Genomic DNA, 57,671 nt, shown 5'->3' with positions numbered 1-57,671 from the left:
TCAATCAGCAAAAATTGCCAAAGAAGTTGCAGATTTATTTACAGCGAAAAACCCTCAGAAGCCAAGGTTTGTAGCAGGTTCAATCGGCCCAACAAACAGAACGGCAAGTATGTCTCCGGATGTAAATGATCCTGGATATAGAGCAGTAACTTTTGATGATTTAAGAATTGCTTACAAACAACAAACAGAAGCTTTAATGGATGGCGGAGTTGATTTACTACTAGTAGAAACAGTGTTTGATACGTTAAATGCAAAAGCGGCTTTGTTTGCGATTGAAGAAGTAAAGGAGGAAAGAAATATTGATATTCCTATTATGCTTTCGGGCACAATTACAGACGCATCAGGTAGAACTTTATCTGGGCAAACAGCAGAGGCTTTTTTAATTTCTGTTTCTCACATTCCACTTTTATCTGTAGGATTTAATTGTGCTTTAGGCGCTAATTTATTACAACCACATTTAGAGGCGATTGCTAACAAAACAGACTTTGCAATTTCTGCGCATCCAAATGCAGGTTTACCAAATGCATTTGGAGAATATGATGAAACTCCGGAAGAAATGGGCGAGCAAATTGAAGAATACTTAAAGAAAGATTTGATAAATATTATTGGCGGATGCTGTGGCACAAGTCCAGAACATATAAGAGTAATTGCAAATATTGCATCAAAATATAAACCAAGAGAAGTGGTTTTTGGTTTGTAGTTTTTGGTTGTTTGTTAAAAAAGAAATATGAAGTCATATATAGATTTAGAGGTTTGGAAATATTCAAGAGAATTGGTTAAGTTGGTTTATTTATTAACAAAATCATTTCCTAAAGAAGAATTATATGCATTAACTAATCAAATTAGAAGAAGTGTTATTTCTGTGCCTTCAAATATTGCTGAAGGTATTGGAAGACAATCAAACAAAGAAATAATTCATTTTTTACACATAGCAAAAGGATCTTTACAACAAGTAGAAACATAATTGTATTTTGATTTAGAATATATATCAGAAATTGAATTAAATAATATTTTAGAAAAAGTAGTATCAAATAAAAAGTTGTTAAACGGTTTTATTAATTATTACAAGAAGTTATAGATATGAGTGAGACCAAAAACCAAAAACCAAAAACTAAAAACCAAAAAAAGTACATGAAATTGTCTGGTTTAGAACCTTTGGTTTTAAACGAAAACAGCAATTTTATCAATGTTGGTGAACGAACAAATGTAGCCGGTTCTCGTAAGTTTTTAAGGCTGATAAAAGAAGAGCGATTTGATGAAGCTTTAGACGTTGCAAGACATCAAGTGGATGGTGGAGCGCAAATTATAGATATTAATTTTGATGATGGATTAATTGACGGTAAAGAATCAATGGTTCGTTTTTTGAATTTAATTGCGGCAGAACCAGATATTTGCAGAGTTCCGATTATGATTGATAGCTCTAAATGGGAAATTATTGAAGCGGGTTTAAAAGTCGTTCAAGGTAAATGTATCGTAAATTCAATTTCTTTAAAAGAAGGAGAAGAAAAATTTATTTGGGAAGCAAAACAAATAAAACGCTACGGAGCTGCAGTAATTGTGATGGCTTTTGATGAAAACGGTCAAGCAGATAATTACGAACGAAGATTAGAAATTGCAAAACGATCATATGATATTTTAGTGAATGTTGTTCATTTTGCATCCGAAGATATTATTTTCGATTTAAATATTTTTCCTGTAGCCACAGGGATGGATGAACATAAAAAAAATGCCATCGATTTTATTGAAGCTACAAGATGGGTAAGACAAAATTTACCCAATGTTTCTGTAAGTGGCGGCGTTAGTAATGTTTCCTTCTCTTTTCGAGGAAATGACGGCGTTCGTGAAGCGATGCATTCTGTGTTTTTGTACCATGCAATTCAGGCTGGTATGAATATCGGAATTGTAAATCCTGCTTTGTTAGAAATTTATGATGACATTCCGAAGGATTTATTAGAACGTGTTGAAGATGTAATTCTCGATCGAAGAGAAGATGCAACCGAGCGTTTGTTAGATTTTGCAGAAACCGTAAAAGGTTCTAAAGTAGAAAAAGGATTGGATTTATCTTGGAGAGAAAATTCGTTACAAGACAGAATTACGCATGCTTTGGTAAAAGGAATTGATGCTTTTATCATTGAAGATGTTGAAACAGCTAGACAAGAAGCATATAAAACAATAGAAGTAATTGAAGGTCATTTAATGATTGGTATGAATGTGGTTGGCGATTTATTCGGAGCCGGAAAAATGTTTTTGCCTCAAGTTGTAAAATCTGCACGTGTAATGAAAAAGGCGGTTGGTTATTTAAATCCGTTTATTGAAGCAGAAAAAGGTGACAAACAAGAACCAGTTGGTAAAATTTTAATGGCAACCGTAAAAGGTGATGTGCATGATATTGGTAAAAATATTGTGAGTGTTGTTTTGGCGTGTAATAATTATGAAATTATAGATTTAGGCGTGATGGTTCCGCCAGAAAAAATTATAGAAACTGCCAAAAGGGAAAAGGTAGATGCGATTGGTTTAAGCGGATTAATTACGCCTTCTTTAGATGAAATGGTCTATTTAGCCAAAGAAATGGAGCGTCAAAATTTTGTATTGCCTTTACTAATTGGTGGTGCAACAACATCTAAAGCGCATACAGCGGTTAAGATTGATACACAATATAAAAATGCAGTTGTGCATGTAAATGATGCATCAAGAGCAGTAACGGTTGTTGGGGATTTATTAAATAAGAAAACGAGTCATTTATATACAGCAAAATTAAAGAAGGATTATGATGAGTTTAGATCTAAGTTTTTAAAACGAGGTAAAGAAAAATCATATGTTTCTATAAAAGAGGCTCGTAAAAGAAAGTATAAGATTGATTGGAATACATCAGAAATTGTAAAACCAAAAGAATTAGGAATTCAGACTTTAGAGCAATTGAGTTTAAAAGAATTAGTTCCGTTTATAGATTGGAGTCCGTTTTTTAGAAGTTGGGATTTACATGGAAAGTTTCCAGATATTCTTACGGATGAAGTTGTTGGCGAACAGGCTTCAATCATGTATGAGGAAGCTCAAAAAATGATTCAAGAAATTATTACAAAACAATCTTTAAAACCAAAAGCTATTTTTGGTTTGTTTGAAGCAAATGCTATTAATGAAGATGATATTTCGATTCAGAAAAAAGGAAAAGAAATTGCTGTTTTTAGAACTTTACGTCAGCAATTAAAAAAACGAGAAGGAATTTCGAGTTTAGCGTTATCAGATTTTATTGCTCCGAAAGAAACGAATAGAACAGATTATATGGGTACTTTTTGTGTGGCAATTTTTGGTGCGCAAGAATTAGCAGACAGTTACAAAGCAAAAGAAGACGATTACAATGCAATTATGGCGCAAGCAATTGCAGACCGTTTTGCAGAAGCCATGGCAGAATATTTACACAAACAAATTAGAGTTAAACATTGGGGTTATGATGCTGATGAAGGCTTAACGAATGACGATTTAATCAAAGAAAGTTACAAAGGTATTCGGCCTGCGCCCGGATATCCAGCCTGTCCAGATCATTTAGAAAAAGAAACGATTTGGGAGTTGTTAGACGTAGAAAATAGGATAGGCGTAAAGCTAACAGAAAGTATGGCAATGTGGCCAGCAGCAGCGGTATCCGGATATTATTTTGCAAACAAAGAAGCAAAGTATTTTGGTTTAGGTAAAATCACGGATGATCAAGTTACCGATTATTCAGAAAGAAAAGGAATTACAAAACAGAAAGCAAGAAAGTGGTTGCATCCGGCGCTTGCAGAAGAATAAATTTAAAATCTTTGAAGTCTGTTTTTGACGCAAGAGTAAGTTTGCGTTAGCGATTGAAACGGCATCCTTTTTATGCTAAACGTATTTAAATATTGTTAGGATTTTTAAATTGCTGTAGATAGAAAGAAATACATGCTACATCTAAGTAGGCATAAAAAGATATAGTAAAAAGCGCGACCCTTGTGGTAACGCCCAAAAAGATAAAATTAGATTAATAACATAAAATTACCCGCAACAGTTGCTCTTTTTGAAGAGGAATTAAGGGAAGCCAATGAAAGTTACAGAACATATTAAAAAAGCAAACGGAAAAACATTATTTACTTTTGAAATTATTCCGCCAAAAAAAGGGAATAGTATACAGGAATTGTATAATAATATTGACCCGTTAATGGAGTTTAATCCACCTTTTATAGACGTTACAACTTCTAGAGAAGAGTATATTTATATTGATAAAGGCAATGGTTTATTAGATAGAAAAATAACCAGAATGCGCCCAGGAACTGTTGGTATTTGTGCGGCAATTAAGCATAAATACGATGTAGATACCGTTCCGCATGTTTTGTGTGGGGGTTTTTCTAAAGAAGAAACAGAATACTTATTGGTAGATTGTCATTACTTAGGAATTGACAATGTAATGGCTTTAAGAGGTGATGCAATGAGTCATCAAAAATACTTTGAGCCAAGTAAAAACGGCAACTATTTTGCAAAAGATTTAGTGGCGCAAATTAATGATTTAAATTGTGGTAAATATTTACATGATGTTGTGGAAGCCGATGATAAGGCTGATTTTTGTATTGGAGTTGCTGGCTATCCAGAGAAACATTTAGAAGCACCTTCTTTACAAACGGATTTAAAACGATTAAAAGAAAAGGTTGATGCCGGCGCCGATTATGTGGTAACACAAATGTTTTTTGATAATAAAAAATATTTTCAGTTTGTAGAAGCTGCAAAAAAAGCAGGGATTCATGTGCCAATTATTCCGGGAATAAAACCAATTGCTATAAAACGTCATTTACAATTATTGCCACAAGTTTTTAAAATTGATTTACCGGAAATATTAATTGACGAAATAGAAAAATGTAAATCAAACATAGATGTTCGTCAAGTAGGTATTGAATGGACAATTCAACAATCTAAAGAATTATTAGCAGCAGGAGTGCCAGTTTTACACTATTATTCTATGGGGAAAAGCGATAATATTAGGGCGATTGCAGAAGAATTGTTTTAAAGAATTTATCAAAAAAGAACTTAAACTTTGTGCTTTTATAAGATATCTGTTCTTTGTAAGCATAAATACTATTTATAGACAAATAGTAAAAAGTAATTTTTTAAAATATTCAAAGAAAATAAAATGATTACTTTTGTTTAGATAAATTAAAAATAAGATCTTAAAACAAAATAAAATGGCATTAGAAATAACAGACGCGAATTTTGACGAACTAGTATTAAAATCAGACAAACCAGTTTTAGTAGACTTCTGGGCAGCTTGGTGTGGACCATGTAGAATGGTTGGACCAATTGTTGATGAAATTTATGCTGAATACGAAGGGAAAGCTATTGTAGGTAAAGTAGATGTGGATGCCAATCAAGAATTTGCTGCTAAATACGGAGTACGTAATATACCAACAGTCTTAATTTTTAAGAATGGAGAAGTTGTTGATAAACAAGTAGGTGTTGCTCCAAAAAATGTGTACACAGGTAAAATAGACGCAGCGATGTAGTTGTTTATAAATTTATATATTTAAAAAGGTTTGGCTAACGTCAAACCTTTTTTTATTTTTAGGATCTAAACATTTTAAATGAATCGTTACTCCTTACTATTTGCTGTTTTTTTTATTTTAATATCTTGTGGTAAACAAGGTTCTTCTAAAATAGAACTTGAAACTGGTGTTTCATTAGAGTTGGCGACCTATAGAAAACAACAAATTTCTGATGTTGTTTATAATTTAGACTTTAGAATCCCCGAAGATAAAAAGGAATCTATTCAATCAAAATTAGTGATGCTATTTTCATTGAATGATTTGAATAACGATCTGTTTCTTGATTTTAACGAAGAAACTTCAAACTTGAAATCTATCCAAATAAATGGAAAAAAATTAGTAATAAATCATCAAAAAGAACACCTTATTATTGATAAAGCAGCGCTTGTTTTGGGAAAGAATTCAATAGAAATACTTTTTGATGCTGGCGAGAAATCACTAAACAGAAATGAAGAGTTTTTATACACTTTATTAGTGCCAGATAGAGCAAGTACCTTATTTCCTTGTTTTGATCAACCAGATATAAAAGCGAACTATAATTTAACAATTACAGCACCAAGAGATTGGAAAGTACTCTGCGGTGGTTTTGAAGAAAGTAGTTTAGAAACTGATGGTTTTACAGAACATATTTTTAGAACTTCAGATTTAATGAGTACCTATTTATTTTCGTTTGTTGCTGGTAAATTCACCGAAGTAACAAAAAATCCGGGAGCATTTGACATGCGTTTCTTGTATAGAGAAAATAATAAAGAAAAAATAGATGAAAGTGTAGATGCCGTATTTAAAATTCATCAAAATTCGATCGATTTTCTAGAAGCATATACGCAAGTTAAATTTCCATTTCAAAAAATGGATTTTGTTTCGATTCCGCCTTTTCAATATGGCGGCATGGAACATGTTGGTGCAATTCAGTACCGAGAAGCTTCTTTGTTTTTAGATAAAAATGCTACTGAAAACAATAAATTAAATAGAGCAAAATTAATAGCCCACGAAACTTCGCATATGTGGTTTGGAGATTTAGTTACCATGCGTTGGTTTAATGATGTTTGGATGAAAGAAGTTTTTGCTAATTTTATGGCAGATAAAATTATGAATCCTGTTTTTCCTGAAGTCAATCATGATTTAAATTTTATGATGACACATTACCCAAGTGCATATTCCGAAGACAGAACAAAAGGTACAAATGCAATTCGTCAGTATTTAGGAAACCTGAAAAATGCGGGGTCTTTGTATGGAAGAATTATTTACAATAAAGCGCCAATTATGATGCGTCAGTTGGAGTTTTTATTGGGTGAAGATGGTTTTCGAGCCGGCATTCAAGAATACATAAAAACCTACCAAAACTCAAATGCAGATTGGAGTGAACTAGTTGCTATTTTCGATAAAAAATCTGAAGGGGATATTAAAAGTTGGAGTGATGTATGGGTGAATTCTTATGGAAGACCAATTTTTTCTGAAGAAATTGAATATAATGAAAAAGGAAATGTCACGAAATTTATTATCCATCAAAAAGCAGAAGACGGTTCGGCAAAAATTTGGACGCAATCTTTTAAAATTCAATTAAAAGATGCCAGAGGATATGTAAAAAATATCACTTTAAAAAATATAGGTAACTCTTTTGATATTACTTCAGCCACAAAAGATTTTAAACCAGGACAGGTTTTATATAATATAGACGGATTTGGTTATGGCGTTTTTCCTATTTATAAAAATGAAATAAACACCTATAAACATATTGATGATGAAGTTTCAAGAGGATATCAATACATTAATTTATATGAAAATATGTTGAATGTGGTAATTTCTCCTATCGATACCTATCAAGTATATTTAGATGCAATTGAAGGCGAGAAAAATGAGTTAATTACTAATTATTTATCCGAAAGTATTCAGAATATATTTTGGACATTTTTAACAAATCAACAACAAAATCAAATTCAACAGAAAACAGAAAATCAAATTTTTGGACTGCTAGAAAAAGATTTGCCATCAAATATCAAAAAAACTTTATTTGATTTGTATGAGTCCATTGCAATTTCGGAAAAAGGAAAAGAAAATTTATATCAAATTTGGAATGAAGAAATGAAGATTAAAGACCTTTTTTTAAATGAAGAGGATTTTACTTCTTTAGCCATGAAATTAGCTATTTATAAACACTCTAAGGCAACAGAAATTTTGGTAGTACAACAAACTAGAATTTCGAACCTAGATAGATTGGACCGTTTTAAATGGTTATTACCATCACTGTCTCAAGATTCAACGATAAGAGATGCCTTTATGAAATCGCTTTTACAAAAAGAGTATCGTGAAAAAGAAGCTTGGGTGCAGACGGCTTTGAGTTCAATTCATCATCCGTTAAGACAAAAATCATCTATAAAACATTTAAAATCAATTATAGAAACTTTGGAAGAGGTTCAATTAACAGGTGATATTTTCTTTCCTAAAGGATGGTTAGCGTCTTCCATTGGTAAATATTCATCAAAAGAAGCAGCTATTATTTTGCAAGATTTTTTAGAGGAAAATCCTGACTACAATCCTATTTTATTAAAAAAACTATTACAAACTACCGATAATTTAACGAGAGCTCAAAGCATTAAGAAATAGTATGAATCTATCCGAAGTTAAATCATCAGAAATAAAAAACTTAGACATCCTTGCCAAGCAAGTGGTTGAGGGTTTTATAACAGGTATTCATAAAAGTCCGTTTCACGGCTTTTCTGTCGAGTTTTCTGAACACAAATTATACAATAACGGCGAAAGTACGCGTCATATCGATTGGAAATTATTTGCTAAAACAGAAAAGTTATACATTAAAAAATACGAAGAAGAAACAAATTTAAGATGTCATATAATTATCGATAATTCGGCCTCGATGCATTATCCTGTTGTAAAAAAGGAATCTATTGATACTTTATCTAAAGTGGGATTTGCTGCAGTTGCAGCAGCATCTTTAATGGAAATATTAAAAAGACAAAGAGATGCCGTAGGATTAAGTATTTATTCGGATTCGTATGAGTTTTATGCGCCAGAAAAAGGAAGTGAGCGTCACAGAAAAATGTTGTTGCATCAATTAGAGCAATTATTAGTTTCTAGTTCTTCTAAAACTACAGAGACGTATCAGTATTTGCATGAAATAGCAGAAAAGATGCACAGACGTTCTTTAATTTTTTTATTTACGGATATGTTTCAGACAAATAAAGACGATGAATCGCTTTTTGAAGCCTTACGTCATCTAAAATATAACAAACATGAGGTGGTTTTGTTCCATACTTTTGACGGAAAAACTGAATTTAACTTCAATTTTGACAATTCTCCGAAGAAATTTGTGGATGTGGAGACCGGAGAAGAAATAAATGTTTACGCTGAGAATATTCAGGAGAAATATAAAAACCTTGTCGAAAATTTCTTTAAAGAATTGAAGAATAAATGCTTACAATATAAAATAGATTATGTTCCTTTAGACATTCATTTGGGTTTTGATCAGGTTCTGATAAATTATTTAATAAGTAGAAAAAAAATCTTATAATTTCTTTGTGTAATTAAAAAACAGAGTTATATTTGCAACCGCTAACAGCAACGGTTTGGTAGTTCAGTTGGTTAGAATACCTGCCTGTCACGCAGGGGGTCGCGGGTTCGAGTCCCGTCCAGACCGCAAAAAGCATCTCATTTGAGATGCTTTTTTTGTTTAACTTCATTTGTAAGCCTTGCTATCAAGGGTTTTCCAAGAAATCTTTATAAAGTAAGATAAAGTAGAATAAAGGAAAATAAAGTAATTTACAGTACAATTTACGGTACAAGCATTTAATTGATTATCTTTAAATCATAAAATTAAAATTATTTGCTATGGCTTCTATTAACTTCATAATTAGAAACAACAAATCTACAAAACCAACTACCATCAGTCTTAAAATAATATGGACTCATAGAAACGAGTTAGTTTATTCTACAGGAATAAAAGTGTTACCTGAATATTGGGATGCTAAAAATCAAAAACTACGCAATAAGTTGGAGGTTGCTGATATTAAAGATAAAATTAATGCCGAACTGTACAAAATAAAATCTTTTACAGAGAATGCCTTTACTGAACTTAAATTTGGTAACAAACTTTCGAAAGAAAATTTAAAGTATCAATTGGATATTTATTTTGATAAAATAGAAAAAACGAAGAAAGTCGATTCCTTTTTTGATTACGTAGAAAATGTTTTAATAGAAAAATCTAAAAAAAGGGTTGCTAAAAGTACTTGGCAAACTTATAAGCGGACTTTAGAGCTGGTAAAGTTGTTTGAAAAAGATGAAAATTATAAAATTAATTTTGAAACAATTAGCATGGATTTTTATTACGATTTTCTCGAATACTTGGAAGATACGCATGAGATGAATCCAAATACCATTGGTAAACAAGTAAAAAATATCAAAATGTTTATGAATACAGCTAACGAAGAAGGGATTTCTCTTTGCGTTGGTCATAAACATAAATATTTTAAAGTTATTAGAGAGGATAGTTTTCAGGTTTATTTAAATGAGCAGGAGTTGCAGCAAATTCAAAAAGTTGAATATGATTTTGATAGTGTTAATGATAGGGTTCGAGATTTATTTTTGTTAGGAGCTTACACGGGGCAAAGAATCTCAGATTGGGATAAATTAAATGAGGATAATATTTATGAAATCAACGGTATAAAGTGTTTTAAGATTACTCAAAATAAAACTAAAACGGATGTAGTTATACCACTTCATCCTTTTGTAAAAGATATGTTTAATAAACGTGGTTTTACAGCACCAAAATTCCTTAATAAGCAAAAGATAAATAAGAGAATTAAAGAAGTTGCAGAAAAAGCAAAGATAAACGAGGAGGTAAAAGCTAAAAATGGCGTAAATAAACACACTCTAATAAGTTCACATTCAGCCAGAAGGAGCTTCTGTTCTAATGCGTATAAAGCTGGAATGGATAGTCTAGCAATTATGCAATTATCAGGGCATAAAACGGAAAAAAGTTTTTTGAGGTATATCCGAATTGAAAAAGAAGAGTTTGCTTCTAGAATTGCAAATCATGCGTTTTTTAGCATAACAACAAAATAAATTAGATATATGAAAAACTTTAAATACAACGATTTAATAAAAAATGAACTGTTTGCGTTAATTTTAAATTCTTATTATCAGGACATAAATAATTTTGGCAGAAAAGAATATGAAAAAAATTTCATAGAAAAAGATTGTTTTGAAGCCATAAGCCTAGTTTTAAATCAGTTTTACTTGCTGAAAAATAAGAATACCTCAATTATAGAATTTAAAGGGGACTTTACACAAAGAAAAAAAGTAGCAGAAATAGGAACTGTTGAATTTAATTTAAAAGATGAAAATAGAATATATAAATGTTATGAGGGCAAATTTGTTTATTATTTGTTAATGACTTGCGCATTATTTTACAAGTTTTTTTACCAAGAAATTGAAGATGAAGACAAGAATATTTTGCGTTTAGCTGAATTTTTAGAGAAAAATTCTAGAGAAATCAAAGATAATCCAACAAACTCCTTGTTAGTTGATAAAGTTTTGAAACCATTCAAAGAATCCAGCCTTACTGTTCCTGACATGGCTGACCATATGAATTTGTTAATGGATGAATTAAAAAGTCATTATGTTTTTGAAAAAGAGGTTGCAATTGAAGAGGTAAATATTGATGAGGAAGAACTTGGTACAATCGGTTTGAAGATTATGTTTTTAATTGAATTAGGGGTGTTGGATTTTTTAAAAGGGAATTTTAACTTTAAGGGTAACAACCTAAAACTTTCTAAAGTACTCTCTGTGTTCACGGGTATTGATTCTCTCAAAATCAACGCTGTAATTCATCCTATTTATAGTGACTTTGTTGGTCAAAAAAATAACCCGTATGAGAATCACAAGAACGTGGCTAAGATAAAGGCTAAATTTGTGGAACTTATGTTAAAAGAGTAACCTACTTTATGCTTTTAAATAAAGTTTAGGAAAATGCATTTTTCCTAAATGAATCCTAAATTGAGTTTTGTTTCATAAATTAAATATATAATATTATGAAGCAGTTAATTCAAGTGCAAGATGTCTCAGCGGAGGACTTTAAAAATGAGATTTCAGACAATGTTACAAGACATATCAGCGAGGTACTTGCAGAATTTATGAAGGATTTAAAATCCAAACAAGAGCCAGAATTTATTACCAGTAAAGAAGCTGTAAATATTTTGAAGGTTACATTACCTACGTTATACGATTGGAGAAAAAAAGGTGTTATTTCTGCCTATCGAATTGGTAATAAAATTAGATTTAATCGACAAGAGTTATTGAACAGTCTAATTAAAATCAATTCAGCCTCATGAAGAGGAAAATAAGTATTAGAATTTCAGATAGTTTAAGTGATAAACTATCTGAAATTTCAGAAATGAAAAATATTTCTGTTTCGGAACTATCTAGAACAATTTTAGAGCAACACTTCGCTGCGCCAGAAAATAGCGAAAAGGAAGGGGTTACAAACCATTTTAATAATCAAATTACAGAAAGTGAAAGTAAGGTCGGTACTTTGATTTCTTATGGGGAATTTGAGGACAACAACATTGATGTTGTGCATTCCATTGAATTTTTTAAATTAATTATTTGGATGTATGACCAGAGAGATACTAGGCTACTTAAATTTGGCAAGGTCGAATTAGTTGAATTAAAAAACACCATTCTCAAAGTGTATTTTAGTGATCTTATGTTGCAAGAACTCAAAGATGAATTTAATAAGGTTTTTGTTGATTTAATTAAAGAAATTCAAAGTGATTATTCAACTACTTATCGTCTAAATTTTGCAATGTACTATTCAGGTGGCTTTGATTTTTCTTTATTGACAAAGTTTATTTTTAAAGAGGATCTAGGTAGTAAATCAATAACAATTTAATCTTGAAAGACATGATAAACTCAAAAGGTTCTATTGAAAGAAAGCTAGATGAATTAATTTTGACCCAAAGGGAGAAATCTATTTTAGCACTGAATAAAATTTTAGTTTCTATTCCGCCTGAGTATTCAGATTTAATTAATGAAGCGTTCATTTATAAAAGAGTTCCAAAAGAATATTTGTTAAGTGCAATGTTGTTTTCTGTAAGCACTTCTATGGGGTTGACATTTTTTATTGAATCTCTAGGATATAAAAATTACGCAAATCTTTATTTTACAATTGTAGGTAGTAGGGGAGACACTAAGTCAGAAGCATTAAAATTGGCAACAAGTCCTTTAGTAAATGAAGATGATGAAAGCTACGATAACTATTGTAGTATGGTAAAAGATTATAATTCAGAAGTTGATGATGAGCCTACTAGAAAACAAATTCTTCTGCAAAATTCAACAATTGAAGCAGTTCATAAAACTCATAGTGAAAACCCAAATGCTGTAGGAATTTATATTGATGAAGTATATACTTTAATTGAGAAAATGGGTAATTCTAATAGTAGAGATGGTGTAGAATGGAGAACTTTTTTGCTTCAAGGTTATACAAATGCTTATGTTGACGTAGGTAGAAAAACAACCAAAAGTTTTAGGATTAAAGAGACATACCCAAATTTATTAGGAGGTATCCAAAATGAATTTGTACCAAAACTTTTTGCCAATGGTAATTTAGAGAGTGGTTTTATAGATAGACAATTGTTTACGCCCAAGTTAGTAGAAAATAATAAATTAATTAGAGGTGTCATTTCAAAAAAAGTAGTTGCAGATTACAATTTACTAATTTCTAACATTCTTCAATACAAAAATCAAAGTGAGAAAAAGGAGGAGATTATTAAGAAATTTAAAATTGATTTGACGGAACAAGCAGAAGATAGAATGTTTGAGTACACCCAAGAGTTGATAAACAGAAAAGAGACTGCTGGAAAAATTTTAAAGGAGTATCATGCTAAGATGCAAATTTCAATTCATAAATTGAGTTTAGTGCTACATCTGATGAAAATTTCTAAAGATATGGATTATACTAAAAAATTAGATCTAGAGACCGTTGAATTAGCAATAATAGTAAATGAGTATTTTTTATGTAACTTTAAAATTATATTGAACGAAAATTATCACAAATCAAGCAATGAGCCAAGTTTAGATGAAATAATAAAAACTGCAATAAAAAATAATGCGCTACAAAAATCAGTTGTAGATATTACTAAAGTTCCGAAAGGTACAGTTTCCAAACATTGGAATAAAATTTTGGAGAAACAGGAAACTGGAAACCAAAACAGTAAGTTGTTTTAAGTACTTGTTAGCATTATGTTTATAATTAATATTAGGTTAAGTTTCGAGTTTCCATTATGAAAATAAAACTAAAAAAAGTCGAGTTAAAATTAAAGTTTAAGAATCGAAGAAATTTTAAAATTTTAACTCCGTGTTGTGCAAAATCAAATAAGGATGGCAAGTTTGTAAATTATGTTGGGTTAAGAGATGTTTTTGGATACTGCCATTCCTGCGGACAAACAACATTGCCACCTACGCAATATGTTGACGAAAATAATGGTAAATATGAATGGGATAGTATCCAATCTAAGTTTGTTTCATCTGTCCTCGGTTTGTCCTACTCAAATGGAGGACAATCGGCGGACAAGCATGGAATACATTGTGATACAAGTGCTAAAAACGAGGATATTGCAATGAAATACGTTGAAAACAAGGTAGTTGATGCGTATATGAGAATGCAACCCGAGAATAACCTATTGACATACATTTGTAAGACATACGGAGAAAAAGACAAGGAATATGTAAAACAGTTATATAAATTGGGTACAAGTAAAGATAGGGGTGCAGTCTTTTGGTCTATCAATAAGAAGAATAAAGTTCAAAAAGGGAAGGTCAGTTATTATGATAAAAACGGAAAAAGAACGGATAATTTTAAAGTTCCGTACTTAAAAAAAGATGGATATTATAGTTGCTTATTTGGAGAGCATTTACTTGGATTGCCGGAGTATAAAAGCAAACCAATAATATTAGTGGAGAGTGAAAAGACCGCAGTAATTTCCTCAATTATTTTACCTAAATATACTTGGTTGTCTTACGCAGGTATTAACGGGTTAACAAATCTAAAGTTAGAGGCTCTTAGGGGTTTAAGTATCATTGTGGTTCCAGACATCAGTTCTAATGCGGTCTCAATAATGCAAAAAAAAGAAAAATACTTTTTAGAACTTGATATCAACGCAAAAATTTGGGATATGACAAATGGTAAGACAGACGAAGAGTTAAAACAAGAAGGTTTGTATAATTGCGACCTAGAAGATTTTTTTAGAAGATTTATTCAGTAATTAAAATAGTTTGATTGAAGAATATCTTAAAAAGATTCCTATTTTTATAAACTCAAAATTGCTAAAGTACCAATGACAAAAGAACAACAAAACCATAGTGCAAAAGAAGCAGATATAGAATACGGACTTGTAGGTAAACTGCAAGACCTAAAATACACCTATCGTAAAGATATACGAGATAGAAGTGCACTAGAATTAAATTTCAGACAGAAGTTTGAATCCCTAAACAGGGTAAAATTAACGGATAGTGAATTTGATAAATTACTAACTGAAATAATAAACCCAGATGTATTTAAAGCTTCTAATCATTTAAGAAAAAGAAATACATTTATAAGAGAAGATGATACACCATTACATTACACGTTAGTAAATATAAAAGATTGGTGTAAAAATGATTTTGAAGTAATAAATCAACTTCGTATGAATACCCAAAATAGCAATCATAGATATGATGTTATTTTATTAATTAACGGCGTGCCAGTTGTGCAAATAGAGCTAAAAACTTTAGAGATTAGTCCTAATCGTGCAATGCAACAAATTGTAGACTATAAAAATGATGCTGGTAACGGATATTCCAATTCGCTAATGTGTTTCATGCAATTATTTATAGTAAGCAATAAAACAAGAACCTTTTACTTTTCTAACAACAATAACAAACATTTTGCATTTAATGCAGACGAGCAGTTTTTACCTGTCTATACCTTGGCAAAAGAAGACAATTCTAAAATAAACCACTTAGACGATTTTACAGATAAATTTCTAGCTAAATGTACACTAGGCGAAATGATTAGTCGCTATATGGTGTTGGTAGAAACAGAGCAGAAAATATTGGTCATGCGCCCGTATCAAATTTACGCAGTAAAAGCGATTGTAGACTGCATAGAACAAGACAGAGGAAACGGCTATATTTGGCACACTACAGGAAGCGGAAAAACACTAACCTCATTTAAGGCATCTACGCTTTTAAAAGACAATGATGCTATTGAAAAATGTTTATTTGTTGTAGATAGAAAAGATTTAGACAGACAAACAAGAGAGGAGTTTAATAAATTTCAAGAAGGTAGTGTAGAAGAAAATACCAATACAAAAACATTGGTAAAAAGAATGTTGTCTACAGATTATGCAGACAAGGTAATTGTTACAACAATTCAAAAATTAGGGTTAGCCTTAGACACTAAAAACGATAAAAATTATATTGAACATTTAGAGCCTTTAAAAGACAAACGTGTCGTATTTATTTTTGATGAATGCCACCGTTCACAATTTGGCGAAAATCATAAAGCAATTGTAGAATTTTTCCCTAAAGCGCAACTATTCGGATTTACAGGAACACCTATTTTTGAGGAAAATGCAACCTATAAAACGATTGAAGGAGAAACAGCATCCTATAAAACTACAGAAGACGTTTTTCAAAAAGAATTACACGCCTATACCATTACCAATGCAATAGAAGATAAAAATGTATTGCGTTTCCATATCGACTATTTTAATGGCAATAAACAACCAGACCTAACGAGTTTAAGTCATAAAATGGCAGTCATTGATGCCATTATGAAAAAGCACGATAAAGCTACGCATCAAAAAAGATTTAATGCAATTTTAGCAACGTCTTCTATTTCTGATGCCATAGAATACTATCATTTATTCCAACAAAATCAAAGAGAATATGCAGCGATCAATCCAGATTATAAACCCTTACAAATAGCCTGTGTATTTTCGCCACCTGCAGAAGGCAATACAGATGTAAAACAATTACAAGAAGATTTACCTCAAGAAAAAGCAGACAATGAAATTGAGCCTAATGTAAAAAAAGAAGCCTTAAAAACCATTATTGCAGACTATAACACCCAGTACAATACAAATCATAGAATTGCAGATTTCGATTTATATTACCAAGATGTGCAGCAACGTATCAAAGACCAAAAATATACCAATGCGGATTATGCATACAAAAATAAAATTGATGTATTAATTGTTGTAGAGATGTTATTAACGGGTTTCGATTCTAAATATCTAAACACCTTATATGTTGATAAAAATTTAAAATACCACGGTTTAATACAAGCCTATTCACGTACCAATAGAGTTATAAACGATACCAAACCCTATGGTAATATTTTAGTATTTAGAGACCAAGAAGAAGAAGTAAACAAAGCAATGATTCGTTTTTCTGGTGCTAAAATAGAAAAAGCAAAAGAAATTTGGTTGGTAGATGCAGCACCTAAAGTAATTGAAAAATATCAAGAAGCGGTAGCGCAACTCACCCAATTTATGCAAGCAAAAGGTTTAGCCTGTTCACCATCCGAAGTAAGCAATTTAAAAGGCGATGAAGCACGTGCAGGTTTTATAAATGCGTTTAAAGAAGTACAGCGTTATAAAACACAATTAGACCAATATACAGACTTAAACGATACACAAACAGAAACGATTGAGGTGTTATTACCTACGGATGATTTACGTTCTTTTAAATCGGTGTATTTAGATACTGCCAAACGTTTGCAAGCCGAACAAAACAAAAAAGACGCACCTAAAGATGTACAACAATTAGATTTTGAATTTGTACTCTTTTCTTCTGCAATTATAGATTACGATTACATTATGGGTTTAGTAGCCAAAAACTTGAACAACAGCCCAAGCAGCAAACATAAAATGACACGCCAAGAAGTGATAAACCTAATAAGCTCAAGTGCCAATTTAATGGACGAGAGTGAAGGCATCATAGCGTATATAAATGACCTAAAAATAGGCGAAAAACGAAGCGAAAAAGAAATTATAGCAGGCTACCAAAAATTTAAAGACGAAAAAGCTGCAAAAGAAATACAAACCATTGCAGACAAACAAGGCATTACAGCTTTAAGCCTAAACGCTTTTATGGATGAAATACTAAACCGAATGATTTTTGATGGCGAAAAACTAACCGATTTATTAGCACCATTAGACTTAGGTTGGAAAGACCGAAGCGTAAAAGAAAAAGCCTTAATGACAGAATTAGTACCCTTATTAAATAAACTTGCCCAAGGGCGTGAAATAGCAGGATTAAACGCTTATGAATAAAGAAAAACAAATATTAGTTCCTGAGTTAAGGTTTCCTGAATTTAAAAATGATGGGGTATGGATAGATTCAACTATTGAAAAAATTAGCTCTGTATCTTCAGGAGGTACACCTAGCCGTTCAAAACCAGAATATTGGAATGGAGACATTCCTTGGATTTCAACTACTCTAATTGAGTACAACAAAATTAAAATAGCTAATGAATTTATAACAGAACTAGGCTTAAATAACTCTTCCACCAAATTATACCCAATAGGTACGATTTTAATGGCGATGTATGGTCAAGGTAAAACTAGAGGGAAAGTTGCTATTTTAGATATTAAAGCAGCAATAAATCAAGCTTGTGCAGCAATTTCTTTGAAAAAAGGAATGAATATCGAATTCGTATTTCAAAATTTATCATCACGTTATGAGGAAATTAGAAAAATAAGTAATGAAGGTGGTCAGAAAAATTTAAGTTCTTCATTAATAAAAAAAATCTCATTTATATACCCAAAGATTGAAAGCAAAGAACAACAGAAAATAGCCAATTGTCTATCCTCATTAGATACTTTAATAACAGCAGAAACAGATAAACTAGAAAATTTAAAAGACCACAAAAAAGGTTTATTACAACAACTATTTCCTGCAAATGGAGAAACCAAACCACAATTTCGTTTTCCAGAGTTTGAGAATGATGGGGATTGGGAAGAGAAAGAGCTTGGCGATATTTGTGCAATAACTACGGGTAGATTAGATGCAAATGCAATGATTGAAAATGGAAAATATAGATTTTATACTTGTGCAAAAAACTTCTATAGAATTGATGATTTTGCTTTTGATACTGAAGCTTTATTAGTTTCTGGTAACGGAGCAAATGTAGGCTACATTCATTATTATAAAGGCAAATTTAACGCATATCAAAGAACATATGTTCTTGATGATTTCGATGAAAATATTATTTATTTGAAATATTATTTAGAACATAATTTAAGTAAGAGGATTTCAATAGAAAAAAAGGAAGGCAACACTCCTTATATTGTAAAATCTACATTGTCAGAGATGGTAATATATATTCCCAAAGACCCAAAAGAACAACAAAAAATAGCCAATTGTTTATCTAGTGCAGATGCTTTTATAGAAGCACAAACCACAAAAATAAAAAGCTTAAAAAAGCATAAAAAAGGGTTAATGCAGCAGTTGTTTCCTAATAGTTTATAAAAATGGAAGAAAATAACTCACAAATAATTATTTACCAAGCAGAAAACGGAGAAACCAAATTAGACGTTTCTTTTAATGCCGAAACGGTATGGCTTACGCAAAAACAAATGGCAACACTTTTTGGCAAAAGTGTTTCTACCATTAATGAGCATATTAAAAACATTTTTAAAGAAGAAGAACTCGTAGAAGCCAATGTTTTGAGGAAATTCGGAATTTCCGAATTTATGCAAAAACCAATCAACACAAGGCAATGCATAATAAATTAAAGCCCTGAAAGGGTGCAGTATAATAATAAAGGGTAACGCCCTTTGCAAAAAGGGCATCGCTCTTTGTATAAAAAAAAATATAATGACGGCAAAACAACAACAAGAACAATTAGGAAAAGCACTTTGGGATATCGCCAACGATTTAAGAGGTGCAATGAATGCAGATAATTTTCGTGATTATATGCTATCATTTTTATTTTTAAGGTATTTATCTGATAATTATGAAGGTTCAGTAAAAAAAGAATTAGGTTCAGATTATCCTAATTTAGAAGAAGATGATAAACGTACACCACTTTCAGTTTGGTACAAAGACAATCCAAATGACATCGTGCCATTTGAACAACAAATGCGTAGAAAAGTGCATTATGTTATCGAACCTAACTATTTATGGGGTAGCATTGCAGAACTGGCAAGAAAGCAAGATGAAGAAGTATTAAAAGAGCTTCAAAAGGGGTTTAAATATATAGAAAACGAATCTTTTGAAAATTCTTTTAAAGGCTTATTTTCAGAAATCAATTTAGATTCAGAAAAACTAGGGAAAACGTACACAGAGAGAAATAAAGCACTTTGTAAAATTATTCAAAGTATTTCTGAAGGTATTGCAGATTTTTCCACCGATAGCGATACATTGGGCGATGCTTACGAATATTTAATTGGGCAATTTGCAGCAGGTTCAGGTAAAAAAGCAGGAGAGTTTTATACACCACAACAATTGTCTACCATACTATCAGAAATTGTAACTTTAGACAGTCAAAACCCAAAAGCAGGTAAAAAGAAAAAATTAAATAAATTATTGGATATTACGTGTGGTTCAGGTTCTTTGCTATTAAATGTAAAAGATAAAATAGAAAAAGCAGGCGGTACAATTAGCAGAATTTACGGACAAGAAAAAAACATAACTACATACAACTTGGCACGTATGAATATGTTGTTGCACGGCGTAAAAAGTTCAGAATTTGAAATATTTCACGGCGATACTTTAAAAAACGAATGGGATGTTTTTAACGAAATGAATCCCGCTAAAAAAGTAACTTTTGATGCTGTTGTCGCAAATCCTCCCTTTAGTTTACGTTGGGATGCATCAGAAGCAATGGGCGAAAATTTCCGTTATAAAAACTATGGTTTAGCACCTAAATCAGCAGCAGATTTTGCTTTTTTATTACACGGTTTTCACTTTTTAAGTGATGAAGGTACAATGGCAATTATTTTACCTCACGGTGTTTTATTTAGAGGAGGTGCAGAAGCTCGTATAAGAACTAAATTATTAAAAGATGGTCATATAGATACCGTAATTGGTATGCCGTCTAATTTATTCTTTTCAACAGGGATTCCTGTTTGTATTTTAGTCTTAAAAAAATGTAAAAAGGATAATGATGTACTCTTTATAAATGCAAGTGAGCATTATAAAAAAGAGAAGAATCAAAACACTTTACGTGATGGTAAGGTAGATGGCGTTCTAGACCCAAAAGCACCTAATGATATTAAAAAAATCATAGATACCTATCAAAACAGACCAGAAAACATAGAACGTTATGCACGTAGAGTGTCAATGGCAGAAATTGAAAAAAATGATTACAACCTAAATATATCACGCTACGTAAGCACAGCAATTGCAGAAAAAATAATTAATTTAAAAGAAGTCAATACAAAAATTGTTGAGGTAGAAATCAAATCAGCAAAAGCCCTTGAAGAACATAATGGTTATTTAAAAGAGTTGGGTTTAGATACTATTTAAAATAAAATTAGGAAATAATTAAAAATAAAGGCACATATTACGGTACATTTTAAAATTATAAAAATGTAATTATTTGATAATGAGTAATTTAATTACGTTTACAAAAGTCCCGTCCAGACCGCTTTTAGATTTCAATAACCCTTATAAATCAATGATTTGTAAGGGTTTTTTCTTTTTAGGGGACGAATAAGGGGGCGAATAATCTCTTATACAATTACAATAAAATTTATATTTTACATTTTCTAAATAAAGTTTTTTATCTTTATAAAAAAATTGGACTGAAGATTATCTATAATTTATTTTAGATAATAATCATCAGTAAATTCTTATATAAATTTATATAAAATATGGGAGAGTGGTCTAAATCTATTGGGGAAAAAGGAGAGAAAATATCAAAATTTGTCTTCGAGGAAATATTAAATTTTAATTCATTAATTGAAAATGAATCAATTAATTGTGTTAGAGGTGAAAAACATAAAGTAGCTAAAGCTAATAAAACGACTCATGGCTTGGATGGTTTAGTCGGTTATAAAACCCCTTTAGAAGATAACTCCCTAGATATGGGTGTAATTTCTACTAAATATTCAGCAAAAGAATACCCAAATTCTCCAAGTACTTTATTTAAAAAATTTTTAAAGGATTTAGCTTTTACAATAGAATGTTTTAATAATTCAAAACTTAAAAATGATTTAAATCAAAAATTTACCGAAGTCAATAAAACTGAGGTGTTTGGAGTTTTAATATGGCTATCAAATAAAAGTGAATTAGATTTTAATTTAATAGATAAAGTTAAAAATGTACAAATTAGTCCAGACTTATTATTTGATAAGATAATTTTGCTTGATAATAGAAAAGTGAATTTTTTATACGAGAGTATTTATAAAACAAAAAAATATTTTCATGTGGAAAATGTTGATTTTGTTTATCATAACTCAGCTTTAAATTTGATGTCAATTGGTAAATCATCTTTTGGGAAAATATTTCCATTAAATTATTTATATTCTGATATAATTATTTTAAGAATAGAATATAATAAAGAAGTTATACTTTCAATTTTTGTTAATGATGATTTTGAAGATTCTCAATTTGGACAAATTTTAAATTTCGCAAAATCTTTTGACCATTTGAAGACTGTAAATAAAGTCATCATTCAGTATCTAAAATATGATGATATTGAAAACAAAAATTCAATTAAAGATAAACTTATTAATCATCCAAGTTATAAATTAAATCAAAATTTAGAAGTTAAGAAATTTCCATCTGATTTTAGAGACAACTAAGAAATGAATCAAAACATACTACCACAAGGAGATTATATTCGACAGTTATTAGTAAAGTCAAATATTTCAATTTCAAATATAAATATTCTTTTAAGGGATAAAGGAGTTTTTTTAGGTCACAATGAAAAAAATAACTCAGTACCGCTTTTGATGAAAAGCATTATTAGTCCTAATGACTATAAAGAATTATATGATACACAGAAATCAAAAGAAGAAAGAGTTAAATATAAAACATCATCAATTAAATGTAAATTGGATTTTGATTTAACGGACTTGTTAGGTGCGAGAATTGATTTAAATGCTTTAATTATTGATAAACATACTTATAAGCCTAATTTTAAAGTAATTGGGACTCCGTCTTTTTTTTTTGAATCTGAAAATATAGGTCATTTTGAATATACAATTGAAAGAGAAAATGCTTTAAATGATTGGACAAATAACACTACTTTTCACAAAGGAGCAATAACATTCAATAAGATTTCTGAAGAAGAAGTTCAAATATCTGTACAGGAAAACTCAACTTCAAAAGAAACAGTTGAAGTCAATAATATTGTAATGAGTATTCTGAAAGAAAGAATGAATTCAAAATCAATAATTAGTTCTAGTAATGATATAATAAGTGTGAAATTTAATCATTTTGATAATTTATCAAGGGTGAAATTTTTTAATTCATTTACGGGCAATTTTCATGATAGCCTTGATTTTACTTCAATTACTGATATCGATTTATATTTAGATGAAAATGTTGTTAGCCATAAGGATGTGAAAATTTTTTTGGATGAAATTGATAATTTAAAACTAAGTGGAAAAGGTTTGCAAAATCATATGTTATTGACAGATGATAAATATTATTCGAAATTAATATTTGGTGCAATAAAACTTAGATATAAAGTAAATTATGCAGGGGTTAAAGGTTCTGTATTAATTAATTTAGGTTTTCAGGAGTATGTAAAAAATAAAAATGAAAACTCTGATTTTGAAATATCTATTGATATTGTACTTAATAAAGAATTTAAGAATGAAAAAAATATAAATACAATTAGAAAAAAATTCTTAGAAATTTTTGAAAAAAAGAAAGTTGAGAGTTATGATGAGTTTAAAATTGTTTAAGAATAGATAGATATATGATTTGTTATGAAATTGAATTTAATATTTCTTTTTAGTGATTTTGAAATAGATAAAAGTTTTGTCGTTTCAATTTGCGCTATTGTTGTGAGTATTGCTGGAATTACAATAGGTTTATATTATAATTGGAAAAATTTAAAAAATACTATAGAGCATAATAAAAAAAGTGTTGAACCATTAGTTACTTTGAGTGCAGAGGTTAGAGATGAAAAGGGACACAGGCTTAGTCTTCGGAATTTTGGTTTAGGTCCCGCCGTTCTAAATTCAATTGATTTCGTATATGAAGATAAAAACTATAAAAGTTTAATTGAAATTCAAACGATACATTATTTAGAATCTGTCTTGGCTATGGATGAAAAACTAAGTCAAAGTAAAATAATAATCAGGGGAGGTGTTATAGGTTCAGGAGAAACCAGTTTAGTGCATAAATTAATTTTCAAAGAAGAGATTAAACTTGATTCATTTTTAAATTTTTTAAGAAAAACTAAAATAAAAGTAGAGTATTCAAATTTATACGGAGATACTAAAGTTTTTGAACAAAGTTTAATGATTTAAATTATAGATTTGTCTTTATCATACTGTCTTTTAAAGATTAAAAATGGATAGAATCTATTTTAATAAAGCATCTTTGATCTGTGATGTGCTTCTAAAATTAATTGTTTCAAAAATATAGGGATAAAATCATATTTTTGATCTTCTAATTCTTTTGGGTTAAAGTCCTTTTTAAGGCAAAATTGATAAACCTCATTTTTCTCTCCTTTGATTGTTAAGATTGCAATATTTTTTCTTTTAGAAATGTTGTAGGTATATTCTTGAAGAATGATTTCAAAATTCTCAAAATTTAATTTTATACTTTTTGGTTTTATTGCTATTGATAGTCCGTTTGATATTTTTAAATCTGCTATAAAATGTTTCATATTTAGTTGTTTAATTGGTTTTTATTTTTATCATCGAGCCTTTTATACATTGGTAAAGTCTGTCTATTCAAACTAATCATTTTAACATTAATTACAGGGTTTTTGGGGTCTCTATCAGAAAACTCTTTTGCTATTGCTCCTAATCTTTCAAACTGGTCTGTAAAGTCAGTTTTAGTGTAAAAGTCTGTATATAGTAAAGAAATTCTTTTTGTACAATTCCAAACTTGACATTTAAAACTATCATTGTTTTTGGTTACATATTTAGTAATGTATGAAGCAATACTTCTAATATTATTAGAAGTTAGTTGCTTCACATCAAAAGCTGATGATGGTTTGAAATTTTCGTCAGTTGGTTTTACTCCGTTTTTTATTTGTAAATCAATCCAATAATTCCAATATTTTTGAATATCCCAATATTTATTGGTAATAATATGAAAATGTGGATTCCCCTTAAAAGATGTATTTTTAGTTTGTCTTTCAATAACCCAGATATATTGAAAATCTTTGCTTCTTTTTTTTGTGTTATCTATAAATTTTCTAAGAATATTAATTGCTTGTTCATCTGTAACTTTATTTAAAAAAGTAAGTGTAACAAAACTTAATTTTTTATAGCATCTAGAAAAGCAAGTTATCTTCTTTTTAATTTTTTGCTTTGAGCGTTTTGATAAAGTACGAAGCTTAATTTCTTTTACATCTGTTTTTAATTTTGGTTTACTTGGTTTTTTTATTGTTTTTTTTCTTTGTTCTGCTGAACCTGTAAACTCATTTTTTGGAGATATTCCATACATTTTTGTTGAAAAAGTTACGCTTACTCCGTAGGTGTTTTTGACTATCATAATCTGAATCGTTGTGCAATAATTAAAACCATTAAAGGTTAATTAAAGGTGTTTTTAAAAGGTTATACTTTGATGGTTATTTACTGAAAGTTGTTTCTTAAAGGTTAAAAAAAAAGAAAAACTAATTCTGTATAAAAGGCGGTATGAATTCTCCCTTTTGGAATCGCTTAATATATTTACGGGTTCTTCTTTCGTAAACATTCATGTATAGCCAAGTAGGATGTTTTTGGTCTAGAAACATTGAGAATCCATTGAGTTTGTGAACGTAAACCCATTTTTTAGGCTTGGTTTCATTTTCAAGAAATACAATAACTGAGTAATCATTTTTTTTCTTTTCCATAACTAGATTTTATTAAATTTTAATGTTTTAATTTTAGTTAAAGCATTATTAATATCTTCTAATTTGTAAAGAACTCTGTTACCAATTCTGTAAGCGTTTATTACTCCGTCTTTAGTCCATTGATGCAAAGTAGGAAGGGAGATGCAAAGAAGTTTTGATGCATCTTTTCTAGATAATAATTCTAATTTTTCCTTTTTTTGGAAAAGAGGATAATCTTTAAGAATTTTTTTGAATGAGTTGAATACTGCTTTTTCTAAGTCAGAAACTTCAAAAGTTTGTAATGTGATTTTTGCCATAATATTTTATTTTTAAAATTAATTATGGTACAAAAGTCAGTAAGTAATTGAGTTTAATGTCTATTGGGGTAACCTCAATCTATTACCCCAACTTATCTATATCTTTCTTTATTTTATTTTGAACTTCTTTAAACTGTTCATTTTCAAAAAGTTCTAATAAAGTATTTAAGTTTTTTGTAGATTTTAATTCAGATTCTTTGGTAGCAGAAGAAAGTTGATTTAAATATTTTCTAGTGTTATCCTCACTTTGATTTAAAATTTTAGATAGTATTTTACTTGATTTAGTTTTGTCATAATCATCAAGTTTTAAGCCAAGATAATGAAGTGATAATATTTTTTGACTAAGTGTTAAATCAGATTTATTTAAAGATTTACTTTTTGGAGTATCTGAATTTATATTTTTTAACCATTTATAATAATCTGCAAAATCAATTGCATTTTTAGCTACTTTTATATCTCTTTCTTTAAATCTATTATCTGATATTGAGTTAAAATTAAATTCATTATTTAATAAGTAATTATGAACAACGTTGTTAAAGAATTGTGAGGGATAATAATCAAATTGGAATACTGATTTAGATTGATATTTAATCAAATTATTTCCTATTCCTAGATATAAATTTTCTTCTTTATGTATTAATTTTTCAATTTCTCTAATTTCTAATTCAAGTAGAATTTTCTTATTATTAGTATCAATAAGAACTTTTTGAAAATCGATTATATATTTATTTGTTTCCAATATTTTTATTTAAAAAATGAATGTGTAAGTAATTTATTAGCGTTCTGTTCTTGTGTAACTTTAATATATCTTAAAAATGATTTTTCAGTTTTATGCCCTGTTATTTTCATAATGGATATAGAGGGTATATCTGCTAAATATAAATTTGTTGCAAAACTTCTTCTAGCAGTATGCGTAGTAATTAAATCATATTTTGGAATAGAAGATTTTTTAATAATTCCAGCATTAGAGGTTGTAATTTCTATCAAAGAATTGATCTCACATTTTTCAACAATATCTTTTAAATATTTATTCATTTTTTGATTTGTGTAAGATTTAGGTATATGGTAATTGTATTTTTTTAATATATCTCTTACTATTTTATGCATTGGTATTGTAACTCTTTCATTTGTTTTTTTTGTATTGATTTGAATTATAGATTTATCTAAAAAAATATTTTCTTCTTTTATCTGAGTAAAATCTGAAAACCTCAAACCAGTATAACAACCTATTAAAAATAAATCCCTGACTTTTTCAAGATGCTCTTGATTAGTAAAATTATGATTTAAAATTATTTCCAATTCTGAATTTGATAAATATACTTTATCTGTTTCTTCTTTTAAAGTTTTAAACTTTCTTTTTTTAAACTCTAGATTTTCGTTTAAACCTCTTTCAGTTGCTTCATTTAAAAAAGATTTTAAAGTTTTAATATATTTACCTACTGTATTATTTGACATTTTTAAGTCTTTAGATAGGTACTTCATAAATGAAGAATAAAAAGTCAAGTTTATTGATTCAAAATCAATATTGGTTTTTGTTTTTTCAGAGAAATTTTTTAAATGTTTTTGAGTTGTTTTGTAAACTGTAACAGTACTTTTTTGTTTAAAATTTTTACTTTCTTCAATATAGTTTTCGATAAAATCAAATAAAGTAAGTTTCCTTTTTTTCAGAACTTTACTATCTAATTCATTTTCTAGTTCCTTTTTTAATAACTCATTATTTGGTTGAATACCATCATTTAGTAATTTTCTAAAAATGGTGTTTAAAGCAGATTGTAGGGTGTCTAATCTTGTATTAAATTCAGGATATTCTTTAAATTTTTTAGTTTCTTTTGCTCTTTGATTTTTAGGATTCCAAAATATTGGATTTATTTTTTCGCCAGTTGAATATTTAAATCTTTTGTATTGATAGTTACAAACTAAATAAACTAGAGTCTCTTTTTTTGTGTTAGGTTCTTTGAGTGTAAATTTTACTTTTGCCATAATTCAAAAGTAATATAAAAATTGATAGGGGACGAATGAGGGGACGAATAAATTTGATTTAGTCTATTTTTATGTAATTTTATTTAACACTAAAAACCTTGTTAAGTATTGTCATTATTGAATATAACGTAAAATAAGGTAAAATTTGATAAAGTAAAAAAGAGTCCCGTCCAGACCGCAATAGCAAAGTTAACACTCTCTTTTTCAAGAGGGTGTTTTTCTTTTTAAGGAATATCTGAAATTATGTTAAAAAGTTATGTGATTTTAAAAGTAGAAATTAATATTTTAGTGACTAAAAAGAATATTTTAAGACGTGTCTCTTGAATATTTAGAAATCATTCTTAACTTGCACATTAAATACCTCCAAATTGTACACAAAAAAAAATAGTAAAGAAATATCGTTAGTACTGATACTTTTTGCGTGTGTTTTTCTGCTTTTTGCTAATACTTCAGTATCTAAGAATTCAGTAGAGGTAGCTAAAACAGCTGCAGTTAAAGTTGTTCCTCCTTTTTTAGTAGAACGATATCCTAAAAATGTTACAGAAAATGTACGTTATAAGTTAGATTCTCTATTAAAACGAATTAATAAAAGGCATGATTTTCATGGATCCATATTAGTAGCAAAAAACGAAAAAATTGTGTATCAAAATCAGATTGGGTACGCAGATTTTAACAAGAAAATTCTTTTAAACAAGCAATCTTTATTTCAGTTAGCCTCTGTTAGTAAGCAATTTACTGCCGCCGCTATTATGCTTTTGAACGAAAGAGGTCAAATTAAACTTACAGATACTGTAGATGCTTATTTTCCTAACTTTCCTTATGAAGGCGTTACTATTAAAAACCTTTTAAATCATACCGCCGGATTGCCAAAATATTTCTGGGTAGCAGAGCATAAATGGGAACAGAAAAAAGCACCTACAAATGTTGAAATGATGGAATTGCTAGAATCAAGTAATGTTCAGCGATTTTTTAAACCAGGAAATAATTTTGATTATTCTAACACTGGTTATTTTGTTTTGGCTTCTATTGTAGAAAAAGTTTCTGGCACTTCTTTTAGCTCTTTTTTAAATACTAATATTTTTGAACCGTTGCAAATGAAACATTCATATGTGTATAGTTTTGAAAATGATAGTATTAAAGAAAATCAACTAGACGGATATCGATTGTATAAAGGATGGAGACATTTAAAAATACGCAGTACTGTAAACGACGCTATTGTGGGCGACAAAAACGTATACACTACAGCCGAAGATTTGTTTAAATGGACTCAAGGATTAAACACAGGAAAACTGCTTACAAAAACATCTCTAGACCTTATGTATTGCAAAGGGGAAACTACTGATGGGAAAAAAGTGCCTTATGGTTTTGGGTTTAGAATTGATACGAATGAAGAAAAAAGTATTTATCATCATGGAAGATGGAACGGATTTAGTACAGCACTTACAAAATATCTGAAAGAAGATTTAGTGGTTATCGTTTTAGAGCATACTAGTTATAAGGATATGCATTCACTCAATAAAAAAATAAGGCAAATTATTGCTGAAAATTTTACTATTTAATTTTGTTAAAACTGCTTTATCGTTATCACCGTTTTTCTCATTCTAGAGGAAACGGACGCAGACCTTAATAAGAAACCTTAATAATTTTTAAAAGAACAGTCTTCAACTTACTTTGGTTCTATAACTTAATGAAATCTGCTAGGATTTAGTAAAAAAGTTCTGGCACTCAAGTTCTACGGAAAATCAGATTCTAAATATTTTAAAAAGACACTGATAAAAACTGTAAACACTACTCAAAAAATCTCTAACGCTTAATGTAGTATGTCGTTTCGTTTTAAAAAATTTAACAAATTATATTATAGATCTACTTATTTCTGACTTTAAAAATTTTTATTTTAGCGTAAATTAATTAAATATATTTACAAGTAATAGATCAAAAAAAAACACAAAAAAAATCAATATGAAGAGAGTTTTATTATTTAGCCTGTGTGTCGCTTTTAGTTTTAGCTCACTAGCGCAAACAATTAATCCAGAAATGCCTTTGCCCAATGAGCAAAGCATTAGGAAAGGAGTTTTAGAAAACGGAATGACATACTACATTTATGATACAAAAGTTACAAAAGGTGTAGCTAGTTATTACATTATACAAAATGTAGGTTCCGTTTTAGAGAATGATAATCAACAAGGATTAGCCCATTTTTTAGAGCATATGGCATTTAACGGAACTAGAGATTTTCCTGGAAAAGGAATTTTAAATAAAATGCAAGAACATGGTCTTGTTTTTGGTAAAGATATTAATGCATATACATCTTTTGATGAAACCGTTTACAATATAAATAATATACCAACAACTCCTGAGCTAATAGAAACAGGATTGTCTATTTTACAAAACTGGTCTAACTATTTATCTTTAACTGATGAGGAAATTGATTCAGAAAGAGGTGTTGTTAAAGAAGAATGGAGAACACGCCAAAGCGGAGGTATGCGCATTTTACAGCAAACAATTGGTACAATGTTTAATAATTCTATCTATTCAAAACGTTTGCCTATTGGTCAAATGGAAGTAGTAGAAGGCTTTAAGTATAAAGCATTACGCGATTTTTACCACGATTGGTATAGAACAGATTTACAAGCAATCGCGATTATTGGGGATGTAAACGTGGATGAAATTGAGCAAAAAATTAAAGAATTATTTTCAACCATTCCTGCTGTAAAAAATCCTATTGAGCGCAAACAAGTTCGTATTCTAGATAATGAGGAACTTATTTATGATATAGCAATGGATAAAGAAGTAACTAGCTCGAATATTTCTTTTGGTATTCGTCATGATAAATCTTTAAAAAATGAAACAGTAGCCGATTTAAAAGAAAGCTTATTAAACGGAATGGTAACCTCTATTATTTCTACTAGACTAAACGAAATCAATCAAAAACCAGAATCTCCTTTATTGTATGGAGGCGTTAATTATGGAAGTCTTTCTAGATTAAATAACGAATTTAGTGCTCGTATTGTTCCTAAACCAAATATGCAACATGAAGCATTTGAATTAGTGATTTCAGAAATTAACAGAGCAGCAAAGTTTGGGTTTACAAAAGCAGAAATAGCAACTATTGTTGCACAATATACAGGTTCTTATGAAAATCAAATTGCAGGATTAGGAAATAGAAGTCACGGACAAATTGTAAGAGATATTCAAACCAATTATTTAGAAAATACACATATTACAGATATCGCAAAAGAACTTGAAATTGCTAAAATTATTTTTAGTCAGTTAACCCAACAAGAGTTACTAACTCAAATACAAAAACTATATCTTAAAAAGAACAGATCTATAGTTGTTACAGGGGTAGCAGGAAATAAAAACTTAACAAAAGAAGAAGCGCTAACAATTCTTAACAAAGTTGAAAATGATCAAAGTTTAAAAGGATATGTAGAAGAAGAGAATACAAGATCTTTAATGTCTGGAGTTGATTTAATTACAGGGTCTATTGTTTCAGAAAAAGAAAATAAAGAAATTGGTTCAACAATTTTTATATTAAGCAATGGCATTCAAGTGCATTATAAGTTTGCAGACAAGAATAAGAATGATGTAAATTTAAGCGCTGTTAGTTATGGAGGTCAATCTTTATTAAAAGTAGAAGATATACCATCAACAATGCTGCTTGGTAATGTTATACAAATGTCTGGATTGGGTGAATTTTCTGCAATCGATTTGCCAAAGGTTTTAGCCGGCAAAAAAGCAAATTCTACAGCAAGTGTTGGTAGTATAGATGAGACTGTATCAGGGTCTTCTTCAACAAAAGATGTAGAAACCATGATGCAATTGGTAAATTTACGTTTTACAAAACCTCGTTTCGATGAAACTTCGTACAATGTGCTAATGCAGCAAGTAGAAGCCTTTTTAATAAGAAAGAGTGAGCAAATACAATCTAAAATGCAGGATAGTGTTACTACAATTTTATACGGTAAAAATCATCCTACAGAACGCTTGTTTGACAAAAAACTGATGTCGGAAATGTCTTTTAATAAAATGAAAAGTATCTATACAAGTAGATTTGGTAATGCAGGAGATTTTACATTCTTTATTGTTGGCGATGTAACCAAAGAAACTATAAAACCATTATTAGAAAAGTATATTGCTAGCATACCAACAACAACTGAAAAAGAAAATTGGAAAGACAATTCAACAAGTTGGATAAATAATAAAATAGATAAAGATGTGTTTTTAGAAATGAAAGATCCTAAAACATCGGTTCGTGTGGTTATTAAAAACGACATGAAATATTCATTAAAAAATTCAATATTAATGAGAGCAATGGGTGATGTGTTGCAATTGGGTTACACAGAATCTTTAAGAGAAGAAGAAGGCGGCACTTACGGTGCAAGTTCTAGAGGTTCAATTTCGAGAAGACCAACTGAAGAAGCGTCAATTTCTATAAATTTTGACTGTAATCCAGATTTAGCAGAAAAACTAATAGGTATAGTTCACAAAGAAATTGAAGCAATTAAAAATGGCGTTATTCAACAAGTTGATTTAGATAAAACGTTGACTAATTATTTAAAAGAAAGAGAAGAAAGTAAGAACTATAACAGGTATCAAATGAGTTTGTTAATGAATTCTGTGCTAGAAGGATATAATATGAATGATCCTAAAAATTATGAAAACATTGTAAAATCAATAACTGATAAAGATTTGCAAAATATTGCTAAAAAATTAATGAAAAACAGCAAATCTTACGAGATTGTTTTTAAACCAGAAAATTAAAAAACTAAAGATTTATTATTAGAAGCTTCTCAATTTTGAGACGCTTCTTTTTACAACTATTTTTCTTTTCGGAATTAACATTCTTCAAAGTAAAACTTTTTTGCAGCTAGCCTTTTCTTGTTTTTTTTGGGCTTAAGAACACGAAAACTACCTATTAAGCAATATTTTAAAGGTATTTTTAAACTAATAAACTCGCATTTCATAGTAACCTTTGGGATGTTCTTTTTGGTAAATTTATATTTTATATAAAAAGGGGAAGTTGAAATTTGTTCGATGCTACTGTTTGCCTCAAATAAATGATACAAATCTTCTTTTGTAACTAATTTTTTAGCCATAACCTCTTTTGCCACTAATTTCATCACATTTCTAAAATAGCGACTAATTCTTAGTTTTTCTTCCTCTTCTTCCATAATTTATTTTTAGTTGAAAAAAATTTAATTTACATAAATTTAAGGTGATGTTAACTCAAAACATATAGCAGTATAAAAATCAATTTCCTGTTTTATTTTTTACAACTGCAAATTTTTTCTTTTATCAAATACAAATAGATACTATTAGATGCAGCACCAATAAAACCGACCATAAAAAAGTACGAATCCAGTTTCTTTGAATTAACAGTTTTAAAATTTTTTGATTCGTGTTTCCTTCAGATATTTTAAAATGTAGTGGAGCAAAACTTACAAAAGTAAATATCCACAGAAATAGCACAATTAATAAAGTGATAATAGTTGTAAAACTAAGATTTAAAAATACGGCAACTATTGCAAAAGCAAGTTGTGAAAGCATTAAAGGAACTACAATAACCGCAATACGATTTGTATATTTTTGATGCCATTTAATTAAGTCTTCGGATTTGTAATACGTAAAACTTGGGTAAATAATCAATTGTACCATCCAAATAAGTACAACCAAACCTGCATCAACCAAAATTGAAATTTGTACGATAATTTGCGAATAGTCCAACATTAGTTACTTTTTAATGAAGGCGTATTTTTGAAGCACTTCTAGACTTGTATATTGTAAAGATTTTATATGCGTTGCTTCTAGAAGAATAAAAGGAGCTTTTCCTACTTTTTCTGCCTGCAACCATCTAGAAATACACAAACACCACTTGTCACCAGCTTGTAATCCTGGAAAACTCCATTGCGGAATTGGCGTCATTAAATCATTTCCTTTAGAGGCAGAATAGTCTAAAAAATCTTGTGTAACTATTGCGCAAACGGTATGTGTGCCAACATCGTGAGAAACTGTTCTACAAAAACCATCTCTAAAATAACCAGTTGCGGGTTCTGTACAGCAGCTTTCTAAGGGTTTACTAAATACGTTTAATTCCAAAATTAATTGCTTTAAGATTATGCCTATAAAGATACAAAAACGAATTTTCTAAAACTCTTTTGCACCAAATTCGCTGTTAATAAATTTCGATTTATTTTTAGTACTATTAAAGTTATAGGTCAAATTTAATGTAACCATGTCTACCTCATACACATAATTTGTGGTCGTATAAAAAGAGCCAGTTTTATACGTTGTAATTCTTTGTTCGTTTGTCTTTAACCAACCTAAATCTATATTTTGCCATTGTAAAGTGGCAGATAACCTGTTGTCTAAAAATGTTTTTTGTAAGGTTAAATTAGGTGAATAAAAACGAGAATCTTCTCCTTGTGCGGTAACCATTTCAGATAAATAATTTAATGTGAATTGTAAAGTAGCCGTTTTCCAAAAGTTATAAGTAGAATTTAAATTGATTGAATATTGGGTGGCGTTATTACTTATTCTGTCGCCTTTATAATTGCCATTGATGTCAAAATTAAAAACATTTAAACCAATAAAATTAGACCAGTTTTTGGTTGATTTTAATTGCGCACCAACTTCTAAACCAAGTGTTTTTCCTTGCCCAACGTTTGTATAAATTCTATCTAAAATAGTATCATTATAAACTTCATTTACTCTGTTTACCAAGTTTTTTACATTTCTAAAATACGCTGTTGCATAAACTGAATTTCCTCTCTTAAATTTTTTAGAAATTCCTAATTCAACCAAATCTACAAATTCTGGAAGTAAGTTTGCATCCCCTTGTTCAAAGGTTTCAGAATGTTCTCGTTCTCTAAAAGGATTCATTTTAAAAGTAGTCGTTCTTTCTACTCTTCTGCTATAAGCGGCTTTAATTTTTGTATCATTTTCTAGAGAATATTGTAAAGTTGCTGACGGATATAATTGCAAGTAATCATACTCTAACGTTTTTTTATTAGGATCGTTTTCCGCTTGTAAAGACAATTCTCTATCCATTTTTTCCAAACGGATTCCTGCAGCATATTCCCATTTTTCTTTTTTGCCTGATAAATTTACATACCCAGAATGCAGGGTTCTTTTTAAGTCGATTTCACTGGTGAATTCTGGTACAGTTTCAAAAATACCAGTCGTATTATTTCTTCTGGTATATAAAAAATCTCCTTGGTGATTTAAAAAACGATATTGATAACCCGTTTCTAACTTTCCGAAAGTGAAATTTGAAAACTCATAATCCAGTTGAAAAAGTGTTCCATATAAAGGATTATCATTCGTATTATATTCATCTTGTAGAATTTTAGAAGTATCAGGATATCCTAAATTTCTGTTGGTAGTTGGCCCGCCAAGCAGCGTGTATTCATATAAAAAAGTGGTTGATAATTTTGAGTTATCAGCAAATTTATGCGCATAATTAAAACTACCTAAAGCAAAATCACTGGTTCTAATTCGTAAATTCTCGTTGTAATATTGAAGCATATACAATCTATTATTGCTGTTTGCGGGTTGCACAGCATTGTTATCGAAATACAAAATATCAGCTCGTCTATCTTTACTTCTTTTTCCTGCAAAAAATCCTATTGTAAATTCATTTTTTTCATCCGGAGTAAAATCAACAGTAAAACGACCGCTTACATTTTCTTCATCAAATGAACGCTCACCATCCGAAGGAAAGCTTGTTTTTACATCATTAATAATTGTAAAAACGCCGCCTTCTCTTCGTCCTGCTAAATCATTTCTTTGATAACTTGCGCCAAAAGAAAAATTCCATTTGTCTTTTCTGTAATTATAGGTTGCATCAATTCCGTAGCGTTTTGCACTTTCAGAATTATCATAATCTTCAATAGAAGGAAAACCGGACCGTATATTTACTTGTGTAAAAGCTCCGTCAATAGCACCTTTTTTAGTGAAAATATTTATAATTCCGGCTTTTCCTTCCGGATCGTATTTAGCAGACGGAGCTGTAATAACCTCCACTTTATCAATTGCATTTGCTGGAATCTGACTTAAAATAGTTGCCGCATTTCCTTGTACAGGTTTACCGTTTAACAAAACCACAAAACCAGTTGCGCCTCTTACACTAATTTCTCCCGTTCCGTTTACAGAAACCGAAGGTAAATTTCTAAGAACATCGGTTGCAGAACCACCTGCGCTATTTTTAAATTTTGTAGCATCAAAAATTTGTTTGTCAATTTTGCTAATAACAGTCGCTTTTTCTGAGGTAATTAGTATTTCGTTTAAACTGTTTCCCAATGATAATTTGATGGTTCCTATATCTTTTTTTACATCAGAAAAAACAATATTTTCTATTTCTTTAGGCTGATAGCCAATAAATGAAATTTCTAAAGAATAGGTTCCTTTTTTAATTTTATCAAACGTAAAAACACCATTTTTATTTGTTATAACTCCTGTAATTAAGTTTTTAGGTGATTGACTGTAAAGTGCCGCAGTTGCATATTCTAAAGGAAAACTATCATCAGAATCAATAATTTTACCGGTTATTTGAGCGGATATAAATGGAGTTGTGCTAATTAGTAAAATTAACCAACTTTTTTGTGATTTACTTTTAAAAAAAATTAAATACATATTTTATTTTGAGGATACCATTTCTGTTGTTGCAACCGTTCTAAAACCCATGTGATCTGAGCCAGAATCTATTGCGACGCCCATTTTTGCAGAAATTCTAAAACTTGCACAATACGAGGCATGGCATAAAAAAGAGCCACCTTTCATTATATGTTCTAATTGATACGGATTATTTGGGCTGTAAGACTTGTTTGCGCCTTTAGGATTTACTATTGGTTTAGAAATATCTATTTCATTATAGTAATTTACGTTGAATAAATCTGCTGTAATTTCCCAAACATTACCAGTCATGTCATACAAACCAATACTATTTGCTGGATACGATTTTACGGGCGAAATAAATTCGAATCCGTCTTTAGAATCATTTCTTGTAGGAAAAACACCTTGCCAAGTATTTGCATTTGCATTTAAAATAGAAGCGTCATTCCCCCATGTAAAAATCGTGTTTGAGTTGGTTCCTTGCGCAGCAGATTCCCATTCAGATTCTGTTGGCAAACGTCTATTTGCCCATTTGCAATATGCCAATGCGTCTTCTAAAGCAATGTGAACCACAGGGTAATTTTCTTTTCCTTCTAGGCCAGAATTCGGGCCTTCTGGATGTTTCCAATTTGCACCTATTTTCCACGTCCACCATTGTCCGTAATTATTCATATCTGCAATTGCATTTATGTTTTTATTAAAAATTAAACTGCCAGGTTGTAAAATAGAATCATTAGGTTTAGGCGTGTTTGCAGGTAATTGCGTTTTCATTTCTTCCCAATCTATTTTTCTTTCTGCAATCGTTACATATTTTGTAGCATTTACAAACGCTGTATATTGTTTGTTGGTAACTTCTGTAGCGTCTATATAAAAACCATCGACCGTAACTAAATGTGCCGGTTTTTCTCTAGGCATTGCAAACTTATCGGTCTCTTTTGCGCCTTGTAAAAAGGTTTTGCTCTTTACCCAAATCATGCCTTCAGGAGTCTTTATTTCGGATATTTCTGGTGTTTTTGGGGTTTCGCTTTTTGAGTTTTTACAACTAGAAAGCACTAAAAAAGTTAAAAAAAGGAACGAATAATAGGTGAAAGCTGCTGGTTTATTTTGATATAACATGGTTTGTTTCTTGAAATGTAAAAATAAGTTATTATTTAATTTCTCTACAGTTTATAGGCTTACAATGTTAAGTGAATTTTATTTATAAACCTACTAGTACTTACCAGTTGTTTAATTGGAATTTTATTTTATATTTGTAACATGGAAATTGTGTCGTTACAAAAAGATTCTGGAACACCTAAATACAAGCAAATAGTTACTTCTATTGAAAATGCTATTATTAATGGTTTACTAAAAAAAGGAGATAAATTACCATCATTAAACACTATAAAAAATCAACATTCCCTTTCTAGAGACACCGTTTTAGTAGCTTTTAACGAATTGAAAAATAGGGGAATTATTCATTCAATAGTAGGTAAAGGATATTATGTTTCTACCGAAAATGTAGTGGTTGAGCAAAAAATATTTTTGTTATTTGATGAATTAAACTCTTTTAAAGAAGACTTATATAACTCCTTTTTAAATAATCTAGGAGATAATATTCAGGTTGATATTTTTTTCCATCACTTTAATAGCAACATTTTTGCAAAACTTATTAATGATAATATAGGCAATTACAGTTCTTATGTAATTATGCCAGCAAATTTAGTGGGCACAGAAAAAATAATTCAAAATTTGCCAAAAGAGAAAGTATATATTTTAGATCAGGTTCATAAAGGTTTAGAAGAATATCCTGCAGTTTATCAGAATTTTGAAAAAGATATTTTTAACGGACTTTATGCTGCATTAACGCACATCTCAAACTATCAAAAAATAGTTTTATTATTTTCTGATGAAAAACAACCAAAAGGCATTTTACAAGGATTTCAATTATTCTGTAATCAGCATAACCTTGTCTCCGAAGTTGTTTCGTCGATAAAAGACAGAGTTCCAGAAATAGGGGAATTATACCTTGTTTTAGATGATCAAAACTTGATTAGAATCATCAAAAAAATAAAAGAAAATAAGCTTGTTTTAGGAAAAAACATTGGCATTATCTCTTTTAATGATAGCTTGTTAAAAGAGGTTGTAGAAAACGGAATTACCACAATTTCTACTGATTTTAATTTGATGGGAAAAAAACTGGCTCAAATGGTTTTGAATAATGAACAAATTAAAATAGAAAATCCGAGTAGTTTAATTTTAAGAAAATCAATTTAAAAAGAATGTATACAGTTGAGGAAATAACAGAAAATAATTTTAGTTTTTTAGAATTAAAAAACACCAATAATACGGCGAAAGCAAGAATTTTTTTAGACGAAGGCGGTAGACTTCAAGAATTAAAATTTAAGGATATCTTTTTGATTAAAGAGCAGCCAAATTTTGAGTATAAAGTTTCATATGCATCTTCCATCTTGTTTCCTTTTGCAAGCAGAATTCGAGAAGGAAAATACTTGTTTCAAGAAAAAGAATATCAACTAAATTGCAATCAAACTGGTGAAAATGCTTTGCATGGTTTGGTGTATAATCAAAAATTTGAGTTGATTAGTAAAGAAGAAAGCACAGATTTTTGTGCTGTTACAATTGCATATAAAGAAACAAAAGAAATTAAAGGTTTTCCTTATACCTATGAAATTTATGCAACGTACATACTCACAAAAAATGAGATTACCTTATCCTTAAAAATAAAAAATACAGACTCAAAAACCTATCCTTTTACTTTAGGTTGGCATCCTTATTTTTTAAGTGATGATTTAACTAAGAGTTCTTTACGCTTTAAAAGTGATCAAAAAATTGAATTCGATACAAGTTTAATTACCAAAAAAATAATAGACCATAAAACCGAAGCCGAGTTTAACATTGAAGACAAACAATTAGATGATTGTTTTATTTTAAAGACAAATGTTGTACAATTTAAAACGCCGTCTTATCAAATAGAAATTTCTACGGATAAAAAAGAAAATTATTTGCAATTATACACTCCAAAAGGTTTTTCTGTTATCGCAATAGAACCTATGACAGGAGTTTCTAATAGTTTTAATAATAAAATAGGATTGCAATTTTTAGCGCCTAATGAAAGCTATGCTATAACTTGGAATGTGAAATTGATAAACAATTAATCCTAATAAAATGAGTGCTGCACTAATAAAAGATGTAAAAATAAAGTTTATAAAAACGTTTAAAGCCCAACCAATTTTGGTTTTTTCTCCGGGAAGAATAAATATTATAGGAGAACATACAGATTATAACGGAGGTTTTGTTTTTCCTGCAGCTGTTGATAAAGGAATTGCCGCAGCAATTCAAAAAAGCAATGCAGGTTTTTGCACGGCAATTGCATTAGATTTAAATAGTACTATCGAGTTTGAGTTAGACAAACTAAAACCGTCTAAAGAAGGAAGTTGGGAAAACTACGTTTTAGGTGTGGTGGCAGAAATACAAAATAGAAATAAAGTTGTTGGCAATTTCAACATCATTTTTAAAGGAAATATTCCTGGAGGTGCAGGCATGTCGTCATCTGCAGCTTTAGAAAATAGTGTAGTTTTTGGTTTAAATGAATTGTTTGATTTAGACTTAACAAAAACAGAAATGATTTTAATTTCACAAAAAGCAGAACACAATTATGTGGGCGTAAAATGCGGAATTATGGATCAATATGCAAGTATGTTTGGGATTAAAAACAATGCATTATTATTAGATTGTAGAACGATAGAATCTAAGCCTTACGAAATCGATTTTAAAGACCATCAATTACTATTGATAAACACAAACGTAAAACACAGCTTGTCAGACAGCGCATATAATGACAGACGTTCTGCTTGTGAAAACGTTGCTAAAATGTTAAAAATTAAAACTTTAAGAGAAGCATCCGAAGAAGATTTAGAAAAAATTATAGACAAAGTTACTCCAGAAAATTATCAGAAAGCATTGTATGTTATTCAAGAAATAGACAGAACTCAAAAAGCAGCAAAAGCTATTGAGGAAAACGATTTGGTAACTTTAGGTGCTTTAATTTATGCTTCGCATAATGGTTTGCAACATCAATATAAAGTAAGTTGTACAGAATTAGATTTTTTAGTTGCGCAAGCAAAGAAAAACAAACATGTTTTAGGTGCAAGAATGATGGGTGGTGGTTTTGGTGGCTGCACGATTAACTTAATCGCAAAATCGGAAGCAAGAGCATTTGCAGAAGCTGCATCTATAGCATTTAAAAATAAATTCAAGAATGAATGTGCTGTCTATTTTGTAGAACTTTCTGATGGCACACATCTAGTTAAATAATCAACTAAAAAAACACCAAAAATGGAAAACACTAATTTACAAGATTATTCGCATAAAAGATTCAACATACTAACTGGCGAATGGGTTTTGGTTTCTCCGCACAGAGCAAAACGTCCTTGGCAAGGTCAGAATGAAGAAATATCTTCAGAAAAAAGACCCGCGTATGATGAAACTTGTTATTTATGCGCAACAAATACAAGAATTAACGGAGAAATAAACCCTGATTATAAAGACGTTTTTGTTTTTACAAACGATTTTGCGGCGCTGCAAAAAGATTCACCTTCTTTTTCTGTAAATGATGGCTTGTTAAAGGCACAAAGCGAAACCGGAATTTGTAAAGTAATTTGTTTTAGTCCAGATCATTCTAAAAGTCTAGCACAAATGGAAGTGGAAGATATTAAAAAAGTGGTGCATGCTTGGCAAAGAGAATTCAAGGATTTAGGCGCAAATGAAAACATCAACTATGTGCAAATTTTTGAAAATAAAGGCGCTGTAATGGGTTGTAGTAATCCGCATCCTCATGGACAAATATGGAGTCAATCTACTTTGCCAAACGAAGTGGATAAAAAAAATCATCAGCAAAAAGAATATTTTACCAAAAATAACTCAAGTCTTTTAGGTGATTATTTACAGCAAGAATTAGCAGTGAATGAACGAATTATTTTTCAAAATGATGATTTTGTGGTGTTAATTCCGTTTTGGGCAATTTGGCCTTTTGAAGCGATGATTGCTCCTAAAAAAGCACAAAAAGATATTTTAGAATTATCGGACGTTGAAGCAAAAAACTTTGCAGAAGCAATTGCTATAATTACGCAATTGTATGATAAATTGTTTCATACTTCCTTTCCGTATTCAAGCGGAATTCATCAAGCACCAACAAACGGAGAAGAAAATAAGCATTGGCATTGGCACATGAGTTTTTATCCGCCGTTGTTAAGAAGTGCAACTATTAAGAAATTTATGGTAGGTTATGAGATGTTTGGTTCTCCGCAGAGAGATATTACGGCAGAAGTTGCCGCTAAAAAATTAAGAGAATTACTATAATACAGATAATAAGAGAAGGGTTTTAAATTTTAAATATTGCATATTATCATAAGATTATGTAGTTTGTTTGATTTTTACGCAATAAAAACAAGTGTATTTGTAATATTCGTAAAACTTTACAAAGTTTTTTAATAATATTTGTAAATACCAATTTAATCTTTAGATTTGTTGCTCACAAAGAAAAATAAGATGTTAAATAACAGTTTTACACGTTTCTATTTTTACTTTTATTTTTACAATAAAAGCAGAGACTTTGTATCATGTTATTAAGTAACACATATAAAATATAAAGTCTCGAATTTAATTCGAGGCTTTTTTTTTGACATTATTTGTAATTAATGAATAAAATTATTGCCATACAAGGAGCGCAAGGCTCAAATCATCATAAAGTTGCATGCGACTTCTATGGAGAATCTGTAGCATTAAAAGAATGCATGTCTTTTGATATATTAGTAGATTGTCTTTTAGATAAATCTGCAACTCTTGGTGTAATGGCTTTAGAGAACACCATTGCAGGTTCTATAATTCCTAATTACGCCTTAATAGACAATCATAACTTGCATATTATTGGCGAAGAATACTTAAATATTCATCATCATTTAATGGCTTTAGAAGGTCAAAGTATCCAAGACATTAAAGAAGTATGGTCGCATCCAATGGCATTATTGCAGTGTAAACAATTTTTTAAAAAGTATCCGCACATAAAATTAGTAGAAGATGTAGATACTGCAGATGTTGCAAAGAGAATTTCTAAAGAAAATTTAGTTGGTATTGCGGCAATTGCGCCAAAAATAGCAGCAGAAATTTTTAAATTGGTTGTTCTAGAAGACGATATTCAAACGATAAAAGACAACTCTACACGATTTGTAATAGTGCAAACAGCAAAACCAGCAGAGGATTTAGACGTTAATAAAGCATCTATTAAATTTCAGTTAAGTCATAAAAGAGGAAGTTTGGCAGCCATTTTAAACGCGATGAGCGATTGTAAAATGAATTTAACCAAAATACAATCTTTACCAGTGATTGATACACCTTGGAAATATTCATTTTTTGTAGATGTAACTTTCGAGGATTATAAGGAGTATCAAAAAGCATATTCGCTAATAGAAATAATGGCAGAAGAGTTTAAAGTTTTAGGAGTTTATAAAAATGGTAGAAAATAACGGAGTTATTATGATACAACCAGCAAAAAGATTAGACACAGTTCAAGAATACTATTTTTCTATTAAATTAAGAGAAGTACGAAATTTAGTAGCTGCAGGAAAACCAATTATCAATATGGGAATTGGTTCTCCAGATTTGCAACCGCCAGCAAAAGTAATTGAAGCAATTCAAGGAAGTTTAACGGATGCGAATGCACATAAATACCAGTCATACCAAGGTTTACCAGAATTAAGAACCGGAATTGCTGATTTTTATAAAAATAAGTATGGTGTAGCAGCGAATCCAGAAAACGAGATTTTACCTTTAATGGGAAGTAAAGAAGGGATTATGCACATTTCTTTGGCTTTTTTAAATGAAGGTGATCAAGTATTAATTCCGAATCCTGGATACCCAACATACACATCTGTAACTAATTTAGTTGGCGCAGCGCCACTTTTTTATAATTTAAGTGAAGAAAATAATTGGCAACCAAATTTTGAGGAATTAGAAGCTCAAGATTTATCAGGTGTAAAAATAATGTGGGTCAATTATCCGCACATGCCAACAGGCACAAATGCAACTATAGAAACGTTAGAAAAATTAGTTGCATTTGGTAAAAAGCATCAGATTTTAATTATAAACGACAATCCGTATAGTTTTATTTTAAACGATAATCCTATCAGTATTTTACAAGTAGAAGGCGCAAAAGACATTGCTTTAGAGTTAAATTCTTTAAGTAAAACTTTTAATATGTCGGGCTGGCGCGTTGGTATGGTTTTAGGAAATGCTAAATTTATAAATGAAATTTTAAAAGTAAAAAGTAATATGGATTCTGGTATGTTTTACGGAATTCAAAAAGGTGCCATAGAAGCGTTACAATTATCGAATGATTGGTTTGCCACGCAAAATAAAATCTATAAAGAACGTAGAGCTTTAATCTGGGAATTGGCAGATAAGTTAGAAACAACCTACGATAAAAATGCAACAGGTTTATTTGTTTGGGCAAAAATTGCCGAAGGAAAAAAATCGGAAGAAGTTACAGATTTTGTGCTCTATGACAAAGATATTTTTATTACGCCAGGAACTGTTTTTGGTTCTCAAGGAGAGGGATATATTCGTTTTTCACTGTGTGTAACATCAGAAATTATAAAAGAAGCGATTCTTAGGTTTGACAAGTAAGTGGGCAGTTTTTCAGTAGCAGTAGACAGTTAGTTTGTTTGTGGAAAAGGGTTTTAGTAAATAGTTGCAGTTTACAAGTTTTATCAATTTAGAGAAAGCGAGAATTACAATCTCAAAATTAAAAGAGTTAAGAATAAAATGAACGTATTTATAATCGGAGTTGGTTTAATTGGCGGAAGTATGGCGTTAGATATTCAAAAAGAATATGCAGAAGCTGTTATTTATGGAGTCGATTTAAATGATGAAAATCTAAACGAAGCGATAAAATTAGGCGTAATTCATAAAAAAGCAACGTTTACAGATTTAGAAATTGCAACGATTGTAATTGTTTCAATTCCGGTGGATGCACAATTAGAAGTAGTTCCGAAAGTTTTAGATCATATAAACGACCATTGTTTAGTAATCGACGCAGGTTCTACAAAACAACAGATTTGTAAAGTGTTAGAAAACCATCCGAAGAGAAGAAATTTTTTAGCAGGTCATCCAATTGCCGGAACAGAGTTTTCTGGACCAAGTGCGGCAATTACAGGCTTGTTTCAAAACAAGACAAATATTATTTGTGAAGTAGAAAAAACAGCTTTTAAATTACAAGAAAAAGCTTTGGAAATTTTCGCAAAATTAGGAATGAGAATTCGGTATATGGATGCTGTTTCTCATGATAAACACATTGCGTATGTATCGCATTTATCGCACATAAGTGCGTTTATGTTGGGTAAAACGGTGATTAATAAAGAGAAAAATGAACGTGATATTTTTGATATGGCAGGTTCAGGATTTGCATCTACAGTTCGTTTGGCAAAAAGTTCGCCAGCAATGTGGACGCCAATTTTTAAACAAAATAAAGAAAACATACTAGAAACATTAGAAGAATATATTGGCAATTTAAAACACTTTAAAGAGTTGATGGAGCAGGATAATTTCTCTGAAATTTATAATGAAATGGAGAATACAAATTATATAAAACAAATTTTAAACGGTATAAAATAAATATACCACAATCAATAGAAAAATGAAGAATACAAAAGAATTAAGAACATGGTTGGATGACATGAAATTAGAGCATCCTCTAGTAATAGCAGGGCCTTGTAGTGCAGAAACCGAAGAGCAGGTTTTAAAAATTGCACACGAATTAAAAGATTCTGATGTAAATTATTTTAGAGCAGGAATTTGGAAACCAAGAACAAGACCAGGAATGTTTGAAGGTGTTGGAGAAATTGGTTTGCGATGGTTGAAAAAAGTAAAAGCAGAAACAGGCATGAAAACCTGTACAGAAGTTGCAAATGCAGCACATGTAAAACTAGCAATCGATAATGACGTAGATCTATTGTGGATTGGCGCACGTTCTACAGTTTCGCCTTTTATTATGCAAGAAATTGCAGATGCGTTGCAAGGTACAGACAAAATTGTGTTGGTTAAAAATCCGGTAAATCCAGATTTAGCTTTGTGGTTAGGCGGTATCGAAAGATTATATACGGCAGGAATCAAAAATCTTGGCGCAATTCATAGAGGATTTTCTACCTACGAAAAAACAAAATATAGAAATATTCCAGAATGGCAGTTAGCGATTGAGTTTCAAAATAGATTTCCAGATTTACCATTAATTTGTGATCCATCGCATATTACAGGAAACAGAGAAATGATTTTTGATGTTTCTCAAACGGCTTTAGATTTAAATTTTGATGGTTTAATGATTGAAACTCATTTCGATCCAGAAAATGCTTGGAGTGATGCTGCACAGCAAGTTACGCCTACAAAATTGAAGCAGATTATGGAGGATTTAAAAATTAGAAAAGAGACGAATACAGAAGCAGAATACCAAAGTTCTTTAGATAATTTACGTGCTCAAATTAATGTAGCAGATAATCAATTGATGGATTTGTTAGGAAAACGTATGAAAGTTTCTGATAAAATTGGTGCTTTAAAGAAAGAGAAAAACGTAGCTGTTTTGCAGTCTAAACGTTGGAATGAAATTCTTGGAAACATGATTTTAGAAGGTGAAAGTAAAGGTTTAAGTGAAGAATTTGTTTTAAAAATGTTTAAAGCAATTCACCAAGAATCTATCAATCATCAAGAAAAAGTGATTAACGGATAATAATCTGGTAAGATTAGTATGCTGAACTTGTTTCAGTATCTGTTATAAATATTTATATAAAATACCTTCAAGTTTTTAAAATTTGAAGGTATTTTTTTTGGGCGTTCCCAAGCAAAAAAGCTTGGTCAGGCTTTCGTTACTCGCTTTTTTATGCTGAATTTATTCCAGCGTCTGTAAATATTCAAAAGCAATTTATTGATTACAAAAGATATTGAATCGAGTAAAGCATAAAAAGAGCTCAAACAGGCCACTCAATCCTTAACGCGAATCGCTAACTTTAATTAGATAATTTTTTAAAATTAGTATTCGAACATCCAAATCCCTTCGGTTTTAAAAATTTGAAGGATATTTTACTCAAAACCTTTGAGGTTTAATTATCATCCAAAAACGATGTTTTTGATGTTTCGATGTGGTAAAAAAAAATAATGGCTCATTTCTATGCGTTTTTTTTAGATTATCACTTCGAGTGAAATTTATTTTTCAGAAATTTTGTATCGAGAAGTTATTTTTTAATGCAATAATTTGTCCCAATTTTAAAGCATTTTTTCATAAATCAATTTTAATTCAGCATCTTTGTAGCAATGACAGGAATTGTATACAAATCTACAGGAAGTTGGTATCACGTTAAATCGAAAGATGGTGAGTTTCATAAATGTAGAATGAAAGGTAAATTCAGAATTGAAGGCATCAGAAGCACTAATCCCATTGCGGTTGGTGATAAAGTTGTGTTCGATTTAGAAAAAAAGGGAGACGAAGAAACAGGTGTAATTAAAAAGATTTTAGACAGAGATAATTTCATCGTCAGAAAATCTGTAAACCTGTCTAAACAAATACACATTATTGCATCTAATATAGACCAGGTTTTTTTACTAATTACTATTGACAATCCACCAACATTTCCTGCTTTTATTGATCGCTTTTTAGTTTCTACAAGAGCCTACCGAATTGAAACTATTTTGGTTTTTAATAAAATAGATTCGTATGAACTTGAGCAAAGAGCAGCCGTTTTATACTTAAAAGATATTTACGAAAAGATTGGGTATACTTGTGTGGAAGTTTCATCAACAGAAAATAAAAACGTAGACACCATTAAAGAATTAATGACTGGTAAAACATCTATGTTTGTTGGTCATTCTGGAGTAGGGAAATCAACTTTAGTAAATGCAATTGAACCAACCTTAAACTTAAAAACCAAACAAATTTCTGAACAACACAAACAAGGTCAACACACTACAACATTTGCAGAAATGTTTGATTTAAGTTTTGATGCAAGAATTATTGACACACCGGGAATTAAAGGATTCGGAATTGTAGACATCGATAAATACGAATTAGGAGATTATTTTCCAGAGTTTTTTGCTTTAAAACAAGATTGTAAATTCAATAATTGTATCCATACAAAAGAACCACATTGTGCTGTAAAAGATGCGTTAGAAAAAGACGAAATCTCTTGGTCTAGATATAAAAGTTATCTTCAAATTTTAAACGGAGAAGAAGAATCTGAACATTATAGAACAGATATTTGGGACGGAGAAGAAGATTTTGAATAAGGAATGAAAATAGTAATTCAAAGAGTTTCTGAAGCCAGTGTTACCATTAATGAACTAGAAGAAGTAGCGTCTATCAAAAAAGGATTGTTGATTCTTTTAGGAATTGTGGACGATGATACACAAGATGATATTGATTTCTTAGTAAGAAAAGTTGCAAATCTTCGCATTTTTAATGATGAAAATGAAGTGATGAATACCTCACTGTTAGATATTGATGGCGAAGTTATTGTAGTGAGTCAGTTTACGTTGCAAGCATCCACCAAAAAAGGAAACAGACCGAGTTATATAAAAGCTGCAAAGTCGGTTATTGCCATTCCTTTGTATGAAAATTTTGTACAAACTTTAGAAAAAGAAGTAAGCAAAAAAGTACAAACGGGGCAATTTGGCGCAGATATGAAAGTAGCGCTCATAAATGACGGACCGGTTACAATTATTATCGATTCTAAGAATAAAGAGTGATTTTTTATGGATTTTTTTGATGTTCATACGCATAGTTTTTCTTTGGATAAAAATGTGTTTTCAATCCTAAATACGTATCCGAATTCATTAGATTTTACGCAACCTTTTTCAATCGGAATTCATCCTTGGTATCTTACTATTGATAAAATTGAAGAAGAATTAGTATTTGTAGAAAATAAACTTCAGGGTAAAAATTGTTTTGCATTGGGAGAATGTGGTTTAGATAAATTAATTGCTGTTGATTTTGAACTTCAAAGAGAAGTCTTTAAAAAACAAATTCAAATCTCAGAAAAATATAAAAAGCCACTAATTATTCATTGTGTAAAAGCATATCAAGAAATTATTGAAATCAAAAAAGAAGTAAAACCCACGCAAGTTTGGATTTTACACGGATTCAATAAAAACAAACAACTTGCAGAAAGCTTCCTTAAAAACGGAATAATTCTTTCTTTTGGTTCGGCAATTATAAAAAATAAAAAATTACAAGAAGTGTTTTTAGAATTGCCAATTTCATCACTTTTATTAGAAACAGATGCTTCAGATATTGAGATTCAAGAAATTTATCAGAAAGCATCAGAAATAAAAAATAGTAGTTTAAAAGATTTGCAGGCTGCAATTCATCAGAATTTTAAAAGAATATTTATACAATGAGTTGGTTAGAACGCACAGAATTATTAGTTCAAAAAGAAGGATTAGAAAAACTAACAAATGCTAATATTTTAATTGTTGGTTTGGGCGGTGTAGGTTCTTTTGCTGCCGAATTTATTGCTAGAGCAGGTGTAAATAAAATAACACTTGTAGACGGCGATGTTTTTGATATCACGAATAAAAACAGACAATTAACGGCACTCGATTCCACAATAGGTAAATCGAAAGCACAAGTTTTAGCAAGTAGGTTAAAAGATATTAATTCAGCAATTGAGTTAACGGTTTTAGAAGAATTTTTATCCCCTGAAAGGGCGTATGAAATTGTATCCGAAGAATTTGACTATGTATTGGATTGTATCGATAGCATTACGCCAAAAATTAATTTAATAGTGGCAGCTCGAAGAAAAAAAGTAAAAATAATTTCTTCGATGGGCGCAGGAGGTAAATTAGATGCAACCAAAATTAAGATTAAAGATATTTCGCAAACTAAAAATTGCACAATGGCCAGAACTGTTCGCAAAAGATTAAAAGAACGTAATGTAGATAAGGGTGTAAAAGCGGTGTATTCAGAAGAATTTCAAATAGCAGAAAGTCTAAAAATGACTGATGGCAAAAATTTTAAGAAATCATTTTATGGCACAATTAGCTATATGCCTGCTGCTTTTGGTTTGCAAGCAGCAGCTTTTGTAATTAATGAAATTATAAAAAAGTAAAATTTATTTTCCAAGGGAAATAAAATAAACGTACATTTGCACTGTAAATAATAAGATATTAATCTAAATTTAATAAAAAATGAAAAAAATAATCCTATCGTTAGTATTAGTTGCATCCGTTTTAACTGCATGTAAGACTGAGAAAAAAGAAAAATTAGCAGTAAATGAAGTTGTAGAATTTGAAGCTATTGCAGCAGAAAAGTATAACGTTGATATAGCAACATCTGTTTTAAACTGGAAAGGAACAAAACCTTTAGGTTCTCATGACGGAGTGGTTTCTTTAAAAAGCGGAAGTTTAGTTATTGAAAAGAATGAGTTAGTTGAAGGAGAATTTATTATTAATATGAGCACAATTGCAAATGTTGATATGAAAGGAACTGATGGAGCGGGCAAAATTGAAGGTCATTTAAAGTCAGAAGACTTTTTTGATGTGGCTAAATTCCCTACTTCAAAATTTGTAATTACAAATGTAGAAGAAAATGAAGACGGAAAATTAGCAGTTACAGGAAATTTAAAAATTAAAGATGTTACAAAAAGTATTACAATACCAGCTACAATTTCTACAAAAGCAGGTGTAACTACTTTTAAAAGTGACACTTTTAACATTAACAGAACAGATTTTAATGTAAGATATGGTTCAAAATCTTTCTTTGACAACTTAAAAGATAAATTTATTGATGATATTATGGAAATGTCTTTTGTTGTTAAAACAAAGGCGTAAGTATCCTAAAAGAAAATAAAAGTTTACTAATTTAAAATTATAAAAACATGAAATCTAATAAAGCTGATAGACCTTGCGGATGTGGAAATACACAAGATGCAAATGGTAATTGTGATGGATCACATTTAAATAAGTAGTTAAAAAACTATTATTTAGCATTAACTTTTTATTTAAACCCAAAACTTTTGTTTTGGGTTTTTTTATTTACAAATTAATTGCAGTTGTGTTTTTTACTTGCTCTATGGCAAAAATACTATGTGTACTGCCAATATATTTAATGGCAGTTAATTTAGAAACCATAAAATTTCTATATTCTTCCATGTCTTTTACATAGATTTTTAAAATATAATCAAAATCACCACTTACGTGGAAGCATTCAGAAACTTCCTCAAGTTTTATAATTTCACGCTCAAAAGTGGTTACATATTCTCTAGAATGTTGAATGAGTTTTAAATGACAAAAAACTAAAAAAGATTTTTCAATTTTATTTTTATTGATAATAGCCACGTATTTAGCAATCACTTTTTGATTTTCTAATTTTTTAATACGCTCATAAACAGCAGTTACAGATAAATTTAGTTGTAAAGACAGTTTTTTAGTAGTTTGTTTACTATCATTTTGCAGTAAATTGATGAGGTTTTTGTCGGTAGAATCTAATTGCATACTTAAAAATTATCTAAAAAATGATTTTTAATGAATTGTTGTTAGTTTTTAAAACTAGTATATATGTCAAATTTAGGAAAATAATCTATATATCTTCTATTAGGTTGATATAAATTCTATTTAGTTGTTGATTTGTTATAAATTTAAAACTACTACTTATGAGCTTTAACCCAGCAGATAATATTCAAGACTTACAATATTTTGGTGAATTTGGAGGCGTAAACCCTTCAATTTCAGATTCATCAACCTATACCTTTTTATCAGCAAAAACAATGTTTGATACTTTTGAAGGGAATGCAGATGGCTGTTATTTATACTCACGTCATTCAACACCAAGTAACTTATATTTAGGAAAAGCTTTAGCCGCTATGGAAGGCACAGAAACGGCAAATGTTGCAGCTTCTGGAATGGGCGCAATTACTCCTGTTTTATTGCAAATATGTGGTACAGGAGATCATATTGTTTCTAGTAGAACTATTTACGGAGGCACCTATGCATTCTTGAAAAATTTTACACCAAGATTAGGTATTAAAACTACATTCGTAGACATCACAAAATTAGATGTTGTAGAAGCAGCTATTACAAAAAATACTAAAATATTATATTGCGAATCTGTCAGTAATCCCTTGTTAGAGGTTGCAGACATTAAAGGTTTATCGGCTTTAGCTAAAAAATACAACTTAAAATTAGTGGTTGATAATACATTTTCTCCATTATCAATTTCACCAGCAAAATTAGGAGCAGACGTTGTTTGCCATAGTTTAACAAAATTTATAAATGGTTCTTCGGATACCGTTGGAGGCGTAGTTTGTGGCACGCAAGACTTCATCAATGAGTTACGTAGTGTAAATGATGGCGCATCTATGTTGTTAGGTTCTACAATGGATAGCTTGAGAGCTTCATCTATCTTAAAAAACTTGAGAACTTTACACATCAGAATGAAACAGCACAGTTTTAATGCTGCTTATTTAGCGGATAAGTTTCAAGCAGATGGCTTAATAACAGTGTATCCAGGTTTAGAATCTCATCCTTCTCATCAACTTTTTAAAAGCATGATGAATGCAGAATATGGTTTTGGAGGAATGCTTACTATTGATGCAGGTTCTCTAGAAAAAGCGAATGAATTAATGGAATTAATGCAACACAAAAATTTAGGATATTTAGCAGTGAGCTTAGGTTTTTACAAAACATTATTCTCTGCTCCAGGAAGTTCTACATCATCAGAAATACCGGTAGAAGAGCAGAAAGAAATGGGTCTTACAGATGGATTAATTCGTTTTTCTATTGGTTTAGATAATGATATTGCAAGAACGTATCAAATTATGAAAGCATGCATGATTGAGGTTGGTGTTTTAAAAAAATAGATTTTTATGAATGAAGTTATTGCATTCGGAATTTTATCTTTTACGTCTTTTTTTACGTTGATAAATCCATTTGGAACAATGCCAATTTTTATGACGATGACCGCCGATTTAGATCAAAGTCATAGAACAAAAACAGCTAAAAAAGCATCGATTGTTAGTTTTATAACAATTATTATTTTTGCGTTTTCGGGTCAGGTTTTATTTAATTTTTTCGGAATTTCTGTAAATAGTTTTAGAGTTGTTGGTGGTGTAATTTTCTTTTTAATGGGAATGGATATGTTACAGGCAAGACTAGGAAAAGTAAAATTAAAAGAATCAGAAATTAAAACGTATGTAAATGATATTTCTGTTACACCCTTAGCAATACCAATGATTTGTGGTCCAGGAGCATTAACAAATGCAATTGTAATGATGGAAGATGCAGATTCTATCGAAAAAAAAGTAGTGTTAATTTTTGCAGCTTTTGTGGTTATTTTATTAACCTACCTTATTCTGTATAGTTCGTCTAAAATTATGAAAATTTTAGGTCAAACAGGTATTAACGTAATGATGCGTTTAATGGGTTTAATTGTAATGGTTATTGCTGTAGAATTTTTCTTTACCGGATTAAAACCAATCTTATTAGACATTTTAAGAAGTATTTAAATTCCCCAATATTTTTTAATCCAACTTTATATTTTTAGTAAAGTTGGATTTTTTTTTTGAAATAAACATCCTTTAAATAGAAGTTTTTTTTAGTAGGTTTTAGACGATAAAATCTCTAAATTCCTTTAATTCGTTCTATAAACTTCGTAAAATCTTCTTTGCTTGGTCTTGTTCCGTCAAAAGGTAAAATATCCCATTCATTATCTTTATTAAAAATTGTAAAGTTAAAGATAGACGTATTAGGATCTTCCGGATTTAGCGTTGGGTATCTTAAATCTACATACTTATAAGTGCCTATTTTTTCCTTCTTTGAGACGTTGTAGTATTCATTGCTAAACCAACGTAAGGTTTGCAAATTAGCATCTGTCATATCAATTAAATCATGGTTTTTTTTAATAGTAATTATTTTTTCTGATATTGATTTTTTATCAAATAAAGAGTAAAAAGTTAAATGATAATTTTCTTCTGTTTCTGCAACTGCATACCATAAAATAGTATTAAATATTGTTGGTTGGGCAGAAAATCGATTAAAATTAATGCCTGCTTTTTCAAAGGATTTTTTAAAAACAACATCCATATATAGTTTATTGAAGACGGTAAAAATCATGTATGCAGAACTTATGTATATTCCTGTTTTTAACCACCAAGTTCTTTTGGTGTTGCTTCGGTTAAGGAACATCAAAATAATCATACACACTAAAAAAGGAAGTGTGTAAAAAGGGTCAACCACAGAAATGTTGTTAAAAGCAACTCTATAATTAGAAAATGGCGCAAATAGTTGTGTGCCATAAGGTGTAAAACAATCTAAAAGAGGATGTGTAAAAATAGCCCAAAAGAACAGCAAAATCCAATTTTTTAACGTCGTTGTTTCTTCTCTTTTACCTGTATTGTAAAGCTTATAAGTTATCCATCCAAAAATAAAACATCCTAAAAAAGCAAATAATAACGAGTGCATAAAACCTCTATGAAAAGCCATCGCTTGTATTTCATTGCTGTATAAAAAGCGCCCGATAAAAACATCAAAATCTGGTATTGTACCACCAATTGCGCCAAATAAAAGTGCTCTATTTCCAATCTTTTTTCCAAGAACAGCTTCACCACAAGCAGCACCTAAAACAATTTGAGTTAATGAATCCATAAATGCAAAAATAAGTGAAGAAATTTGATTTGCATAACATATTGTAAAATCGTAACATTACAAAACAAAATTTTATAGATGCAAGACCATAAAAATTTATCAGAGATTAAGATTGAAGATCAGAAAATTATTGAAAATAAAGAACTAAATCTTTTAGAATCTTTAATTCCTGTTGTTATTTTGATGAGTTTACTGGCGTATAACATCTTTTTTGTGGAAGATCAAGAGTGGTTTGGAGCATATACTAACCAGTATATTTTATTAATGGGTGGTTTGGTTTCTGCTGCAGTTGGTTTTTTTAATAAAGTACCTCTAAACAAAATGATTTCGGAAATTTGGGAAAACTGGAAAAGTGTTTTTGTACCCATCATGATTTTGTTTTTAGTAGGCGCTTTAGCTGGTACTTGGTTGGTTAGTGGCATCATCCCTGCAATGGTTTATTATGGATTGCAAGTTTTAAGTCCGGCAATATTTTTGCCTGCATCTGTAATAATAGCAGCAATTATATCTATTGCAACGGGTAGTTCTTGGACCACTTCTGCAACTGTAGGTATTGCTTTAGTAGGAATTGGAAGTGCATTAGGCATCCCAACAGGAATGATTGCAGGAGCCGTAATTTCTGGGGCTTATTTTGGCGATAAAATGTCTCCACTATCAGACACCACAAACTTAGCACCCGCAATGGCAGGTACAGATTTATTTACACATATAAAATATATGGCATACACAACGGTGCCAACAATTATTATAACATTAATTGTATTTGCTATTTTAAGCGGAACCATTGAAACAAATGGAAATACCGATATTAGTAGTTTACTAACTTCTATAAACAATACGTTTTATATTTCTCCTTGGTTATTTCTAGTTCCAGGAGTTGTTATTGCAATGATTGTAATGAAAACAAAACCTTTAATAGCTTTAAGTATTGGTGTGCTTTTGGCAGCTATTTTTGCATTTATTTTTCAGGGTGATGTTTTAAACGGAATTTCTGATTCTAATTTTGGAGCAATAAGTAAATCAATATTAACGGACGTAAAAATACAAACGGATGATGAAAAACTAACCGAATTATTTTCATCAGGCGGAATTGCAGGAATGCTATGGACGATCCTATTAATTGTTTGTGCGATGGTTTTTGGGGGAATCATGGATGCAATTGGTGCGTTGTCAAAAATTACAAAAGAACTATTATCTGTGGCAACCTCTGTTTTTGGTTTGTTTGCAAGTACTGTTGTAAGTTGTTTGGGTTTAAACGCAATTGCTTCTGATCAATATTTGGCATTAGTAATACCTGGTAAAATGTTTAAAAAAGCATATCAAGATAGAGGTTTAGCGCCAGAAAATTTAAGTAGAACCTTAGAAGATTCTGGTACAGTAACATCTGTTTTAATTCCTTGGAACACTTGTGGTGCTTATCAATCTGGAGTTTTAGGAGTTTCTGTTTCTGATTATTTTGTGTATGCAATATTTAATTATTTAAGTCCTTTTATGACCTTGCTTTTCGCTGCTTTTAATATAAAAATTAGACAATTAGTAAAAAAATAACATGATTGAAATTGCCACTACTTCCGATGCAGAAACACTTACAAAAATTGCATTAAAATCAAAATCCTTTTGGGGTTATTCTGATGAAATATTAGAAAGATGGGTAGAAGACTTAACAGTTTCTAAAAAAATAATTGAAGAAATGATCGTTTATAAGTTCATTTTTGAAGATGAAATTGTAGGATTTTATATTTTAAATCAGCCTAAAGAGCAATCTATTGAATTAGACTTTTTATTTGTTGTACCTAATTTAGTAAGAAAAGGAATAGGAAATAAATTGATACAACATGTTTTTGAAAAAGTAAAAAAGCTTGGATGTACCCAAATTATTGTCTTGGCAGACCCAAATGCTGTTCCTTTTTATGAGTACAAAGGTTTTAAAATTATAGATAAAAAAGAGAGCGTTATTGACGGTCGTTTTTTAGTTTTATTGCAAAAAGATTTAGCAGTATAGAAATCAGTAGTAAAACCCAAGGAGCGCCATGAAGCAGCAAATCAAACCAATCTTGTGACTGCATTCCGTTTTCTGCAGAAAAAGCATTTCCACCTAAAACCCATTGAATTTTCCCTAAAATATGAGGCGGATTAAAAGGTGCTAAACCTAATGTTAAACTTGCAATTAAGAAAAGTTTCCAGTTGTTTTTAAGTTGATTTTTCATACTCTTTGCGATCTCATCGAATTAAATTATTCTCTTAAATTTTGCAGTGGTTTATCCAAAATGAGCTATTTTTTTGTTTAAGATTTAAGATGGGTTTTTGATTAAATCTATATAAACCAATTCCAAACCAACCCAAAACGTACTGTAAAATCTCTGTAAGGGTAATTTGGTGCAGAAAAGTAATTTTTATTAGAAATACTAGAAGTTACATTGTCTACTTTTATATACATACGTGTTCTACGAACTTGTGCATTAAAGAAAACATCAAAAGTAGGAAAACCAATTTGTTGATTGTTTTGTAACGTAAATTCTGCTAATAGCGGGTTATATGCATTTGCCGCATACTTGGTAAAATATTTAAAAGTAACGCCCATATTTACCAACATTGGTTTTCCTTTAAACCAATAATCTGCATAGTAAAAAGTGTTTCTAGTTACAAGTTCTGGAACTCTAAAAACCGAACTTCCACTGCTTACGTTTTGATACATAATTGTATTATCGAGCGCTAGTTTCCAAAATTTGAATTCCCTATTTACTTTAAGTTTTAAATACGTAATTTGATCTTCAAATTGCTGTGGCGCATTGTTTTCATTAAAGTACGTGTAGTTATCTATATTCGTAAAATTTAAAGCCGCATTTATCCATCTAGAACTCAAAGAAAAACCTAAATCTCTTGTGTTTACATTGCTAAAATCATTTTCCCAGTTATAATCGTCGTATTTACTTTGATGTAATAAAGTATTAAAATTTGATGATTTAGAACTTATTAACAAACTTCCTTTTACAGTAAAAAGACTATCACTTTTATAAACAGCTTCTCCTTTTAGGTAATTACCAGACAATCTTCCAGAACCTGGGGTTATAGAAGCATCAGCATTTAATTGAAAGTTTTTAATTTTAGCATTCCAATCTGCGCCAAAAGAAACGGCACTTCCTTCTAGTTTTAAGTTTTTAATTGTACTCGTAGTGTTTAAAATAGTGTCATATCCGTAAGAATAACTTGCGTAATTTGCTTTTGCTTTAAATTTTCCAAGAACATATTTAGAGTTAAATTCTAAGTTTATTTCGTTACTTGTAATTTTATTCGTTGCCTTATTATCTGTTGCGCCAGTAGGATTTATAGGGCCAAAAATAGCATCAGTGGCAGTTTTTTGCGTAAAATTATAACTCTTTTTTTCGTTGGTAAAAATATGACCAACTTTTAAATTGCTAAAATCTTTATTATTAACACTGTCTTTGCTAGAAATTAATTTAAAACTATGTTCTAAATAGGTTCTGTTACTATCAAATTGATTTTCTGCATCTGTTAAATTTACATCTAAACGTTCACGAG

At 30.1% G+C, this 57,671-nt stretch carries 53 protein-coding genes and 1 tRNA gene (2 of these 54 only partly in view); 40 read left to right on the top strand and 14 right to left on the bottom strand.

The window, feature by feature from the left end; genetic code table 11:
• From BTO16_RS09535 to BTO16_RS09435, 21 genes are all read left to right on the top strand, one after another.
• A protein-coding gene (locus BTO16_RS09535; RefSeq protein ID WP_105021572.1) for a homocysteine S-methyltransferase family protein crosses the window boundary here: on the top strand, positions 1-700 show its 3' portion. The gene continues 302 nt to the left of window position 1, outside the view; only the last 700 of its 1,002 coding nucleotides appear in the window; its start codon lies beyond the left edge, outside the window; it ends in the stop codon at positions 698-700.
• A gap of 27 nt (positions 701-727) precedes the next feature.
• Positions 728-964 (top strand): four helix bundle protein, encoded by a 237-nt coding sequence (locus BTO16_RS09530; protein ID WP_317045800.1) that lies wholly within the window; start codon positions 728-730, stop codon positions 962-964.
• Between the two features lie 116 nt (positions 965-1,080).
• Positions 1,081-3,783: a methionine synthase gene (gene metH / locus BTO16_RS09525; RefSeq protein ID WP_105021345.1), complete on the top strand. Its 2,703-nt coding sequence runs from the start codon at positions 1,081-1,083 to the stop codon at positions 3,781-3,783.
• Between the two features lie 271 nt (positions 3,784-4,054).
• Positions 4,055-5,011 (top strand): methylenetetrahydrofolate reductase [NAD(P)H], encoded by a 957-nt coding sequence (gene metF / locus BTO16_RS09520; protein ID WP_105021344.1) that lies wholly within the window; start codon positions 4,055-4,057, stop codon positions 5,009-5,011.
• A gap of 175 nt (positions 5,012-5,186) precedes the next feature.
• The gene (gene trxA, locus BTO16_RS09515; protein WP_104808105.1) at positions 5,187-5,504 is read left to right on the top strand and encodes a thioredoxin; all 318 of its coding nucleotides are present in this window, start codon (positions 5,187-5,189) and stop codon (positions 5,502-5,504) included.
• A 78-nt stretch (positions 5,505-5,582) separates the two neighbouring features.
• Positions 5,583-8,147, top strand: a complete 2,565-nt coding sequence (locus tag BTO16_RS09510; protein WP_105021343.1) for a M1 family metallopeptidase — start codon at positions 5,583-5,585, stop codon at positions 8,145-8,147.
• Position 8,148: 1 nt separating this feature from the next.
• Positions 8,149-9,069 carry a DUF58 domain-containing protein gene (locus BTO16_RS09505; RefSeq protein WP_105021342.1) on the top strand — a complete coding sequence of 307 codons (921 nt, stop codon included), beginning with the start codon at positions 8,149-8,151 and terminating at the stop codon, positions 9,067-9,069.
• Between the two features lie 52 nt (positions 9,070-9,121).
• Positions 9,122-9,195: transfer RNA gene (locus tag BTO16_RS09500), tRNA-Asp, on the top strand.
• Positions 9,196-9,386: 191 nt separating this feature from the next.
• A complete protein-coding gene (locus BTO16_RS09495) occupies positions 9,387-10,619 on the top strand; it encodes a site-specific integrase (RefSeq protein ID WP_105021341.1) in 1,233 nt (410 codons plus the stop codon).
• Between the two features lie 9 nt (positions 10,620-10,628).
• Positions 10,629-11,492 carry a hypothetical protein gene (locus BTO16_RS09490; RefSeq protein WP_105021340.1) on the top strand — a complete coding sequence of 288 codons (864 nt, stop codon included), beginning with the start codon at positions 10,629-10,631 and terminating at the stop codon, positions 11,490-11,492.
• Between the two features lie 95 nt (positions 11,493-11,587).
• On the top strand, positions 11,588-11,887 hold the full coding sequence (locus BTO16_RS09485; RefSeq protein ID WP_105021339.1) for a helix-turn-helix domain-containing protein: 300 nt from the start codon (positions 11,588-11,590) through the stop codon (positions 11,885-11,887).
• Positions 11,884-12,447 (top strand): hypothetical protein, encoded by a 564-nt coding sequence (locus tag BTO16_RS09480; RefSeq protein ID WP_105021338.1) that lies wholly within the window; start codon positions 11,884-11,886, stop codon positions 12,445-12,447. The genes BTO16_RS09485 and BTO16_RS09480 overlap by 4 nt, the downstream gene beginning before the upstream one ends.
• Before the next feature lie 11 nt (positions 12,448-12,458).
• Positions 12,459-13,781: a DUF3987 domain-containing protein gene (locus tag BTO16_RS09475; protein WP_105021337.1), complete on the top strand. Its 1,323-nt coding sequence runs from the start codon at positions 12,459-12,461 to the stop codon at positions 13,779-13,781.
• 56 nt (positions 13,782-13,837) lie between these two features.
• Positions 13,838-14,818 carry a DUF6371 domain-containing protein gene (locus BTO16_RS09470; RefSeq protein WP_105021336.1) on the top strand — a complete coding sequence of 327 codons (981 nt, stop codon included), beginning with the start codon at positions 13,838-13,840 and terminating at the stop codon, positions 14,816-14,818.
• Positions 14,819-14,890: 72 nt separating this feature from the next.
• Positions 14,891-17,872 carry a type I restriction endonuclease subunit R gene (locus BTO16_RS09465; RefSeq protein ID WP_105021335.1) on the top strand — a complete coding sequence of 994 codons (2,982 nt, stop codon included), beginning with the start codon at positions 14,891-14,893 and terminating at the stop codon, positions 17,870-17,872.
• Positions 17,865-19,070 (top strand): restriction endonuclease subunit S, encoded by a 1,206-nt coding sequence (locus BTO16_RS09460; protein WP_105021334.1) that lies wholly within the window; start codon positions 17,865-17,867, stop codon positions 19,068-19,070. The genes BTO16_RS09465 and BTO16_RS09460 overlap by 8 nt, the downstream gene beginning before the upstream one ends.
• A gap of 2 nt (positions 19,071-19,072) precedes the next feature.
• Positions 19,073-19,336 carry a death-on-curing protein gene (locus tag BTO16_RS09455; protein WP_211298216.1) on the top strand — a complete coding sequence of 88 codons (264 nt, stop codon included), beginning with the start codon at positions 19,073-19,075 and terminating at the stop codon, positions 19,334-19,336.
• A gap of 82 nt (positions 19,337-19,418) precedes the next feature.
• The gene (locus BTO16_RS09450; protein ID WP_105021333.1) at positions 19,419-21,071 is read left to right on the top strand and encodes a type I restriction-modification system subunit M; all 1,653 of its coding nucleotides are present in this window, start codon (positions 19,419-19,421) and stop codon (positions 21,069-21,071) included.
• Positions 21,072-21,418: 347 nt separating this feature from the next.
• Positions 21,419-22,351, top strand: coding sequence for a GapS4a family protein (gene gapS4a / locus BTO16_RS09445; protein WP_105021332.1), 933 nt, complete (start codon positions 21,419-21,421; stop codon positions 22,349-22,351).
• Between the two features lie 3 nt (positions 22,352-22,354).
• Positions 22,355-23,461 carry a GapS4b family protein gene (gene gapS4b / locus BTO16_RS09440; protein WP_105021331.1) on the top strand — a complete coding sequence of 369 codons (1,107 nt, stop codon included), beginning with the start codon at positions 22,355-22,357 and terminating at the stop codon, positions 23,459-23,461.
• A 24-nt stretch (positions 23,462-23,485) separates the two neighbouring features.
• Positions 23,486-24,031 (top strand): hypothetical protein, encoded by a 546-nt coding sequence (locus tag BTO16_RS09435; protein WP_105021330.1) that lies wholly within the window; start codon positions 23,486-23,488, stop codon positions 24,029-24,031.
• Positions 24,032-24,090: 59 nt separating this feature from the next.
• Here BTO16_RS09435 and BTO16_RS09430 read toward each other — a convergent pair whose 3' ends face one another.
• The 5 genes from BTO16_RS09430 to BTO16_RS09405 form a co-directional block, all read right to left on the bottom strand.
• Positions 24,091-24,393, bottom strand: a complete 303-nt coding sequence (locus tag BTO16_RS09430) for a hypothetical protein (protein ID WP_105021329.1) — start codon at positions 24,391-24,393, stop codon at positions 24,091-24,093.
• 2 nt (positions 24,394-24,395) lie between these two features.
• The gene (locus tag BTO16_RS09425; RefSeq protein ID WP_105021328.1) at positions 24,396-25,229 is read right to left on the bottom strand and encodes a rolling circle replication-associated protein; all 834 of its coding nucleotides are present in this window, start codon (positions 25,227-25,229) and stop codon (positions 24,396-24,398) included.
• Positions 25,230-25,571: 342 nt separating this feature from the next.
• Positions 25,572-25,865, bottom strand: coding sequence for a helix-turn-helix domain-containing protein (locus BTO16_RS09415; protein WP_105021326.1), 294 nt, complete (start codon positions 25,863-25,865; stop codon positions 25,572-25,574).
• Positions 25,866-25,947: 82 nt separating this feature from the next.
• A complete protein-coding gene (locus BTO16_RS09410; RefSeq protein WP_105021325.1) occupies positions 25,948-26,604 on the bottom strand; it encodes a hypothetical protein in 657 nt (218 codons plus the stop codon).
• 5 nt (positions 26,605-26,609) lie between these two features.
• Positions 26,610-27,845, bottom strand: a complete 1,236-nt coding sequence (locus BTO16_RS09405) for a tyrosine-type recombinase/integrase (protein ID WP_105021324.1) — start codon at positions 27,843-27,845, stop codon at positions 26,610-26,612.
• A gap of 368 nt (positions 27,846-28,213) precedes the next feature.
• Between BTO16_RS09405 and BTO16_RS09400 the strand changes: the two genes are divergently transcribed.
• Positions 28,214-29,404: a serine hydrolase domain-containing protein gene (locus BTO16_RS09400; protein WP_105021323.1), complete on the top strand. Its 1,191-nt coding sequence runs from the start codon at positions 28,214-28,216 to the stop codon at positions 29,402-29,404.
• A 400-nt stretch (positions 29,405-29,804) separates the two neighbouring features.
• Positions 29,805-32,609, top strand: a complete 2,805-nt coding sequence (locus BTO16_RS09395) for a M16 family metallopeptidase (protein WP_105021322.1) — start codon at positions 29,805-29,807, stop codon at positions 32,607-32,609.
• A 74-nt stretch (positions 32,610-32,683) separates the two neighbouring features.
• On the opposite strand, the gene BTO16_RS09390 is transcribed toward BTO16_RS09395, so the two are convergent.
• The 5 genes from BTO16_RS09390 to BTO16_RS09370 all read right to left on the bottom strand — a co-directional run bounded on the left by BTO16_RS09390 (position 32,684) and on the right by BTO16_RS09370 (position 37,574).
• The gene (locus tag BTO16_RS09390; protein ID WP_105021321.1) at positions 32,684-33,019 is read right to left on the bottom strand and encodes a hypothetical protein; all 336 of its coding nucleotides are present in this window, start codon (positions 33,017-33,019) and stop codon (positions 32,684-32,686) included.
• A 124-nt stretch (positions 33,020-33,143) separates the two neighbouring features.
• On the bottom strand, positions 33,144-33,575 hold the full coding sequence (locus BTO16_RS09385; RefSeq protein WP_245892053.1) for a hypothetical protein: 432 nt from the start codon (positions 33,573-33,575) through the stop codon (positions 33,144-33,146).
• Positions 33,576-33,578: 3 nt separating this feature from the next.
• The gene (locus BTO16_RS09380; RefSeq protein ID WP_105021320.1) at positions 33,579-33,944 is read right to left on the bottom strand and encodes a DUF2237 family protein; all 366 of its coding nucleotides are present in this window, start codon (positions 33,942-33,944) and stop codon (positions 33,579-33,581) included.
• 48 nt (positions 33,945-33,992) lie between these two features.
• Complete coding sequence (locus BTO16_RS09375; protein ID WP_105021319.1) at positions 33,993-36,479, bottom strand: TonB-dependent receptor domain-containing protein; 2,487 nt, start codon at positions 36,477-36,479, stop codon at positions 33,993-33,995.
• A gap of 3 nt (positions 36,480-36,482) precedes the next feature.
• The gene (locus tag BTO16_RS09370; protein WP_105021318.1) at positions 36,483-37,574 is read right to left on the bottom strand and encodes a formylglycine-generating enzyme family protein; all 1,092 of its coding nucleotides are present in this window, start codon (positions 37,572-37,574) and stop codon (positions 36,483-36,485) included.
• A 141-nt stretch (positions 37,575-37,715) separates the two neighbouring features.
• Between BTO16_RS09370 and BTO16_RS09365 the strand changes: the two genes are divergently transcribed.
• From BTO16_RS09365 to BTO16_RS09305, 13 genes are all read left to right on the top strand, one after another.
• Positions 37,716-38,714 carry a GntR family transcriptional regulator gene (locus tag BTO16_RS09365; RefSeq protein ID WP_105021317.1) on the top strand — a complete coding sequence of 333 codons (999 nt, stop codon included), beginning with the start codon at positions 37,716-37,718 and terminating at the stop codon, positions 38,712-38,714.
• Positions 38,715-38,719: 5 nt separating this feature from the next.
• Positions 38,720-39,613 (top strand): aldose 1-epimerase, encoded by an 894-nt coding sequence (locus BTO16_RS09360; RefSeq protein ID WP_105021316.1) that lies wholly within the window; start codon positions 38,720-38,722, stop codon positions 39,611-39,613.
• Positions 39,614-39,623: 10 nt separating this feature from the next.
• Positions 39,624-40,772 carry a galactokinase gene (gene galK, locus BTO16_RS09355; RefSeq protein ID WP_105021315.1) on the top strand — a complete coding sequence of 383 codons (1,149 nt, stop codon included), beginning with the start codon at positions 39,624-39,626 and terminating at the stop codon, positions 40,770-40,772.
• A gap of 21 nt (positions 40,773-40,793) precedes the next feature.
• Positions 40,794-41,816 carry a UDP-glucose--hexose-1-phosphate uridylyltransferase gene (locus BTO16_RS09350; RefSeq protein WP_105021314.1) on the top strand — a complete coding sequence of 341 codons (1,023 nt, stop codon included), beginning with the start codon at positions 40,794-40,796 and terminating at the stop codon, positions 41,814-41,816.
• Positions 41,817-42,154: 338 nt separating this feature from the next.
• The gene (locus BTO16_RS09345) at positions 42,155-42,979 is read left to right on the top strand and encodes a prephenate dehydratase (RefSeq protein ID WP_105021313.1); all 825 of its coding nucleotides are present in this window, start codon (positions 42,155-42,157) and stop codon (positions 42,977-42,979) included.
• A gap of 10 nt (positions 42,980-42,989) precedes the next feature.
• Complete coding sequence (locus BTO16_RS09340; protein WP_105021570.1) at positions 42,990-44,138, top strand: pyridoxal phosphate-dependent aminotransferase; 1,149 nt, start codon at positions 42,990-42,992, stop codon at positions 44,136-44,138.
• A gap of 138 nt (positions 44,139-44,276) precedes the next feature.
• Positions 44,277-45,125, top strand: a complete 849-nt coding sequence (locus tag BTO16_RS09335; RefSeq protein ID WP_105021312.1) for a prephenate dehydrogenase — start codon at positions 44,277-44,279, stop codon at positions 45,123-45,125.
• A 22-nt stretch (positions 45,126-45,147) separates the two neighbouring features.
• Positions 45,148-46,230, top strand: coding sequence for a bifunctional 3-deoxy-7-phosphoheptulonate synthase/chorismate mutase type II (locus BTO16_RS09330; protein WP_105021311.1), 1,083 nt, complete (start codon positions 45,148-45,150; stop codon positions 46,228-46,230).
• A gap of 581 nt (positions 46,231-46,811) precedes the next feature.
• Positions 46,812-47,780 (top strand): ribosome small subunit-dependent GTPase A, encoded by a 969-nt coding sequence (gene rsgA, locus BTO16_RS09325; protein WP_105021310.1) that lies wholly within the window; start codon positions 46,812-46,814, stop codon positions 47,778-47,780.
• A 3-nt stretch (positions 47,781-47,783) separates the two neighbouring features.
• Complete coding sequence (gene dtd / locus BTO16_RS09320) at positions 47,784-48,239, top strand: D-aminoacyl-tRNA deacylase (RefSeq protein WP_105021309.1); 456 nt, start codon at positions 47,784-47,786, stop codon at positions 48,237-48,239.
• Positions 48,240-48,245: 6 nt separating this feature from the next.
• Positions 48,246-48,890 (top strand): TatD family hydrolase, encoded by a 645-nt coding sequence (locus BTO16_RS09315; protein WP_105021308.1) that lies wholly within the window; start codon positions 48,246-48,248, stop codon positions 48,888-48,890.
• Entirely contained in the window at positions 48,887-49,600 is a 714-nt protein-coding gene (locus tag BTO16_RS09310) for a tRNA threonylcarbamoyladenosine dehydratase (RefSeq protein WP_105021307.1), read from the top strand. The genes BTO16_RS09315 and BTO16_RS09310 overlap by 4 nt, the downstream gene beginning before the upstream one ends.
• Before the next feature lie 79 nt (positions 49,601-49,679).
• A complete protein-coding gene (locus BTO16_RS09305; RefSeq protein WP_105021306.1) occupies positions 49,680-50,321 on the top strand; it encodes a YceI family protein in 642 nt (213 codons plus the stop codon).
• A 204-nt stretch (positions 50,322-50,525) separates the two neighbouring features.
• Here BTO16_RS09305 and BTO16_RS09300 read toward each other — a convergent pair whose 3' ends face one another.
• On the bottom strand, positions 50,526-50,984 hold the full coding sequence (locus tag BTO16_RS09300) for an Lrp/AsnC family transcriptional regulator (protein WP_105021305.1): 459 nt from the start codon (positions 50,982-50,984) through the stop codon (positions 50,526-50,528).
• A gap of 158 nt (positions 50,985-51,142) precedes the next feature.
• Here BTO16_RS09300 and BTO16_RS09295 point away from each other — a divergent pair, with 158 nt between their 5' ends.
• Both BTO16_RS09295 and BTO16_RS09290 read left to right on the top strand, forming a co-directional pair.
• Complete coding sequence (locus BTO16_RS09295; RefSeq protein WP_105021304.1) at positions 51,143-52,348, top strand: aminotransferase class I/II-fold pyridoxal phosphate-dependent enzyme; 1,206 nt, start codon at positions 51,143-51,145, stop codon at positions 52,346-52,348.
• 6 nt (positions 52,349-52,354) lie between these two features.
• Positions 52,355-52,993 (top strand): MarC family protein, encoded by a 639-nt coding sequence (locus BTO16_RS09290; RefSeq protein ID WP_105021303.1) that lies wholly within the window; start codon positions 52,355-52,357, stop codon positions 52,991-52,993.
• 115 nt (positions 52,994-53,108) lie between these two features.
• Here BTO16_RS09290 and BTO16_RS09285 read toward each other — a convergent pair whose 3' ends face one another.
• Positions 53,109-54,131: a metal-dependent hydrolase gene (locus BTO16_RS09285; RefSeq protein ID WP_105021302.1), complete on the bottom strand. Its 1,023-nt coding sequence runs from the start codon at positions 54,129-54,131 to the stop codon at positions 53,109-53,111.
• A gap of 78 nt (positions 54,132-54,209) precedes the next feature.
• Between BTO16_RS09285 and nhaC the strand changes: the two genes are divergently transcribed.
• Together nhaC and BTO16_RS09275 are read left to right on the top strand one after the other, a co-directional pair.
• The gene (gene nhaC / locus BTO16_RS09280; protein WP_105021301.1) at positions 54,210-55,679 is read left to right on the top strand and encodes a Na+/H+ antiporter NhaC; all 1,470 of its coding nucleotides are present in this window, start codon (positions 54,210-54,212) and stop codon (positions 55,677-55,679) included.
• Between the two features lies 1 nt (position 55,680).
• Positions 55,681-56,133, top strand: coding sequence for a GNAT family N-acetyltransferase (locus BTO16_RS09275; protein ID WP_105021300.1), 453 nt, complete (start codon positions 55,681-55,683; stop codon positions 56,131-56,133).
• On the opposite strand, the gene BTO16_RS09270 is transcribed toward BTO16_RS09275, so the two are convergent.
• Together BTO16_RS09270 and BTO16_RS09265 are read right to left on the bottom strand one after the other, a co-directional pair.
• Positions 56,084-56,338 carry a hypothetical protein gene (locus BTO16_RS09270; protein ID WP_105021299.1) on the bottom strand — a complete coding sequence of 85 codons (255 nt, stop codon included), beginning with the start codon at positions 56,336-56,338 and terminating at the stop codon, positions 56,084-56,086. The genes BTO16_RS09275 and BTO16_RS09270 overlap by 50 nt on opposite strands.
• A gap of 107 nt (positions 56,339-56,445) precedes the next feature.
• On the bottom strand, positions 56,446-57,671 hold the 3' portion of the coding sequence (locus BTO16_RS09265; RefSeq protein ID WP_245892051.1) for a putative porin. The gene runs 682 nt beyond the window's last position; 1,226 of the gene's 1,908 nt are visible here — the last part of the coding sequence; the start codon falls outside the window, past its right edge; its stop codon occupies positions 56,446-56,448.

The sequence above is a fragment of the Polaribacter glomeratus genome, from assembly GCF_002954665.1.
In the GTDB taxonomy this organism is placed as follows: Bacteria; Bacteroidota; Bacteroidia; order Flavobacteriales; family Flavobacteriaceae; genus Polaribacter; species Polaribacter glomeratus.
The sequence above is the reverse complement of the archived record's forward strand: the minus strand, read 5'-3'. Positions and strand labels throughout refer to the sequence as shown.

What these genes read in the sequence shown, in the direction of transcription:
- BTO16_RS09415 (WP_105021326.1), bottom strand. Translation starts at nt 25,865, where the DNA reads ATGGCAAAAATCACATTACAAACTTTTGAAGTTTCTGACTTAGAAAAA.
- BTO16_RS09375 (WP_105021319.1), bottom strand. Translation starts at nt 36,479, where the DNA reads ATGTATTTAATTTTTTTTAAAAGTAAATCACAAAAAAGTTGGTTAATT.
- BTO16_RS09345 (WP_105021313.1), top strand. Translation starts at nt 42,155, where the DNA reads ATGAATAAAATTATTGCCATACAAGGAGCGCAAGGCTCAAATCATCAT.
- BTO16_RS09465 (WP_105021335.1), top strand. Translation starts at nt 14,891, where the DNA reads ATGACAAAAGAACAACAAAACCATAGTGCAAAAGAAGCAGATATAGAA.
- BTO16_RS09485 (WP_105021339.1), top strand. Translation starts at nt 11,588, where the DNA reads ATGAAGCAGTTAATTCAAGTGCAAGATGTCTCAGCGGAGGACTTTAAA.
- metH (WP_105021345.1), top strand. Translation starts at nt 1,081, where the DNA reads ATGAGTGAGACCAAAAACCAAAAACCAAAAACTAAAAACCAAAAAAAG.
- BTO16_RS09450 (WP_105021333.1), top strand. Translation starts at nt 19,419, where the DNA reads ATGACGGCAAAACAACAACAAGAACAATTAGGAAAAGCACTTTGGGAT.
- BTO16_RS09305 (WP_105021306.1), top strand. Translation starts at nt 49,680, where the DNA reads ATGAAAAAAATAATCCTATCGTTAGTATTAGTTGCATCCGTTTTAACT.
- BTO16_RS09300 (WP_105021305.1), bottom strand. Translation starts at nt 50,984, where the DNA reads ATGCAATTAGATTCTACCGACAAAAACCTCATCAATTTACTGCAAAAT.
- BTO16_RS09425 (WP_105021328.1), bottom strand. Translation starts at nt 25,229, where the DNA reads ATGATAGTCAAAAACACCTACGGAGTAAGCGTAACTTTTTCAACAAAA.
- BTO16_RS09385 (WP_245892053.1), bottom strand. Translation starts at nt 33,575, where the DNA reads ATGTTGGACTATTCGCAAATTATCGTACAAATTTCAATTTTGGTTGAT.
- BTO16_RS09350 (WP_105021314.1), top strand. Translation starts at nt 40,794, where the DNA reads ATGGAAAACACTAATTTACAAGATTATTCGCATAAAAGATTCAACATA.
- BTO16_RS09435 (WP_105021330.1), top strand. Translation starts at nt 23,486, where the DNA reads ATGAAATTGAATTTAATATTTCTTTTTAGTGATTTTGAAATAGATAAA.
- BTO16_RS09290 (WP_105021303.1), top strand. Translation starts at nt 52,355, where the DNA reads ATGAATGAAGTTATTGCATTCGGAATTTTATCTTTTACGTCTTTTTTT.
- BTO16_RS09365 (WP_105021317.1), top strand. Translation starts at nt 37,716, where the DNA reads ATGGAAATTGTGTCGTTACAAAAAGATTCTGGAACACCTAAATACAAG.
- nhaC (WP_105021301.1), top strand. Translation starts at nt 54,210, where the DNA reads ATGCAAGACCATAAAAATTTATCAGAGATTAAGATTGAAGATCAGAAA.
- BTO16_RS09480 (WP_105021338.1), top strand. Translation starts at nt 11,884, where the DNA reads ATGAAGAGGAAAATAAGTATTAGAATTTCAGATAGTTTAAGTGATAAA.
- BTO16_RS09395 (WP_105021322.1), top strand. Translation starts at nt 29,805, where the DNA reads ATGAAGAGAGTTTTATTATTTAGCCTGTGTGTCGCTTTTAGTTTTAGC.
- BTO16_RS09340 (WP_105021570.1), top strand. Translation starts at nt 42,990, where the DNA reads ATGATACAACCAGCAAAAAGATTAGACACAGTTCAAGAATACTATTTT.
- BTO16_RS09495 (WP_105021341.1), top strand. Translation starts at nt 9,387, where the DNA reads ATGGCTTCTATTAACTTCATAATTAGAAACAACAAATCTACAAAACCA.
- gapS4a (WP_105021332.1), top strand. Translation starts at nt 21,419, where the DNA reads ATGGGAGAGTGGTCTAAATCTATTGGGGAAAAAGGAGAGAAAATATCA.
- BTO16_RS09490 (WP_105021340.1), top strand. Translation starts at nt 10,629, where the DNA reads ATGAAAAACTTTAAATACAACGATTTAATAAAAAATGAACTGTTTGCG.
- BTO16_RS09370 (WP_105021318.1), bottom strand. Translation starts at nt 37,574, where the DNA reads ATGTTATATCAAAATAAACCAGCAGCTTTCACCTATTATTCGTTCCTT.
- BTO16_RS09335 (WP_105021312.1), top strand. Translation starts at nt 44,277, where the DNA reads ATGAACGTATTTATAATCGGAGTTGGTTTAATTGGCGGAAGTATGGCG.
- BTO16_RS09510 (WP_105021343.1), top strand. Translation starts at nt 5,583, where the DNA reads ATGAATCGTTACTCCTTACTATTTGCTGTTTTTTTTATTTTAATATCT.
- BTO16_RS09285 (WP_105021302.1), bottom strand. Translation starts at nt 54,131, where the DNA reads ATGGATTCATTAACTCAAATTGTTTTAGGTGCTGCTTGTGGTGAAGCT.
- gapS4b (WP_105021331.1), top strand. Translation starts at nt 22,355, where the DNA reads ATGAATCAAAACATACTACCACAAGGAGATTATATTCGACAGTTATTA.
- BTO16_RS09455 (WP_211298216.1), top strand. Translation starts at nt 19,073, where the DNA reads ATGGAAGAAAATAACTCACAAATAATTATTTACCAAGCAGAAAACGGA.
- BTO16_RS09475 (WP_105021337.1), top strand. Translation starts at nt 12,459, where the DNA reads ATGATAAACTCAAAAGGTTCTATTGAAAGAAAGCTAGATGAATTAATT.
- dtd (WP_105021309.1), top strand. Translation starts at nt 47,784, where the DNA reads ATGAAAATAGTAATTCAAAGAGTTTCTGAAGCCAGTGTTACCATTAAT.
- BTO16_RS09430 (WP_105021329.1), bottom strand. Translation starts at nt 24,393, where the DNA reads ATGAAACATTTTATAGCAGATTTAAAAATATCAAACGGACTATCAATA.
- BTO16_RS09470 (WP_105021336.1), top strand. Translation starts at nt 13,838, where the DNA reads ATGAAAATAAAACTAAAAAAAGTCGAGTTAAAATTAAAGTTTAAGAAT.
- BTO16_RS09460 (WP_105021334.1), top strand. Translation starts at nt 17,865, where the DNA reads ATGAATAAAGAAAAACAAATATTAGTTCCTGAGTTAAGGTTTCCTGAA.
- BTO16_RS09405 (WP_105021324.1), bottom strand. Translation starts at nt 27,845, where the DNA reads ATGGCAAAAGTAAAATTTACACTCAAAGAACCTAACACAAAAAAAGAG.
- metF (WP_105021344.1), top strand. Translation starts at nt 4,055, where the DNA reads ATGAAAGTTACAGAACATATTAAAAAAGCAAACGGAAAAACATTATTT.
- BTO16_RS09315 (WP_105021308.1), top strand. Translation starts at nt 48,246, where the DNA reads ATGGATTTTTTTGATGTTCATACGCATAGTTTTTCTTTGGATAAAAAT.
- BTO16_RS09360 (WP_105021316.1), top strand. Translation starts at nt 38,720, where the DNA reads ATGTATACAGTTGAGGAAATAACAGAAAATAATTTTAGTTTTTTAGAA.
- BTO16_RS09270 (WP_105021299.1), bottom strand. Translation starts at nt 56,338, where the DNA reads ATGAAAAATCAACTTAAAAACAACTGGAAACTTTTCTTAATTGCAAGT.
- rsgA (WP_105021310.1), top strand. Translation starts at nt 46,812, where the DNA reads ATGACAGGAATTGTATACAAATCTACAGGAAGTTGGTATCACGTTAAA.
- galK (WP_105021315.1), top strand. Translation starts at nt 39,624, where the DNA reads ATGAGTGCTGCACTAATAAAAGATGTAAAAATAAAGTTTATAAAAACG.
- trxA (WP_104808105.1), top strand. Translation starts at nt 5,187, where the DNA reads ATGGCATTAGAAATAACAGACGCGAATTTTGACGAACTAGTATTAAAA.
- BTO16_RS09505 (WP_105021342.1), top strand. Translation starts at nt 8,149, where the DNA reads ATGAATCTATCCGAAGTTAAATCATCAGAAATAAAAAACTTAGACATC.
- BTO16_RS09295 (WP_105021304.1), top strand. Translation starts at nt 51,143, where the DNA reads ATGAGCTTTAACCCAGCAGATAATATTCAAGACTTACAATATTTTGGT.
- BTO16_RS09275 (WP_105021300.1), top strand. Translation starts at nt 55,681, where the DNA reads ATGATTGAAATTGCCACTACTTCCGATGCAGAAACACTTACAAAAATT.
- BTO16_RS09530 (WP_317045800.1), top strand. Translation starts at nt 728, where the DNA reads ATGAAGTCATATATAGATTTAGAGGTTTGGAAATATTCAAGAGAATTG.
- BTO16_RS09310 (WP_105021307.1), top strand. Translation starts at nt 48,887, where the DNA reads ATGAGTTGGTTAGAACGCACAGAATTATTAGTTCAAAAAGAAGGATTA.
- BTO16_RS09390 (WP_105021321.1), bottom strand. Translation starts at nt 33,019, where the DNA reads ATGGAAGAAGAGGAAGAAAAACTAAGAATTAGTCGCTATTTTAGAAAT.
- BTO16_RS09330 (WP_105021311.1), top strand. Translation starts at nt 45,148, where the DNA reads ATGAAGAATACAAAAGAATTAAGAACATGGTTGGATGACATGAAATTA.